This window comes from Kitasatospora sp. NPDC049258, assembly GCF_040678895.1.
Lineage (GTDB): Bacteria > Actinomycetota > Actinomycetes > Streptomycetales > Streptomycetaceae > Kitasatospora.
Map to the genome: position 1 here is coordinate 1 of NZ_JBFAQT010000047.1, position 49,235 is coordinate 49,235.

Genomic DNA, 49,235 nt, shown 5'->3' on the forward strand with positions numbered 1-49,235 from the left:
CGCCGGTCCGGCGTGCCGGGCGGGCCGCGAGCCGGGCATCTTGGACGAATCCACTACCCGCCCGGGCCGGGGGCGTGCCGGGCGCGTCCGGGCCCGCGGCGTTCGTCGTGCCGGGGTCAGCTCTGGCCGACCACGGCGAACCGCTCCAGCTCGGAGGCCAGCTCGGCCGCCACCTTGGCCCGCAGCAGGGTGCCGTCCCCGGTGTGCTCGGTGGAGATCAGCTCGCCCTCCGCGTGCACCCGCGAGACCAGGTCGCCCCGGGTGTACGGGACCAGCGCCTGCACCTCGACGGCCGGGCGCGGCAGCTCGTCGTCGATCAGCTTGAGCAGTTCGTCCATGCCCTGCCCGGTGCGGGCCGACACCACCAGGGCGTGCGGCTCGCGGCGCAGCAGCCGCTGGAGCACCAGCGGATCGGCGGCGTCCGCCTTGTTGATCACCACGATCTCCGGCACGTTCTGTGCCTCGACCGAGACGATCACCTCGCGGACGGCGGCCAGCTGGGTCTCCGGCTCGGGGTGCGAGCCGTCCACCACGTGCAGGATGAGGTCCGCCTCGGCGACCTCCTCCATGGTCGAGCGGAACGCCTCGACCAGGTGGTGCGGCAGGTGCCGGACGAATCCGACGGTGTCGGCCAGGGTGTAGATCCGGCCGGTCGGGGTCTGGGCCCGGCGGACGGTCGGGTCCAGGGTGGCGAACAGCGCGTTCTCCACCAGGACGCCGGCGCCGGTGAGCCGGTTGAGCAGCGAGGACTTGCCGGCGTTGGTGTAGCCCGCGATCGCGACCGAGGGGACCTGGTTGCGACGGCGCTCCTGGCGCTTGGTGTCGCGGCCCTTCTTCATCTCGGCGATCTCCTTGCGGAGCTTCGCCATCTTCTCGCGGATCCGGCGCCGGTCGGTCTCGATCTTGGTCTCACCGGGGCCACGGGTGGCCATGCCGCCGCCGGAGGAGCCGGAGCCGCCACCACCCATCTGCCGGGAGAGCGACTGACCCCAACCGCGCAGGCGCGGCAGCATGTACTGCATCTGCGCCAGCGAGACCTGCGCCTTGCCCTCCCGGGACTTGGCGTGCTGGGCGAAGATGTCCAGGATCAGGGCGGTCCGGTCGACCACCTTGACCTTGACCACGTCCTCCAGCTGGATCAGCTGGCCGGGGGTGAGCTCACCGTCGCAGACCACGGTGTCGGCGCCGGTGACGGCGACGATGTCGGCCAGCTCCCGGGCCTTGCCGGAGCCGATGTAGGTGGCCGGGTCGGGCTTGTCGCGGCGCTGGATCACGCCGTCGAGCACCTCGGAGCCGGCCGTCTCGGCCAGCGCCGCGAGCTCGGCCAGCGAGTTCTCGGCCTCCTCGACCGTCCCGCTGGTCCAGACGCCGACGAGCACCACGCGTTCCAGCCGCAGCTGGCGGTACTCGACCTCGGTGACGTCCTGGAGTTCGGTGGACAGGCCCGCCACGCGCCGCAGGGCGGCGCGCTCGGAGCGGTCGTACTGCTCACCGTCGTAGCTGCCGAGGTCCTCGTCGATCGCCGCGAGGTCCTCGTCCATCAGGGCATCGGCCTTGATGTCGGTGAGTCGGCGGGCGCTGTCGCCCGCCTGGTTGCGGCTGTCGAACGTGGAGGTCATCTCATCCTTTTGTTGGTCGGAGGCCGGCGCGCCACCCGGTTCGGCGGGCGTACCAGAAGTCTGCCCCTCGACCACCCGGAAAACCACCGTGGACGGACGCGGGCTACCCCTGCGGACCGCGGACCGCACCGGCACTACTGCTGCCTTGCGTCAACGCCGCGGACCGGCCGTGAATTCCCCATGATGGTCGCATGCCGGACCTGCCCGGGTCATCCGGGTTTCCCCCGCCCGGCCGGTACACGTCGTACACGCCGGACACCCGCAGCATGGCCCGCATCACCGCCGGGAGCGCGCCGGCCGCGGGCAGCTCGACGGTGTAGCTGTGCCGCACCCGCAGCTCCTGCGGCGGCCCGACCTCGGCCGAGACGATGTCCACCCCCTCCGCGGAGATCACCGCCGTCAGGTCGGCGAGCAGCCGGGGGTGGTTCAGCGCCTCGGCGTACAGGGTGGCCCGGTAGCCGGAGGCGGGCTCGGCACCGGGGATCCAGGCCAGCTCCACCCGGCTGCGGCCGGCCTCCCGCATCTGCTCGCCCACCGGGCAGTCCGCCCGGTGCACGGCGACCGTGCCGCCCCGGATCTCGAAGCCGGTCACCTGGTCCGGCGGCACCGGGGTGCAGCAGCGCGCGAGCCGGACGGGGGCCCCGGGGCGGCCGGCCACCGTCACCGGCGAACTGCTCGGCGCCGGCGCGGCCGGGGCCGGCGTGACGGGCTGGCCGGGCGAGCGCCCGGGCTCCACCACCGGGCTGCCGGCCGGGTGCTCGGCCAGCCAGCGCTCGACGGCCAGCCGGGCGGCCGGGGTGCGGGTGTGCTCCAGCCACGCGGCGTCCGGCCCGTAGGCCTCGCCCGCGGTGGTCAGCACGGCCAGCACGTCGCCGTCCTTCAGCGGGGTGGACAGCGAGGTGAGCCGGCCGTTGACCCGGGCGCCGATACATCGGTGGCCGGTCTCCTCGCCGAGCAGGTACGCGGCGTCCACGCAGCTCGCCCCGGCGGGCAGCTGCAGGGTCTCGCCGGTCTCGGTGACGGCGGTGATCTCCCGGTCGTCGGAGAGGTCGGCGGTGAGCGCGGACCAGAAGGCGTCCGGGTCCGGGGTCTCCTGCTGCCAGTCCAGCAGCCGGCTGAGCCAGCCCGGGCGGGCCGGGTCGGTGCGGTCCAGCTCCGGCTCCTCGGCCCCCGGCTGCCCGGCCTCCGCCTGGTGCGGGTCACCCAGCGCGACCACCCCGAACTCGGCCACCCGGTGCATCTGTCTGGTCCGCACCAGCACCTCCACCACCTCGCCGCCGGGGAGCGCCACGGCGGTGTGCAGCGACTGGTAGAGGTTGAACCTGGGCGCGGCGATGAAGTCCTTGAACTCGCCGGGCAGCGGCGTCCAGCCGGTGTGCAGCTCGCCGAGCACGGCATAGCAGTCGGCGTTCTCCTCGACCACCACCAGCAGCCGGCCGAGGTCGGCCGGCTGGAGGCCCTGCGGGCAGCCGTCCGGCCCGACCGCGGCATTGCGCTTGAGCAGCACCCGGTGCGCGGAGACGTGGTGGCGCGGCCGGACGGTGACCGCGGCCGGTACCGCGCTCTCGCCGAGCCGGCGGGCGAGGTCCTGCGCGAAGGGCTCCAACAGCCCGTCCGGACGACCCTCGTGGGCGGCCAGCAGCGCGCCGGTGCGGGCGTACTCCTCCGGGTGGAGGGTGGCGAAGACGATGTCCTCCAGCTCGGCCTTCACCACCTGGATGCCGAGCCGCTCGGCGAGCGGGATCAGCACGTCCCGGGTGACCTTGGCGATCCGGACCTGGCTGGCGGGCTTCATATGACGGATCGTCCGCATGTTGTGCAGCCGGTCGGCGAGTTTGATCACCATCACCCGGACGTCGTCGCCGGTGGCCACCAGCATCTTGCGGAAGGTCTCGGCCTCGGCGGCCGCGCCGAAGTCGACCTTCTCCAACTTGGTGACACCGTCGACCAGATAGGCCACCTCGGGGCCGAAGTCGGCGCTCACCTGGTCGAGCGTCACCTCGGTGTCCTCGACCGTGTCGTGCAGCAGGGAGGCCACCAACGTGGTCGTCCCGGCGCCGAGTTGGGCCAGGATCATGGTGACGGCCAGCGGGTGGGTGATGAACGGCTCGCCGCTCTTGCGGGTCTGCCCCCGGTGGCTGGCCTCGGCCGTCCGGTACGCCCGGCCGAGCAGGGGCAGATCGGCCTGCGGGTGGTGCACCCGGTGCGCCTGGACGATCGGCTCGATGGCGTCCGGCACCGGCCCCCGGCCGGTCGCCAGCAGGGCGGCCCGACCGGCCCGGCCGAGGGCGGCCCGGCTGAGCCTGGGCAGCGGACGCTTGGGCACGGTGTACGGGACGGCCCCGTGCTGGCCGGCTTCGATGGTCATCTGCACCTCCGGCAGCGATCACCGGAGCGAAGTCCGACCCGGTGGTCCATGCTACCGAGCACAGCACGTTCCGCGGCGGCCTGCTGCCACTCCGTCAGTTGAATCACCCGAACAGGGGGATTCACCCGCGGCGGAACGGGGCAAAGCGGCCGCGGTCAGCCGGCCGGTACGCCCAGCCAGGCCGGGTCGAGGGTGCCGGTGGCGACGATCACGGCGGGCCCGGTCATCTCCACCCGGCCGTCCGGGAACTCCTCGATCACCAGCCGGCCGCCCGGGAGGTCCACCGTGTACTCGGCCGACTCGCCGGTGACCGCCGGGTCGAGCCCGTCCCGGCGGGCGGCGGCCACCGCGACGGCGCAGGCGCCGGTGCCGCAGGACCTGGTCTCGCCGGAGCCGCGCTCGTGCACCCGCATCGCGACGTGGCGCGGGCCGCGCTCGACCACGAACTCGACGTTGACCCCTTCGGGGTAGGCCCCGGCGGGGGTGGTCAGCGGCGCGGTGAACAGATCGCCGGCGTCGGCCAGGCTGTCCACGAAGGCCACCGCGTGCGGGTTGCCCATGTTCACGTGCCGGGCCGGCCAGCGCCGCCCGCCGACCGCGACCTCGATGCCGTCCGGCCCCGGCAGCAGTGCCCGGCCCATGTCGACGGTGATCAGGCCCGGGGTGCCGTCCGGGTTGTCCTCGGCGACCCGGACCTCGCGGATGCCGGCCCGGGTGGCGATCGCCAGCGCGCCCGGCTTCGCCAGGCCGGCCCGGACCAGGTAGTGGGCGAAGACCCGGACGCCGTTGCCGCACATCTCGGCGATCGAGCCGTCGGAGTTGCGGTAGTCCATGAACCACTCCGCCCGGTCGGCCAGCTGCGCCGCCGCCGGATCGGCCGCGGCACGGACCACCCGCAGCATCCCGTCGCCGCCGATCCCGGCCCGCCGGTCGCACAGCAGCGCCACCTCGGCCGGGCCGAGCTCCAGCCGGCCGTCCGGGTCGGGGAGGATGACGAAGTCGTTCTGGGTGCCGTGGCCCTTGAGGAAGGGCAGGCCCGCCGCGGTGGAGTCGCTCACACCACGATCGTACTGATCCGGCCGGGCGAAGGGGCTGCCGCCCGGCCCGTGGGACGGCCGCGGAGGGGGCCGACGGGCGCCGCCGGTCAGCCGCGGAGCTGGACGACCCGCCACACCGCGAGCGCCACGGCCGCGCAGGCCATCAGGGTGTAGAGCAGGATCGCCCGCCAGCCGGCCCGCTGGCCGGTGCCCCGGCGCGGCACGCCCGGCCACTTGTACCCGACCCGGCGGGCGGCCATCGCGCCCCAGCCGACCGAGGCGGCGGTGAGCAGCAGGCCCAGCATGCCGATCATCGGGGAGGCGCGGTCGGTGCCGAAGGCCAGCGGGAAGGCGAACATCAGCGAGCCCAGGGTGGCCATCAGCACGATCGGCAGCAGCTGCCACCAGCGCAGCCGTCTGCGCGGGCGGATCTCCCGCTCGTGCACCACCCCGGCGGCGATCAGCGGGTCCAGGGCGGGCAGCGCCACGGCGTAGGAGGTGGTCGGCGCCACGAGTTCGGCGGTGACGCTCGCCGCGTCGCCGGGCAGTTGGTCGGTCTCGGGGCCGGTACCCGTGGACACGCGGCCTCCCCCTGACGCTTCGACACGAACGGACGGGTTCGCGGACGGTGAGGCCGACCGGATGCGAGCGGCCTCAGGTGCTACCGATGATGGCATGTCCAGAGTCGTCGGCAGGGCCTGGCGGGGGTCGTCGGGTGATCCGTGGCCAGGACGTGATCGGCCTGTAACCCCCGGTCCGCGCCGGACCTGCGGCTGCCGGTGCAGCTGCACGGGCCGATGGCCCAAAACCGCCCCCGGGCTGCCGGATCAGGCCGTCGTCTGATCCCCGATCAGCTCCAGCGAGCGTTCCAGCAGGGCCACCGGGTCGGTGCCGGCGGGTCGGGAGAGCCAGTGGATCCGGTCGTCCCGGCGGAACCAGGACTCCTGCCGGCGGGCGAACCGCCTGGTCGCCCGGACCGTCTCGGCGCGTGCCTCGTCCTCGGTGCACTCCCCCGCGAAGTGCGCCAGCACCTGCTGGTAGCCGAGCGCCCGCCCGGCCGTCCGGCCTTCGCGCAGCCCCAGCTTCTCCAGCTCCCGCACCTCGTCCAGCAGGCCGGCCCGCCACATCCGGTCGACCCGCAGTTCGATCCGCTCGTCCAGCTCGGGCCGCGGCACCTGGACGCCGATCTGGACCGCCTCGTACACGGCGGTGTGGCCGGGCAGGTTGGCGGTGAACGGCGCCCCGGTGATCTCGATCACCTCCAGGGCCCGGACGATCCGCCGGCCGTTGCTCGCCAGGATGGCCCCGGCGGCGGGCGGGTCCAGCTCGGCCAGCCGGCGGTGCAGCAGGCCGGGGCCGTGCTCCGCCAGCTCCGCCTCCAGCCGGGCCCGGACGGCCGGGTCGGTGCCGGGGAACTCCATCTCGTCGATGGCCGCCCGGACGTACAGCCCGGAGCCGCCGACCAGCACGGGCGTGCGGCCGGCCGCCAGCAGCCGGTCGATCTCGGCCCGGGCCAGCCGCTGGTACTCGGCGACGCTGGCGGCCTCGGTGACCTCCCAGATGTCCAGCAGGTGGTGCGGGATCCCGCCGCGCTCCTCGACGGTGAGCTTGGCCGTGCCGATGTCCATCCCCCGGTAGAGCTGCATCGAGTCGGTGTTGATCACCTCGCCGCCGAGGCTGCGGGCGATGGCGACCGCCAGGTCGGACTTGCCGGCGGCGGTCGCGCCGACCACCGAGACGACGCGGGGCGGGAGGGGGTGGGTACTGGTCACGGTTCCAAGTCTCGCAAAGTGCCGGCCCGGGCCGGGCGCCGTGCCGGGCGACCGGAGGGTTTTCGAGCCGTTATCGGGCGTTATGTCAGGTTTGGAAGGAAGGGCATCCGGGCAGGTGAGGGTCTTGGACCGATCGCGCCGGCCACCCCGGCGGCCGACCACAGGGAGAGCACCCGATGAGCCTGAAGGACAACCTCAAGGGCAAGGCCGAGGAGCTGAAGGACAGGGCGAGCCAGCTCGCCGGCAAGCACAACGAGAAGATCGACGACATGGTCGACAAGGCCGGCACCGCGGTCGACAAGGCGACCAAGCACAAGTACAGCGAGAAGATCGGGCACAGCACGGCCAAGGCGAAGCACGCCGTGGACGACTTCGCGGCCAAGCCGCAGGACGGGTCGAACTGACCGGCCGGCCCGGTCAGCGCCAGGAGGCCACGAAGTAGCCGACGCCGTAGGGGGCCTCGTCGTAGCGCAGCTCCCCGCCGAGGCCGGCGCCCTCGGCGGCGCCCGCCAGCACCTGCCACGGCGCCCGGCCCTCGGCCAGCAGCTCGCCGGCGAGCTTCGGGTCGAGGGCCGCCAGCGCGGCGGTGTCGGCGGAGCCCAGGGCAGCGGCCACCGCGGCGTCGTACCCCTCGGCCCGCTCGTCCAGGTAGCCGGGCGCCTTCAGCGAGCGGCAGGCGCTGCCGTCGCCCAGCACCAGCAGGCCGACCCGGTCGGCCAGATCGGCCAGGCCCTTGCCCAGCCCGAGCAGCCGTTCGGGGCTGGTGTCGGCGGGCACCGCGCAGGCGTGCGTCGGCACCGCGGCCCGCGCCTGCTCCAGCAGCCAGGCCCCGACCGTCAGCGAGGGGGTCAGCTCGGACTCGCCCACCCCGCCCAGCGGCAGCCGCGCGGCCAGCTCGACCCCGTACCGGCGGAACGACCCGACCCCGCCCTCCGTCCAGACCTCGGCCTCCGGGCCGGTGCCGACCGCGACGATCAGCTCCGCGCCCGAGGCGAGCAGCTCACCGACCGCCGCCAGGCAGGCCGCCCGCAGCGGCTCCAGCTCGGGGGCGGCCCCGGCGGCGACCGCCGGTACGAGCAGCGGCGGGCAGGGGCAGACGGCGGCGGCAACCAGCATGTCGATCACTCTATCCGGGCCGCCACCGCCCTGCCGGTACGTCAGTCGCAGCCGCAGCCGCTGCCGACCGGTGCGGCGGCGGTCGGCTTGGGCGCACCGATGGTCGGCAGGCCGAGCATCACCCCGGCCGGCTTGGCGGCCGGCGCGGCCTGCCGCTTCTCCCAGGCGTCGCCCGCCCGGGTACGGCGGACGGCCAGCACCGGGCCCTCGGCGAGCAGGTGGTGCGGCGCCGCGTAGCTGATCTCCACCGTGACGACGTCGCCGGGGCGGACCGGCTCGGCAGGCCGCTCGAAGTGCACCAGGCGGTTGTCCGGGGCGCGGCCGGACAGCCGGTCGGTCTGGCTGTCCTTCTTGCCCTCGCCCTCGGCGACCAGGATCTCCAGCCGGCGGCCGACCTGCTTCTTGTTCTCCTCCCAGGAGATCTCCTCCTGGAGTGCGACCAGCCGCTCGTAGCGCTGCTGCACCACAGCCTTGGGGATCTGCCCGTCCATCTCGGCCGCCGGGGTGCCCGGCCGCTTGGAGTACTGGAAGGTGAAGGCGTTGGCGAACCGGGCCTCGCGGACCACGTGCAGGGTCTGCTCGAAGTCCTCGTCGGTCTCGCCGGGGAAGCCCACGATGATGTCGGTGGAGATGGCGGCGTCCGGCATCGCGGCGCGCACCTTCTCGATGATCCCGAGGAACCGCTCCTGCCGGTACGAGCGCCGCATCGCCTTGAGCACGGTGTCCGAGCCGGACTGCAGCGGCATGTGCAGCTGGTGCATCACGTTCGGGGTCTGGGCCATCGCCGCGATCACGTCGTCGGTGAAGTCGCGCGGGTGCGGGGAGGTGAACCGCACCCGCTCCAGGCCCTCGATCTGCCCGCAGGCGCGCAGCAGCTTGGAGAACGCCTCGCGGTCGCCCAGGTCGGAGCCGTAGGAGTTGACGTTCTGCCCGAGCAGGGTGACCTCGACCACGCCCTCGGCGACCAGCGCCTCGACCTCGGCGAGGATGTCGCCGGGCCGGCGGTCCTCCTCCTTGCCGCGCAGCGCGGGGACGATGCAGAAGGTGCAGGTGTTGTTGCAGCCGACCGAGATCGCGACCCAGGCCGCGTAGGCGGACTCGCGGCGGGTGGGCAGCGTGGAGGGGAAGGTCTCCAGCGACTCCAGGATCTCCACCTGGGCCTGCTGCTCGACCCGGGCCCGCTCCAGCAACGCCGGCAGGTGGCCGATGTTGTGGGTCCCGAAGACCACGTCGACCCAGGGCGCCTTGCGCACGATGGTGTCGCGGTCCTTCTGGGCCAGGCAGCCGCCCACGGCGATCTGCATGCCCTGGTGGCTCTGCTTGGCGGGGGCGAGCCGGCCGAGGTTGCCGTACAGCTTGTTGTCGGCGTTCTCACGGACGGCACAGGTGTTGAAGACCACCAGGTCGGGATCGCCGTCCTGGTCGGCCTTGGCGTACCCGGCCTCCTCGAGCAGCCCGGACAGGCGCTCGGAGTCGTGGACGTTCATCTGGCAGCCGTACGTGACGACCTTGTAAGTTCGCAAGCTCTCCTCCATACCCACATCTGCAAGGGTAAGGGCACCGGCCCGGGCCTCCCGTCCGGCCGCCGGGCCTGGCAGTATCCCTGCATGGCCGACACCTCGATCCCCGCCCGCACGGGCGCCGCCGTGCGCCGGGCCGCCCGCAGCCGCCCGGTGCTGGCGGTCGTGGTGCTGCTGCTGGTCGCGGCCGGTCTGGCCGGCTGGCGGCTGTCCGCGGCGGGCTCCCCGCGACAGGCCCCGCGGGAGGTCGGCTTCGCCACCGGCGTCCCGGGGGGCGTGTACGACCTGTACGGGCAGCTGCTGCGCGGGCAGCTGCTCGACGCCGTCCCGGGCACCCGGCTGCGGCTGGACAACTCCGAGGGCTCGGTGGACAACCTGGAGCGGGTGGTCGCCGGCCGGGACGACTTCGCCATCTCCACGGCGGACGCGGTGACCTCCTTCGACAACCCCGGCAAGCCCCGGCTGCGGGCGATCGCCCGGCTGTACGACGACTACCTGCAGCTGGTGGTCCCGGCCGGCTCCCCGGTGCAGAAGGTCGCCGACCTGCGCGGGCTGCGGGTCGGGGTGGGCCAGGCCAAGTCGGGGGTGAACCTGGTCACCCGGCGGCTGCTGGGGGCGGCCGGGCTGGACCCGGACCACGACATAGCGCCGGTCGGCGCGGGCGTGGTCGACGCCGCCGGCCTGCTGCAGTCCGGCCAGCTGGACGCCTTCTTCTGGTCCGGCGGCCTGCCCACCTCCGCGCTGACCAACCTCTCGACCCGCTTCCCGATCCGGATCGTGCCGCTCGCCGAGCTGGCGGAGCCGCTCCAGCGCCAGGAGGGCGGCGGCGCGGCCGCCTACCGGGCCGCCACCATCCCCGCCAACACCTACCCGGGCATCCGGCCCGCCGGGAGCACGGTGGCCACCGTCGCCGTCCCCAACCTGCTGGTCACCCGGGACGACGTGGACCCGGGCCTGGTGCAGGCGGTGACCAGGGCCGTGATCGACAGCCGCGACACCATCGGCGCCAAGGTGCACGCGGCCCAGCTGGTCGACCTGCGGACGGCCGTGTACACCGACCCGCTGCCGCTGCACGAGGGCGCCCGCCGGTACTACACCTCGGTCAAGCCGTGACGCCCTGACGCTTGGAGGCCCGCGGGACGGTCAGGGCGACCGCGAGTCCGGTCGGCTCCACCGGCGCGAAGTCGAGCGAGCCGCCGCCGGCCAGCAGCAGGGTGCGGGCGATGGACAGGCCCAGCCCCGAACCGTCCACGTTCTGGTGCCGGGAGCTGCGCCAGAAGCGGTCGCCGATCCGGTCGAGCTCCTCCTCGGTGAGGCCGGGCCCGCGGTCCGCGACCGTCACCGCCACCTCCCGCTTGCGCAGCTCGATGGTGACGGTGACCGCGGAGCCGGTGGGCGCGAACTTGAGCGCGTTGTCGAGCACCGCGTCCAGCGCGCTGCCGAAGCCGATCGGGTCGGCCAGGCCGTGCGCCAGCAGCGGGGCGTCCCAGTCCAGGCGCAGGCCGCGCTGCTCGGCGGTCGGCCGCCAAGCCTCCACCCGGGCCAGCACCAGGCGGTTCAGGTCGACCGGCTCGGGCTCGGGCCGGGCGTGCTCGGCGGTGGCGAGGCCGAGCAGGTCGTCCAGCACCCGGGCCAGCCGGATGCCCTCCTCGCGCACCCCGCCGAGCTCCGCCTCGTGCCCGTCCGGCAGCTCCATGCCGAGCAGCTCCACCCGCAGCAGCAGCGCCGCGAGCGGGTTGCGCAGCTGGTGCGAGGCGTCCGCGACGAACGCCCGCTGCTGGTCCATGGCCAGCACCACGTGGTCCGCCATCTCGTTGAACGAGCGGGCCAGCCGGCGCAGCTCCGGGGGGCCGCCGCTGGGGGCGACCCGGGCGTTCATCCGGCCGGTGGCGATGTCGTGGGTGGCCCGGTCCAGGGTCCGCACCGGGCGCAGCACCCAGCCGGTGAGCAGGACCGCGAACAGCACCGCGACCGTCATCGCGAGCACCTCCCCGCCCGCGATCACCATCCACTGCTGCTGCACCCGGGCGCGCAGCGGGCCGGTCGGCGACTCGGTGATCACCACGGCGACCACGTCGCCGTCCCGGACCACCGGCAGGGCGACGGTGAGGGTCTTGCCGGCGTCCCAGGGCCAGACCTGGCCCGGGTTGTGGCTGCGCCGGCCGTCCAGGGCCTCCTGGAAGGCCTCGCTGCCCGGGCCGGTCGAGACCTGCCAGCCCTGCGGCGCGACCGCCACCGCCCCGCCGTCGCGGTAGAAGATCCCGATCCGGATGCCGTAGAGCTCGTGGTAGCGGGTGACCTCGCCGATCAGCGAGCTCAGCCGGCCGGTGTCGCCGGCGACGGGCTGGTAGTCGCCCTTCATCGCGGTGTTGACCCCGCCGGAGCGGCCCGGCGTGGGCAGGTCCTGGGCGAACCGGGCCGCGTCGTCGATCCGGTCGACCACCACCTCGCTCTGCTCCGAGGCCGCCGTGAGGTAGCCCAGCGGCACCCCGAGGGCCGCCAGTACGGCGGCCATCAGGGTGAGCAGGATGCTGAGCAGGCGGGTGCGCACGGAGGGTCAGCGCCCCGCTTCGCCGTCGCCGGCGGGGCGCTCGTCGGGCGCCCCGTCCTCCGGGCGCCCGTCGGCGCCCTTCCCGTCCGCGGGCTGCTCGGGGATCAGCCGGTAGCCGACCCCGCGGACGGCCTCGACCAGGCCGGGCAGGCCGAGCTTGGTGCGCAGCGAGCCGATGTGCACCTCCAGGGTGCGGCCGTTGCCCTCCCAGCCGCTGCGCCAGACCTCGCTGAAGATCTGCTCGCGGCGGTAGACCACGCCGGGGCTCTGCGCGAGCAGCGCCAGCAGGTCGAACTCCTTGCGGGTGAGCGGTACGTCGCGGTCGTGCACGCTGACCCGGCGGCGCTCGCGGTCGATCACCACGCCACGGGCCTCCAGCGGACCGCGCGGCGGGTTCGGCCCGTCCGGCTCGGCCGTCTGGGCGGCGGTGGCCACGCCGCGACGGGCCACCGCGTGGATCCGGGCGAGCAGCTCGCCCATGTCGTACGGCTTGGTGACGTAGTCGTCGGCGCCGAGGTTGAGTCCGTGGATCCGGGAGCGGATGTCGGCCCTGGCGGTCACCATGATCACCGGGACGCTGCTGGCGGCCCGGATCCGGCTGCACACCTCGAAACCGTCCCGGTCGGGCAGGCCGAGGTCGAGCAGGACCACCCGGTACGGGTCGCTGCCGTCGGGTACCAGCGCGTCCAGCGCCTCGTGCCCGCTGCGGGCGTGCCGGACCTGGAAGCCGTGCCGGCCCAGGACCGCGCTCAGCGCGGCGGCGACGCGGTCGTCGTCCTCGACCAGAAGCAGTCGCATTGCTCTCCTCTCCCTCGTGGACCCGGTGGGTGCGCCGGTCCTGCCGTGCCGGACCGGGTCGCAGTATTCTCCGGCCCCGGTCCGCCATTGTCACGGTGGTCTCGGCCACGCCGCCCGGTCCACGGGCGCCGGCGGGCCGTTTCCGGGCCACCCGCGGGCCACCTCGGGGTCGCTCGGTGGCTGCTCGGTGGCTGCTCGGCGACCGCCCGCGGCGCTCGGTCGAGGTCGGGCGGTGACCGAGCCGAGCCTCGCGGTCGCGCAGGGTGTGGCCGGATCGTGATCCTCAAGTTCCGCTCAGATCAGCTGACATGGCATCGTCGGCTTTCTTATGGTCACCCCACCGGGGGCTGCGGGCTCCGCCGGCTCCGGCCCCCGGTACCAGCGTCCGACGATCGGCCCGGCACTTCCCTGTCCGGTCAACAGCGGCGCAGCCCAAGGGAGTACACCCCCTGGGACCGGACACGAGGGAGCATGGCGCGATGACCGAGAAGACCGTCACCGACTCCGTCGCCGGGCCGACTCCCCTGGTCGTGCTGAGCGGCGTCGACAAGCACTTCGGCGCACTGCACGTGCTCCAGGACATCAACCTGGAGATCGCCCGGGGCGAGGTGGTGGTGCTGATCGGCCCCTCCGGCTCCGGCAAGTCGACCCTGTGCCGGACCATCAACCGGCTGGAGACCGTCGATGCGGGCAGCGTCCTGATCGACGGCCGGCCGCTGCCCGCCGAGGGCAAGGAGCTGGCCCGGCTGCGCGCCGAGGTCGGCATGGTGTTCCAGAGCTTCAACCTGTTCGCGCACAAGACCGTGCTGGAGAACGTGGTGCTGGGCCAGGTCAAGGTGCGCAAGGTCGCGCGCCCGGAGGCCGAGGCGCGGGCCCGCGAGCTGCTGGAGCGGGTGGGTGTGGCCGCCCAGGCCGACAAGTACCCGGCGCAGCTCTCCGGCGGCCAGCAGCAGCGGGTGGCGATCGCCCGCGCGCTGGCCATGAAGCCCAAGGTGATGCTGTTCGACGAGCCCACCTCGGCCCTCGACCCGGAGATGGTCAACGAGGTGCTCGAGGTGATGCGCTCGCTGGCCGCCGAGGGCATGACGATGGTGGTCGTCACGCACGAGATGGGCTTCGCCCGCTCCGCCGCCAACCGGGTCCTGTTCATGGCGGACGGCCGGATCGTCGAGGAGAACACGCCGGAGGCGTTCTTCACCGCCCCGCGCACCGACCGGGCCAAGGACTTCCTCTCCAAGATCCTCCACCACTGAGGCCACCGCTGATCTAGCGTCAGTGCCGCCTGGCGCGGCGGTCCGAGGGGACCCGCCGCGCCGCTCCGGAACTTCCCGACCCCAGCGCCCGGTTGACCCGCGGCCAGATCCGAGGAGAACAGACCCGCATGAGGACCCGTCGTACCATCGCTGTCGCCCTGTCCGTGCTGACGCTGACGGCCGTCGCCGCCTGCGGCAAGGAGGGCTCGCCGAACGACGACGCGGCCGGCTCCGCCAAGCCCCAGCTGCCGACCTACGCCGTGAAGACGGACTTCAAGCTGGAGTCCTCGCCGACCTGGGTCGAGGCCAAGAAGAACGGCAAGCTCAAGATCGGCGCCAAGTCCGACCAGCCGTACCTCGGCTTCGAGGACGTGCAGACCGGCACCCGCAACGGCTTCGACATCGAGATCGCCAAGATGATCGCGGCCGACCTCGGCTTCACGGACAAGCAGATCGAGTGGCAGACCATCGCCTCCGCCAACCGTGAGACCTCGATCTCCACCCACGGGGTCGACTACTACGTCGGCACCTACAGCATCAACGACAAGCGCAAGGCCAGCGTCTCGTTCGCCGGCCCGTACTACATCGCCGGCCAGGACCTGCTGGTGCAGAAGGACAACACCGCGATCACCGGGCCGGAGAGCACCAAGGACAAGAACGTCTGCACGGTGACCGGCTCCACCTCGGTCGACCAGATCAAGAAGTACGGCGCCAAGGTCACCCAGTACGAGTCCTACTCGCAGTGCGTCGACAAGCTGCTGACCGACGAGATCGACGCGGTGACCACCGACGACGCGATCCTCAAGGGCTACGCGGCGAAGAACGCCGGCAAGCTCAAGGTGGTCGGCAAGCCCTTCTCCACCGAGAACTACGGCGTCGGCCTGAACAAGGACGACAAGGCGCTGCGCGACGCCATCAACGACGCGCTCAAGGCCCACGAGGACAACGGCGACTGGAAGAAGGCCTACGACGCCACCCTCGGCCTCTCCGGCTCCGCCGCCCCGCAGGTCCCCGCCCTGCAGCGGTACTGAGCCCGCCGCGGCCCGCCGGGCCGGCCCCCCACGACGGGCCGGCCCGGGCGGCCGCACGGCCCCGGACCACCACGCAACCACCAATGAGAGGAGGGCAGCCGGCATGGGCATATTGTTCGAGGACGGCAATTTCGCGCTGTTCCGCGACGGCTTCCTGCGGACGGTCGAGCTCAGCGCGATCAGCGCGGTCCTCGCCATGCTGCTCGGCATAGTCCTGGCGGCCTTCCGGGTGTCCCCGGTCCCGGCGCTCCGCGCGTTCGGCACCGTCTGGGTCAACACCTTCCGCAACACCCCGCTGACCCTGCTGTTCTTCGCGGTGGTCTTCGGCCTCCCCCGGCTGGACGTGCACCTGGAGCCGTTCACCTTCGCGGTGCTCGCGCTCAGCGCCTACTCCGGCAGCTTCGTCTGCGAGGTGCTGCGCTCCGGCATCAACACGGTGCCGCTCGGCCAGGCCGAGGCGGCCCGCAGCCTGGGCCTGAACTTCGGCCAGACGCTCGGCCTGGTGATCCTGCCGCAGGCCGTCCGGGCCGTGATGGGCCCGATGAGCTCGATCTTCATCGCCCTGCCCAGGAACTCGGCGGTGGCCGGCGCGTTCAGCGTGCCCGAGCTCTTCAACGTGCAGGCGACACTGACCGACAAGGGGTACGCCATCTTCGGGATCTTCTTCTGGATTGCGATCGCGTACCTGGTCATCAGCTTCGGCGTGCAGCAGCTCTTCAGCTTCGCCGAGAAGCGGCTGGCGGTGGCCCGATGAGCACCCGCTCCGCCTCCGTCCTCTACGACGCCACCGGCCCGAAGGCCAGGATGCGCTACCGGGCCTTCGGGGTGCTCTCGCTGGTCGGGATCGCCGCCCTGCTCTGGTTCGTCTACAGCCGCCTGGACGACGCCGGGCAGTTCTCGCCCGACCTGTGGGCGCCGTTCGAGTACGCCAAGGTCCAGCAGCGGATCGTCGACGGCGTGCTGGAGACCCTCCAGGTGTTCGGCCTGGCCGCGGCCTTCTCGATCACCCTCGGCGCCCTGCTGGCCGCCGGCCGGCTCTCCGACCACCGCCCGGTCCGGGCCGTCTGCACCGCGGTCGTCCAGTTCTTCCGGGCGATGCCGCTGCTCATCATGATCTTCGCGCTGTACCGCGCGGTGTTCGGCGCCGAGCCCTTCTGGGCCCTGGTGATCGGCCTCACCCTCTACAACGGCGCGGTGCAGGCGGAGATCATCCGGTCCGGCGTCAACGCCGTCCCGCGCGGCCAGGCCGAGGCCGCGTACGCGCTCGGGCTGCGCAAGACCTCGGTGATGACGACCATCCTGGTGCCGCAGGCCGTCCGGTCGATGCTGCCGGCCATCATCGGCCAGCTGGTGGTCACCCTCAAGGACACCTCGCTGGGCTACATCATCGCCTTCCACGAGCTGCTGTACGTGGGCAAGCTGATCGCCAGCAACACCTCGACACCGGAGGGCTACCCCTACATCCCGGTGGTCCTGGTGATCGCCCCGATCTACATCGGGCTGTGCCTGGCGCTGACCGCCCTGGCCAAGTGGATCGAGGCGCGCGGCCGTCGCGGCACGAACCGGCGCACACCTGCCGCTGCTTGACGGACACCCAGGTGATCTGTTGCATTGCTCTTCGTGACACCACCCGGAGCCTCCCCAGCACTGAGCATTGAATCCGGGCACCTCCCGCCGCGCCGGGCGGAGGTCCCGACGTGGACCCGGTGATCGTGGTCGGGGCCGGGCCGGTCGGCCTGGCCCTGGCCCTCGCCCTGGCCCGCAACGAGGTGCCCAGCATCGTGCTGGACGAGGGCGCCGGGCTCTGCCCGGAGAGCCCGCGCACCGTGGTGCTCGGCAGCGACACCACCGCCTTCCTCGGCCGGCTCGGCTACACCCGGGCCGAGTCGGACGCGGCCCGGTGGGACGCCTTCACCATCTGGCGCCGCCGCTCCGAGGTGCTGCGGCTGCCGCTGGACCGTTCCCCGGTGCTCCACCTCGCCCAGCACCGCCTGCAGCGCGGGCTGCGGGACGCGGTCACCGCCACCCCGCTGATCCAGCTCGTCCCGCTCAGCCGGGTGGTCGAGCTGGAGCAGGACCGGGACGGCGTCAGCATCCGCACCGAGCACGTCCAGGACGGCACCAGGACCTGGTGGCGCGGCAGCCACCTGGTCGGCTGCGACGGCGCCCGCTCCACCGTCCGGCGGCTGCTGGGGATCCGCTTCCCCGGCCGGCCGGCGGTGGACCGGCACGCGATGGCCACCGTCCGGGTCGACCTCCCGTTCGCCGGCGAGGCGCGGCTGCACCGCGAACCACCCTGGCGCGGCGACCGCGAGGCCTGCGCCCGGCCGCTCCCGGACGGCCTGTGGCGGCTCGACTGGCGGCTGCCCCCGGGCCGGCCCCAGCCCAGCGAGCCGATCGACCCGCACGCCACCTGGCCCGGCATCGTCACCGGTGACACCCTGCTCGCCCGGGTCAAGGCCACCCTCACCGGCTGGTGCGGCGAACTCCCCCGCTACGAGCTGCTGGCCGCCGCCGACCACACCGCCCAGCAGCGGCTGGCCGCCCGGTTCCGCTCCGGCCGCTGCTTCCTGGCCGGCGACGCCGCCCACCTGCACGGCGCCCTCGGCATGCAGAACCTCGCGGACGGGCTGCGCGACGCGGAGAACCTCGCCTGGCGGCTCGCCCTCGCCTGGCACCTGCACGCCGGCGGGCCCCAGCCGGGCGGCTCGCTGCTGGACGGCTACGAGACCGAGCGGCGCGGCGCGGTCGGCGCCCGGCTCCGCGCGGTCGACCAGACCATGCCGCTGCTGCGGCCGCTGCGCGGCTGGCAGCAGACCCGGCGCTCGCTGCTCACCGGCTCCTTCCGCAAGCACGCGCCGCTGCTGGCGGACGGCCAGCTCGGCACCGGCCGGTTCGGCGGCGCGCCGGCGTACCCCGCGGCGCCCTCCGGGGTGCCCGGCCGGGTGCCCGTGCAGCGCGGCCCGGGCCGGGGCACCTCACTCACCGAGAGCCTGCCGGCCACCGCGCCCGGCGTGCTGGTGCCCGACCTGCCGGTGGTCACCATGGACGGCGCGGGCGACCAGCTGCGCGCACGCCTCGGCGGCGGGTTCCTGCTGCTGCTGGTGGCGCCCGGCACCGCCGTGTGGGCCTCGCAGCACTGGCTCGGGGCCGGGCTGATGCCGCGGCTGGCCGAGGTCGCGACGGCGCTGCCGGTGCCGGCCGAGGTGCTGGTCACCGAGCGGTACCCGGGTGCGGACCCGCACACGGTGCTGCTGATCCGCCCGGACGGCCACCTGGTCGGCACCACCCAGGGCTGTCGCGCCGACGCGCTGCTGGCGCTCGCCGACGGCGCGCGCGGCGGGCCGGCCTCGCTGGCCGGCGCGGAGAGCTGAGCGCCCGACCGGCGGGCGAGCTCCCGGCCGCCCGCCGGTCACCCGGTCAGCGGGCGAACTCCGTCGCCCGGCTCTCCCGCACCACCGTGATCCTGATCTGCCCGGGGTAGGTGAGCTCCTCCCGCACCTGCCGGGCCACCTCACGCGCGATCACCTGCGCCCGCAGGTCGTCCACCACCTCGGGCTGCACCATCACCCGCACCTCGCGCCCCGCCTGCATCGCGAAGACCTTGGAGACCCCGTCGTACCCGAGGGCGATCTCCTCCAGCCGCTCCAACCGCCGCACATAGGTCTCCACCGACTCCCGCCGGGCCCCGGGCCGGCCGCCCGAGCAGGCGTCCGCGGCCTGGACCAGCACCGCCTCGACCGTGCCCGGCTCCACCTCACCGTGGTGCGCCTCGATCGCGTGCACCACCTCGGGCGACTCCCCGTGCCGCCGGGCGAACTCGGCGCCGACCGCCGCGTGGCTGCCCGCCACCTCGTGGCTGAGCGCCTTCCCGATGTCGTGCAGCAGGGCCGCCCGCCGCACCAGCCCCTGGTGCACCCCCAGCTCGGCGGCCATCATCCCGGCCAGCTGCGCGGACTCCACCAGGTGCCCCAGCACGTTCTGCCCGTACGAGGTCCGGTAGCGCAGCGTCCCCAGCGCGCGGACCAGCTCCGGAGCCATCTCGTCGAGCTTGACGGCCAGCAGCGCGTCCTCCCCGGCCCGCAGGCAGAGCCGCTCGATCTCGGCCCGGCTGCGCTCGTGGACCTCCTCGATCCGGGCCGGCTGGATCCGGCCGTCCCCGACCAGCACCTCCAGGGTCAGCCGGGCGGCCTCCCGGCGGACCGGGTCGAAGCAGGAGAGCTGGACCACTCCCGGGGTGTCGTCCACGATCAGGTTGACCCCGGTGACGGTCTCGAAGGCCCGGATGTTGCGCCCCTCGCGGCCGATGACCCGGCCCTTCATGTCCTCGTTGGGCAGCCGGAACACGGTGGTGACCGACTCGGCGGTCTGCTCCGCGGCGAGCCGCTGCACCGAGACCGCGATGATCTCCCGGGCCCGCAGCTCGCCCTCGGCCCTGGCCTGCCGCTCCAGCTCCCGGACGGTCATCGCCGCCTCCCGCCTGGCCTCGGTCTCCAGCTCGCCGATCAGCTCCGCCCTGGCCTGGCGCGCCGTCAGCCCGGCCACCCGCTCCAGCGCCTGCCGGTGCCCGGTCTCCAGCTCCCGCAGCTCCGCCTGGGCCACCACCAGCTCGGCCGAGCGGGTCGCGAACTCGTCCTCCTGCAGGTGCAGGCGGCGCAGCTCGGCCGCCAGCCGCTCCTCGCGCCGGTCCAGCTCGGCCCGGCGCTGGCGGAGCATCAGCCAGCCGGCCGCCAGGACCAGACACAGGGCCAGCGCCAGGACCAGCCCGGCCACCAGCATGACGGGCCCCGAACCGGCTTCAGTCGCGATCGTCATCCGACTCACTCCCCCGTCCCTGCGCACACTCTGCCGTGGCGGCGGTGAGGGACCGACCGGGGGCCCGCGGGGCGGACTGCTGCACGGAACCGACTCCGGCCGAGGCCGTGCCCGGCACGTCATCGGCATGATCGGGATGATCCCTCACTGCTTGCGAGGCTAGGCGCAGGTTACGAAACGGTCAAGATGCGATCGAGAGTTGACTTCGGTGACCTGAGCCGATGTCACCAGTCGTCGCCGTGACCGGATTGCTCCGCCCCACCCGAGCCCCCGCCCGAGGCCCCGTCCGCCCCCTCGTCGGCCAGCGCCGCCAGCACCACCCGGAACGCCAGGCCCTCCGGGTAGCCGCGCCGCGCCAGCATGGCGACCAGCCGTCTGATCCGGGCCTGCCGCTCGACCCCCCGGGTGCTGCGCAGCTTGCGGTCGACCAGGGCGCGCGCCGAGTCGGTCTCGTCCTCGTCGTCCACCTGGGCCACGGCCCGCTCGACCAATTCGCCGGCGACCCCCTTGGTGCGCAGCTCCTGGGCCAGCGCCCGCCGCCCGCGGCGGCCCTGCCGGGCGTCCACCCAGGCCTCGGCGAAGGCGCCGTCGTCGATCAGCCCGACCTCCTCGAAGCGGTCGAGCACCTGCTCGGCCACCTCCTCGGGGATCTCCCGCCGCCGCAGCGCGTCACCCAGCTGCTTACGGGTCTTGGCGGCGCCGGTGAGCAGGCGCAGGCAGATCTCCCGCGCCCGGGTCTCCGGGTCCGCGGACTCGGCCGGATCGGCGACGGGATCGGCGGCGGCGCGCTCCTGGCGCCGCTCCGAGCGGCGCTGCCGGCGTGCCCCCGGCGCCGGCTCGACGTCCGACGGCGCCGCCGGGGCGCCGGCGTCCGCGCCGACACCCGCGCCCGCATCAGCGCCGCTCTCCTCGGCGATCGCGGAGCGCCGACGCCGACGCCCGCCGGGCAGTTGCGAGGCGGGCGTCAGCTCCGAGAGGTCGAACGCCCGCTCCGGCGCGAGATCCGGCTGCGGCTCCGGCGCCGCCTCCGGCTCCGCGGCGGCGGCGAACCAGTCGGGCGGCCCCCAGTCACCGGGCTCCTCGGAGCGGCCCGGCGACCGGTCATCGGGGTGGTACGTCAACGGCTCAGGCCTTGGCCGCCGCCGTCTTCTTCGCCGCGGCCTTGGCGGGCGCGGCGGCAGGGGCCTCGACGGCGGCCGCCGGTGCGCCCTCGGCCGGGGTCTCGGTCTTCGGGCCGATGCCGAGCTTGCCCTTGATCTTGGCCTCGATCTCGTCGGCCAGCTGCGGGTTGTCCCGCAGGAAGTTGCGGGCGTTCTCCTTGCCCTGGCCGAGCTGGTCGCCCTCGTAGGTGTACCAGGCGCCCGACTTGCGGATGAAGCCGTGCTCCACACCCATGTCGATCAGGCCGCCCTCGCGGCTGATGCCGATGCCGTAGAGGATGTCGAACTCGGCCTGCTTGAAGGGCGAGGCGACCTTGTTCTTGACCACCTTGACGCGGGTGCGGTTGCCGACCGCCTCGGTGCCGTCCTTCAGGGTCTCGATCCGGCGGATGTCCAGCCGCACCGAGGCGTAGAACTTCAGCGCGCGGCCACCGGTGGTGGTCTCGGGCGAGCCGAACATCACGCCGATCTTCTCGCGAAGCTGGTTGATGAAGACCGCGGTGGTGTTCGACTGGTTGAGCGCACCGGCGATCTTGCGCAGCGCCTGGCTCATCAGCCGGGCCTGCAGACCGACGTGCGAGTCGCCCATCTCGCCCTCGATCTCCGCGCGCGGCACGAGCGCCGCCACCGAGTCGATGATGATCAGGTCGACGGCGCCGGAGCGGATCAGCATGTCGGTGATCTCCAGCGCCTGCTCACCGGTGTCCGGCTGGCTGACCAGCAGGGCGTCGGTGTCCACGCCGAGCTTGCGCGCGTACTCCGGGTCGAGCGCGTGCTCCGCGTCGACGAAGGCGACCGTGCCGCCCAGGCGCTGCGCGTTGGCCGCCAGGTGCAGGGTCAGGGTGGTCTTGCCCGAGGACTCCGGGCCGTAGATCTCGACCACGCGGCCGCGCGGGATGCCGCCGACGCCGAGCGCGACGTCGAGTGCGGTCGATCCGGTGGGGATCACGTCGATCGGGGTCCGCGCCTGGTCGCCGAGGCGCATCACCGAGCCCTTGCCGAACTGCCGCTCGATCTGGGCGAGCGCGTTCTCAAGAGCCTTCTCGCGGTCCGTTGCTGCCATGGCTTCCACCCTCGGGTTCTGTGCTGTGCGCTTCATCGTCCTCGACGCTAGCGCGTCCCACCGACAATCGGCCCCGACCGGGCTCCGCCTGTGGAAAACTCGCCGCCCCGAGTATAGGGAACAGGCGTTCGATTCCTCACGCGGACCCCTGTTCCGGCCCCTCCTCCGCCTCCGGCGCGCCCACCATCCGCCGCAGCCGGCGGGCGGCCAGCCGCCGGCGCTCCCGCCAGGCCACCCCCCGGTCGATCCGCGGATCGGTGGTCACCTCGTACCGGCGGACGTAGGTGCCGACGAAGCCCTGCAGGGTCGCGGCGGCCGGAATCGCGATCAGCGCCCCCACCGCGCCCAGCAGCGCCGCCCCCGCGATCACCGAGCCGAAGGCCACCGCCGGGTGCACGTCCACCGTCCGCGCGGTGATCCGCGGGTGCAGCAGGTAGTTCTCGATCTGCTGGTAGACGATCACGAAGGCCAGCACCCAGAAGGCGTCCGAGGGCTGCACGGTCAGTGCCACCAGCACCGGCAGCGCGCCGGCGATGTAGGTGCCGATGGTCGGCACGAACTGCGACATCACGCCGACCCAGACGCCCAGCGCCACCGCGTACGGCAGGCCGAGGATCTGGAACATGATCCAGTGCGCCACCGTGGACACCAGGGCCAGCAGCGCCCGGGAGTAGAGGTAGCCGCCGGTCTTGGCGAGCGCGATCTCCCAGGCCCGCAGCACCTCGCCCTGCTTGTCCGGCGGCAGCAGCGAGCAGACCGTCCGGCGCACCCGTGGGCCGTCGGCGGTGAAGTAGAAGGTGAACAGGCCGACCGTGAAGGCCTGGAACAGGCCGCCGATCACCGTGCTGGAGACGCCCCAGACGTTGTCGGCGGCCTGCTGGGCGTACTTCTCGATGGTGCCGGAGTCGGTCAGCACCTGGTGCTGGAGCTGGTCCAGCGAGAGGTGCTGGTGGAAGGTCCGGTTGATCCAGCCGATCAGGTTGTCGAGCAGGTGCGGCAGCCGGCCGGCGACCTGGCTGACCTGGTCCACCAGCAGGGTGCCGAGCGCCGCGAGGAAGCCGGCCACCGCCACCGCCAGGCCGATGAAGACCAGGAAGGTGCCCAGCCCGCGGCGCACCCCGCGGGCCGCCATCCGGTCCACCGCGGGCTCCATCGCCAGCGAGAGGAAGAAGGCCACCAGCAGCATCACGAACAGGTCGATCAGCTGGTGGAAGGCCCAGTCGGCGAGCTGGAACAGCCCGACCAGCACCAGGGCCAGCACCATCGCCTTCGGCAACCACCTGGGCATCGCCCCGCCGGTCAGCCTGGTACGGCCTGCGGGGGCCTGCTGCGCAGGCGTCGGATCCGGATTCTGCGGGAGTTCTGAGCTGCTGACCACCGGGACAGTCTCACCCATCGACCGGGCGAAACCGGGCCCTGAGCTCCCCCCGGGAGCGTCGAGGGCCGCCCTCGGACGGCCCGCGGCCGCGGTCAGCGCAGCAGCGCCGAGACCCCCTGGGTCTGGCAGACCACCCGCCAGACGTCCTTGGCCTCCCAGCCGGCCGCCAGCGCCTGCTCGACCGTCCGCCCACCGAGCTCGCTCATCACGTGGTCCCGGGCGAACGACTCGGCGTAGCCCGCGCCGAAGTGCTCGTGCATCCGTCGCCAGAACTCGGTCAGCCTCATACCGCCATTATCCCGGACCGCCCGACCGCCCGGCCGCCGCGCCGGGCCCGCCGCACCGGTCGGCCCGTTCCAGCGCGTACTCCACATCACCGTGCTCGGCCCCCTCGATCGGCTCCGGCCAGTCCTCGTGGAAGGTGCGGACCAGCCGCAGCCCGGCCTTCTCCATCACCCGCCGGGAGCCGAGGTTGACGGCCATCGTGGTGGCGAACACCCGCTCGACCCCGAGCTCCGCGAAGCCCCGCCGGATCAGCGCCCGCGCGCCCTCGGTCGCGTACCCCCGCCCCCAGGCCGCGCGCCGCAGGCGGTAGCCGAGCTCCACCTCCCCCGGCGGCCCGCCGGGGTGCGGGCGGAACTCGAACCAGCCGAGGAACTCCCCGCCGGCGCGGTCGAGCGCGGCCCAGTGCCCGAACGAGGGGTGGCGGCGGTACTCGTCCAGGTACCCCGGCAGCAGCTCCCGCTCCACCACCTCGCGCGGGGTGGCCCGACCACCGCTGAGGTGGCGCATCACCTCGGGGTCGGAGTCCAGCTCCACCAGCAGATCGGCGTCGGCGGCGGTGAACCGGCGGAGCACCAGCCGCTCGGTCGTCAGGTGAACGCTCATGGGCCGATCCTGCCCCGGCCGCCACCGGGCCCGCCGCCGGTTTTCCGGCCGCCGGGCGATCGGCCGGTACGGCGAGTGACCGGTAGGGCGAGTGACCGGTACGGCGAGTGACCGGTACGGCGAGCGGCCCGTCGGGACAGTGGCCGGTCCGGAGAGTAGCCGGTCCGGAGAGCGGCTAGTCCGGCAGCACCAGCACCCCGGCGCCGTAGTACTCCCGGTAGGCCGGATCCGCGCAGACGGACACGGTGCGCTGGCAGCCGGCCGCGGCGGCGGCCGTCAGCCGGTCGACCACCTCGTCCGGCCCCCAGCCGGGGTGCGCCGCAGCGGTGACGGCCACGGCCCCGGTGACGTGCGCGGCCGACATCGAGGTGCCGGCCAGGGCCGCGTACGCACCGCCGGGCCAGTCCGAGACGATCGCGCCCTGGGCGCCGCCGTCCGGGTCGCCGCCGGGAGCCGCGATGGAGATCCGGCCGCGCCCGTAGTTGGAGTAGCCGGCCGGCAGGCCGCGGCGGTCCACGGCGCTCACCGTCAGCACGCCCGGGAGCTCACCGGGCAGCCGGATGCACTCGGCGCCCAGCAGCCGGTCCTGGGCCGGTCCGGTCAGCCGGTCGTTGGGGCTGCGCCGATCGGGCCTGGTGGCGCCGAGGTCCTGGCCGTCGTTACCGGCCGAGGCGACCACCACCGCGCCCTGCCGCTGGGCGTAGGCCACGGCCCGGCCGACCGCCGCGATCAGCGCCGCCTGGTCCGGGTCCTCGGGGCAGTTGTACTTCCACGGGTCGGCGAAGTAGCTGTCGTTGACGGCCTTCGCGCCGTGGTCGGCGGACCAGAGCATCCCGCAGACGATGTTCTCCGCGTAGTACTGCCCGAGCGGGCCGAGCAGCCGGACGGCGGCGATCCGCACGCCGGGGGCGACGCCGGTGACGCCGTGCCCGTCGCGGGACGCGCCGACGATGCCGGCCACATGGGTGCCGTGCCCGCTCTCGGTCACCCCCGGGTCCGGCCGCCAGGCCCCGTACCGGGCGTCGGGGCGCCCGTCGGCGCAGGAGGCCGAGGCGCCCGGATCGACGGCGGAGCGCAGGTCCGGATGGGTGTCGTCGACCCCGGAATCCAGCACCGAGACCAGCACGCCGCGCAGCGCCTGGGCCGAGGGCAGCGGCGGCGCACCGGGCGTCCGGGCGGCGGTCCGGGTCAGCCCGGGGGCGCGCAGCAGCGCGGCGAACCGGGTCGGCGCCTCGGTGGCGCCGATCATGGCCAGGTTCCAGTCACTCTGCTCGGCCGGGTCGGGCACGGTCGCCGTGGAGTCGTCGGTGCTGTCCGCGGCCGGACGGAAGTCGCCGATGCCGTCCACCGGCCTGGGCGGCCCGGGCACGGGTGCCGTCCGGGTGGCGCCCACCGCGGCTATCCCCGGCCGGCCGCGCAGCCGCTCGGCGAACGCGCCGGTGGCGTACGCGAGCACCGCCCCGATCTGCGGGTAGTCCTGCACCACCTGGCCGCCGGCCGCCCGGGCCTGGTCCGCGGCGAGCCCCGCCCCTTGGGCGTCCTGCCGGTCGGCGAGCACCAGATAGCTGAGGTAGCCGCCCGCCGACCCGGCGACGTACGGCACGGCGCCGCCGAGCAGCAGCGCGGTCACCAGCATGGCCAGCAGGATGCGGGCCGGGCCGCGACGGTGCCGGGCAAGGTCCGCGCCGGCCGGGCTCACCTGCTCCATCGTGCGGTCTCCGCTCGTCGGACCGGTCCGCGGGGGGATCCGGAGATGACCCGGAGTGGTCCGGAACGACCCGGACCACCGTCTGAATCATCACCATATGGTCAGAATGTCCGACTCGGCCCGCCGGATTGCGCCCACCACCACCGGGCCGCCCCCGCCCCCGCACGGCCGCCGCGCGGCGCCCGGCGCCACCCGCTGTCAGTGCCGGCGTGCACCATGGGGGCATGGCGCCGCATCACGATCCCCAGGCCCCGGACGACCCGCTGGCCGGCTTCGCCCCGGCCACCCGGGCCTGGTTCACCGGCGCCTTCGACGCCCCCACCGAGGCCCAGAGCCGGGCCTGGGCCGCGATCGGGCAGCAGACCGACGTCCTGGTGGTCGCCCCCACCGGCTCCGGCAAGACCCTGGCCGCCTTCCTGTCCGCACTCGACCGGCTGAGCAGCACCCCGCCCCCCGCCGACCCGAAGCGCCGCTGCCGGGTGCTCTACATCTCGCCGCTCAAGGCCCTCGCGGTCGACGTCGAGCGCAATCTGCGCGGCCCGCTGGCCGGCCTGCGGCAGGCCGCCGTCCGGCTCGGCCTGCCCGAACCCGAGGTCGAGGTGGCGATCCGCTCCGGCGACACCCCCGCCGCCGACCGGCGCCGCTTCACCACCCACCCGCCGGACATCCTGATCACCACCCCGGAGTCGCTGTTCCTGCTGCTCACCAGCGCCGCCCGGGAGGCCCTGCGCGGGATCGACACGGTGATCCTGGACGAGGTGCACGCCGTCGCCGGCACCAAGCGCGGCGCCCACCTGGCCCTCAGCCTGGAGCGGCTGGACGAGCTGCTGGAGCGCCCGGCCCGCCGGATCGGCCTGTCCGCCACCGTCCGGCCGGTCGAGGAGGTGGCCCGCTACCTCAGCCCGCAGCGCGGCGCGGCGGTCGTCCAGCCGCCCTCGGCCAAGGTGTTCGACCTCTCGGTGGTGGTCCCGGTCGCCGACCTGGACGAACTGCCCGCCGGCGCCGAGGACCCGGCCCGCGCGGGGGCGCTGCCCGGCCAGGGCGGCGCCTCGATCTGGCCGCACGTCGAGGAGCGGATCGTCGACCTGGTCCAGGCCCATCGCTCCACCATCGTCTTCGCCAACTCGCGCCGGCTCGCCGAGCGGCTGTGCAACCGGCTGAACGAGATCGCCCTCGAACGAGCCACCGGCACCGCGCTGCCCGCCGCGCACGCGCCCGCCCAGCTGATGGGCGGCTCCGGCGCGGCCGCCGGCGCACCGCCCGTGCTCGCCCGGGCGCACCACGGCTCGGTCTCCAAGGAGCAGCGCGCCCTGGTCGAGGAGGAGCTGAAGGCCGGCCGGCTGCCCGCCGTGGTGGCCACCTCCAGCCTGGAGCTCGGCATCGACATGGGCGCCGTCGAGCTGGTGGTCCAGGTCGAGTCACCGCCCTCGGTCGCCTCCGGGCTCCAGCGGGTCGGCCGCGCCGGCCACCAGGTCGGCGCCGTCTCCACCGGTGTGTTCTTCCCGAAGTACCGGGGCGACCTGGTCCAGTCCGCGGTGGTCACCGAGCGGATGCGCCAGGGCCGGATCGAGGCCCTGCGGATCCCGCGCAACCCGCTCGACGTGCTGGCCCAGCAGCTGGTCGCGATCACCGCCCTGGACACCTGGGACGTCGACGAGCTGCTCGCCGTGGTCCGCCGGGCCGCGCCCTTCGCCACCCTTCCGCAGTCCGCCTTCGACGCCGTCCTGGACATGCTGGCCGGGCGCTACCCCTCGGACGCCTTCGCCGAGCTGCGGCCCCGGCTGGTCTGGGACCGCGTGGCGGGGACGGTCACCGGCCGCCCGGGCGCCCAGCGACTCGCCGTCACCTCCGGCGGCACCATCCCCGACCGCGGCCTGTTCGGCGTCTTCATCGCCGGGACGGACCCGAAGAAGGGCGGCGGCCGGGTGGGCGAGCTCGACGAGGAGATGGTCTACGAGTCCCGGGTCGGCGACGTCTTCACCCTGGGCACCACCTCCTGGCGGATCGAGGACATCACCCACGACAAGGTCCTGGTCACCCCGGCGCCGGGCATCCCCGGGCGGCTGCCGTTCTGGAAGGGCGACACCCTCGGCCGCCCGCTGGAGCTGGGCCGGGCCCTGGGCGCCTTCGTCCGCGAGCTGGGCGCCCTGGCCCCCGAGGCCGCCACCGAGCGGCTGAAGGCGGCCGGCCTGGACGACTGGGCGGCGGGCAACCTGCTGCGGTACCTGGCCGAGCAGCGCACCGCCTGCGGCCACCTGCCGGACGACCGCACCATCGTGGTCGAGCGCTTCCGCGACGAGCTGGGCGACTGGCGGATCGTCATCCACTCCCCGTTCGGCGCCCAGGTGCACGCCCCCTGGGCGCTGGCGGTCGGCGCCCGGCTGCGCGCGAAGCACGGCCTGGACCCGCAGGTCATGCACGCCGACGACGGCATCGTGCTCCGCCTGCCGGACGCCGACCTGCTCGACTTCCCCAGCGACCGCCCTACCACCGAGGAGGCCCCGGTCGGCGCCGACGCCGTCCTGTTCGAGCGGGCCGAGATCGAGCAGATCGTCACCGACCAGGTCGGCGGCTCGGCCCTGTTCGCCTCCCGCTTCCGCGAGTGCGCCGGCCGCGCCCTGCTGCTCCCGCGCCGCAGCCCCGGCCGGCGCACCCCGCTCTGGCAGCAGCGCCAGCGTGCCTCCCAGCTGCTGGAGGTGGCCGCCGAGTACGGCTCCTTCCCGATCGTGCTGGAGGCCGTCCGGGAGTGCCTGCAGGACGTCTTCGACGTGCCGGGCCTGGCCGAGCTGATGGGGGATCTGGAGTCCCGGGCGGTCCGGCTGGTCGAGGTCACCACCCAGGAGCCGTCCCCGTTCGCCCGCTCGCTGCTGTTCGGGTACGTCGCCCAGTTCCTCTACGAGGGCGACTCACCGCTCGCCGAGCGCCGGGCCGCCGCGCTGTCGCTGGACTCCCGGCTGCTCTCCGAGCTGCTCGGCCAGGCCGAGCTGCGCGAGCTGCTGGAACCGGCGGTGCTCGCCGAGCTGGAGGCCGAGCTGCAGCGGCTCACCCCGGAGCGGCGGATCAAGGACGCCGAGGGCGTCGCCGACGCCCTGCGGCTGCTCGGCCCGCTCGGCGAGGCCGAGCTGACCGCCCGTGGCGCCGAGCCGCTCTGGGCGCTGGAGCTGGAGGCCGCACGCCGGGTGATCCAGGTCCGGATCGGCGGCGAGCAGCGCTGGTCCGCGATCGAGGACGCCGGGCGGCTGCGCGACGCGCTGGGCACCCCGCTGCCGGTCGGCGTGCCGGAGGCCTTCACCGAGCCGGTCAAGGACCCGCTCGGCGACCTGCTGGCCCGCTACGCGCGCACCCACGGCCCGTTCACGGCCGCCGAGGCGGCCGAGCGCTTCGGCCTCGGCACCGCCGTGGTGGTCGGCACCCTGCACCGGCTGACGGCCGGCGGGCGCCTGGTGCAGGGCGAGTTCCGGCCGGTGGAGGGCCACACCGCGACCGTCGAGTGGTGCGACGCCGAGGTGCTGCGCAGGCTGCGCCGCCGCTCGCTGGCGGCGCTGCGGCACGAGGTCGAGCCGGTGCCGCCCCGCGCCCTGGCCGCCTTCCTGCCGCAGTGGCAGCACCTGGCCGGCCACCGCCTGCGCGGGCCGGACGGCCTGCTCCGGGTGGTCGAGCAGCTCCAGGGCACCGCCCTGCCCGCCTCCGCGCTGGAGAAGCTGGTCCTGCCGGCCCGGCTGGCCGACTACACGCCCGGCCTGCTGGACGAGCTCATGGCCGCCGGCGAGATCGGCTGGTCGGGCGCCGGCGCCCTGCCCGGCAAGGACGGCTGGATCGGCCTGCACCTGCCCCAGGACGCCCACCTGGTGCGCCCCGAGCCCGTGCCGCCCGCCATGACCCCGGTGCACACCGCGTTGCTGGACGCCCTGGCGGGCGGCTACGGCCTGTTCTTCCGCCAGCTGGCCGAGCGCACCCCCGACACCCCCGAGGCCGAGCTGGTCGAGGCGCTCTGGGACTTGCTCTGGGCGGGGTACGTCACCAATGACACCCTGGCCCCGCTGCGCGCCCTGCTCGGCTCCGGCCGTACCGCCGGCGCCACCGCCCACCGGGCGCCCCGGGCCACCCCGCGCGGCCGGTACGGCGGCGCCGGGCGGGCGCTCGGCCGCCCCGGCTCGCTGCGCTCCGGGCCGCCCACCACGGCCGGGCGCTGGTCGCTGCTGCCGGAGTACGCCACCGAGCCGACCGCCCGGGCCGCCGCCCAGGCACAGGGCCTGCTGGACCGGCACGGCATCCTCACTCGGGGCGCGGTCGCCGCCGAGCGGGTGCCCGGCGGCTTCGCCGGGGTCTACCGGGTGCTGTCCGCCTTCGAGGAGCGCGGCCGGGCCCGCCGGGGCTACTTCGTGGAGGGCCTGGGCGGCGCCCAGTTCGCCATGGACGGCGCGGCCGACCGGCTGCGCTCGGTGAGCGGCCGGCTGGAGCGGGTCGCCGCCGCCGAGTGGCCGTCGGCGGCCCCGGCCGAGCCGCCGCAGGTCCTGGTGCTGGCCGCGGCCGACCCGGCCAACGCGTACGGCGCCGCGCTGCCGTGGCCCGAGCCGCCCGCCGCGGGCGAGCGCGCGACGGGCGCCACCGCCCACCGGCCGGGCCGGAAGGCGGGGGCGCTGGTCGTCCTGGTGGACGGGGAGCTGAGGCTGTACGTGGAGCGGGGTGGCAAGTCGCTGCTCGCCTGGGGCGAGAGCGCGCCCGCGATGGCCGCGCTCGGCGAGGCCGTCCGGGCGGGCGCGCTGGGCAGCGTGACGGTCGAGCGGGCGAACGGGGAGCCGGCGCTGACCTCGCCCCTCGGCCCCGCGCTGGAGGAGGCGGGTTTCCACCCCACACCGCGCGGCTACCGGCTGCGCGGCTGAGCCGGGCCGCCCCGGCAGGTTTCCGCGAGTCCGTCAGGTCCCGGCGGAGCCGTCCGCCATCGGGGTCACCGCGGCCGCGGGCTCCGGCGGATCGAGGGGTGCATCGAGGGGTACGGCGCCGGGTGGCGGGCGTCGGCGCACCCCGGTCAGGAGTCGGTTGCTGTGCACGGGCACCAGCCCGAGGCCCCAGCCGCCGGCCAGCATGCCCAGGGCGGCGCCACCGACCCCGACGGCCCCGCCGGTCAGCAGCAGCCAGCACACCAGGCCCGGGATCAACAGCAGCGCGGCCCACCGGGGACCGCGCCGTCCGGCCGTGCGCCGGAGCACCGCCCGTACGGCGGCCTTGCCCACCGACCACGCTCTACGCACTCCGGCCTCCTCCGCTCGGCCCCGCGCGGGGCACGGGGAGGGCGAGACCGGGTCAGGCCGCTACCACGTCCATGGCGGCAGCCTTGGGCGCGATGGTGGCCCGGTCGACCCCGGGAGCCGGCAGCGACACCGGTTCGAGGACCGGCCTCAGCAGATCACCCTCCGAGAGGGTGGCCATCGCCGCAAGTTCGGCGAGCGAGAGCTCGTCGCTGACCTCGCGCATGACTTCCGACATCCGGACGTCCAGTGCGTCGCAGATGGCGGACAGCAACTCGGAGGAGGCTTCCTTCTGCCCCCGCTCCACCTCGGAGAGATAGCCGAGCGAAACCCTGGCAGCTGCCGACACCTCGCGAAGTGTGCGGCCCTGGCGCTGGCGCTGCCGACGCAGCACATCGCCCAGCAGGCGACGGAGCAGGATCATCGGTGCCTCCCTCCTCGGACTGCGAATCGAGATGTCACGTCCCCACCGTACCGCCTTGCCCGCATCGTGTGCGGGGACCATGGTCGTGTTCACTCTGGGCTGCAAGGCTGCCCCCTCCCCTGTCTGTTCCCCGCAAGGACCCCGGTCGGACCCCGTCGGTTCCCCTTCCGGGGCGTCCGGCCGGGGCCGCGGCGCACGTCCCCTGGCTGGTATCTGCCCAACCAGGGCATCCGGTCTAACACGATCCTCCCGACGAGGCGGCCAGTTCAGCGATTTCAGCAAACCTCAGCGGGACGGCCCGGTGGCCGCTAGGTGCTCCAGCAGCAGCTCCAGCGACGCCGTCACCGAGGCCTGCCGGATTGTGGCACGGTCCCCTGACAACAGCGGCGAGGCCACCCGTGTTCCCGCCGGTCCGGCCAGTGCGAGGTGCACGGCGCCGACCGGCTGCCCGTCCTGCGGGTCGGGGCCGGCCACCCCGGTGGTGGCGAGCGCGTAGTCGGCCCCCAGCAGCCGGCGGACCCCCTCGGCCATCTGACGCGCCACCACCGGGTGGACGGCGCCGTGCACGGCCAGCAGGCCCTCGTCCACCCCGAGCACGGAGGCCTTCAGGTCGGTGGCGTAGGCGGTCACGGAGCCCCGGAAGGTCAGCGAGGCACCGGGGACGGCCACCAGCTCCGCCGCCAGCAGCCCACCGGTCAGCGACTCGGCCACCGCGAGGGTGGCGCCCCTGGCCCGCAGGGCCGCGTGCAGCCGCTGCGCCGCGCCGTTCACCGGGCCGCCCGCTCCTCGGCCCGGCCCGCCCGGCGCAGCTGCACCGCCTGGCGGACGTAGTCCAGCCCGCTGCCGACCGTGAGCAGCACCGCGACCGCCATCAGCACGGCCCGGGCGGTGGCCAGCCAGCCGGTCAGCGGCAGCACGTACATGCCGACCGCGATGCCCTGGGTGAGGGTCTTCAGCTTGCCGCCCCGGCTGGCCGGGATGACCGCGTAGCGGATCACCCAGAAGCGCATCAGGGTGATGCCGAGCTCGCGCGCCAGGATGAGCGCCGTCACCCACCAGGGCAGGTCGCCCAGGACGGAGAGGCCGATCAGCGCCGCGCCCATGATCGCCTTGTCGGCGATCGGGTCGGCGATCTTCCCGAAGTCGGTGATCAGGCCCTTGCGGCGGGCCAGCTCACCGTCGAACAGGTCGGTGATCATCGCGATCGCGAAGGAGGCCCAGGCCACCGCGCGCCACTTCGGGTTGTGGCCGCCGTCGGCGAAGAGCAGCGCGATGAACACGGGCACCAGCAGCAGCCGGACCATGGTCAGCACGTTGGCGATGTTCCAGATCCCCGGAGGCGGCGGCAGCGCGGCCGTCGGCCGGTCCGGACCGGCCGTGGTTGGGGCGCCCGGCCCGTTGGTCATGCTCCGGCTCCCGCGTGCTCGGAGCGGCCGGCCTCGGCGTCGGCATCGGCCGCGGTGCCGTCCTCGGCCGGCAGCGCCTGCGCCACCAGGTCGACGCCCTCGGTACCGGTCACCCGGGCGCGGTAGAAGCGGCCGACCACCGCGTCCTCGACGCCCAGCAGGGTGGTCAGGCCGTCCGTCTCGGGCGCCTGGTGGGCGGCCCGGCCCTCGACCACGCCGTCCTCGACCGACTCGACCAGCACCTCGACCTCGTCGCCGATCCGCTGCTCGGCCCGCTGCGCGGTGAGCTCCTCGGCCAGCCGGGAGAGCTTGGCCAGCCGGTCGGCCACCACGTCCTCGGGCAGCTTGCCGTCGAAGCCGGCCGCCTCGGTGCCGTCCTCGTCCGAGTAGCCGAAGACGCCGATGGCGTCCAGGCCGGCCGCGCTGATGAACCGTTCCAGCTCGGCGAAGTCCTCCTCGGTCTCGCCGGGGAAGCCCACGATGAAGTTGGACCGGACACCGGCCTGCGGCGCCCTGTCCCGGACGGTCTTCAGCAGACCGAGGAACTGGTCGGTGGAGCCGAACCGGCGCATCCGGCGCAGCACCGCCGGGGCGGAGTGCTGGAACGACAGGTCGAAGTAGGGCACCACGCCGGGGGTGCCGGTCATCACGTCGATCAGGCCCGGCCGCATCTCGGCCGGCTGCAGGTAGCTGACCCGGACCCGCCGCACGCCCTCGACCGCGGCGATCTCGCTCAGCAGCGTCTCCAGCAGCCGGATGTCGCCGAGGTCCTTGCCGTACGAGGTGTTGTTCTCGCTGACCAGGACCACCTCGCGGACGCCCTGCTCGGCCAGCCAGACCGCCTCGTTCAGCACGTCGGAGGGGCGGCGGGAGATGAACGAGCCGCGGAAGGCCGGGATGGCGCAGAAGGAGCAGCGCCGGTCGCAGCCGGAGGCCAGCTTGACCGAGGCCACCGGGTTGTCGTCGAGGCGCTTGCGCAGGGTGCGCGGGCCGGAGGCGGGGGCGACGCCCTGCGGCAGGTCCTCGGGGGCGCCGTGGCCGGGCAGCGCCACCTCGGCGGCGGCGTCCTGGCGCTGCACCGGGCTGAGCGGGAGCAGCTTGCGGCGGTCCCGCGGCAGGTGCGAGGCGTGGTGGCCGCCGGACAGGATGGTCTGCAGCCGGTCGGAGATGTTGCTGTAGTCGTCGAAACCGAGCACGCCGTCGGCCTCGGGGAGGGCGTCGGCGAGCTCCTTGCCGTAGCGCTCGGCCATACAGCCCACGGCCACCACGGCCTGGGTGCGGCCGTGGCCCTTGAGGTCGTTGGCCTCCAGCAGGGCGTCGACGGAGTCCTTCTTGGCGGCTTCGACGAACCCGCAGGTGTTGACCACGGCGACGTCGGCGTCGGCGGCGTCGTCGACCAGCCGCCACCCATCGGCCTCCAGTCGCCCGGCGAGTTCCTCGGAGTCGACCTCGTTGCGGGCGCATCCGAGCGTGACCAGGGCGACAGTGCGGGGTTCAGGCATGACGCCAAGATTAACGCGCGGGCCCCGGTGCCGTTCGCCCCGGAGCCCGTATGCCTTGATCGTCGGGCCCTGGGGCCCTTCCCGGCTCAGCCCGCCTGCGGGTCACCGGGGGTGTAGGTGAGATGCACCACCTGCCCGTCCGTGCCGGCCGGACCGAGGTCCTTGCCGTTGACGTACACGTGGACGGCGCCCGCGTTGCCGATCACCAGGGTGATCTTCGCGGGGTCGGTGAAGGTCTGGTCCTGGCCGGCGTCCAGGTTGTTGGAGAACAGCGACTTGCCCTTGCCGTCCTTGGCCGTGACCCAGCTCTTGTCCTTCTCGGCGACCAGCTTGACGGTGACCTTGTCGACCGGGGCGGCGGCGATCGCGGCACTGGGGGCCGGGGCGGGCGGCTGGGCGGAGGCCGTCACCGGGGCGGCGGCGGTGCTCGGCAGCGGCTCGCTGGCCGCGCCGGCACCGGCCACGCCGGAGTCGTCGGTGAACAGGTTGAAGCCGATCAGGGCGACCACGGCCGCGATGGCCACCATCATGGCCGCGGTCCAGTTGGGACGCCGGTGGTCGGTCACCTTGATCGGGCCGGTGTCGAGCAGCTGGGTGGCCCGCCGGGGGCCGGGAGCACCGCCGTGGGCGGCGTCGTACCGGGCGACCAGCTGCTCGCCGTCGACGCCGACGGCCTTGGCCAGCGCGCGGATGTGGCCCCGGGCGTAAACGTCCCCGCCGCAGTGGCCGTAGTCGTCCGCCTCGATGCCGTGCACGATCGGTACCCGGACCCGGGTGGCCGCGCTGACCTGGTCGACCGTCAGGCCGGCGGCGACCCGGGCGTCGGCGAGCAGCCGCCCGATGCTGGGCGGCTCCGGGGCCGAAGGTTCGACCACGGACGGCTCCGTCGTCGACTGGCCGGACCCGGTCTGCCCGGGGACGGCACGGGAAGCGGAAGAGTCTTGGCTGTCACGACGAGGGGACTTGCCGATGGTCACTGGGCGCGCCTTTCGAGCGTTGGCCACCTGCTGAGAAGACAGTCTAGGGGCGGGGCCGGAACGTTTCTCAAGCGGACGGGCCCGAACGGGCATCCCGGGCCCACCACCCGCTGACGGGCGATCAGCCCGGCCGGGCCCCCGGGCGTCCGTGCCTCGATGGACGCCCGGTCGTCTGCCCCGGTTCCCACCGGTCATACCGCTCCGAACGAGGTTCCTCCGAACGAGTGAAACGCCAGCTGGTCAGCCCCGAAGGGTGATCAGCACGCCGTCCAGTTCCTCCGGTGTGACCAGCACGTCGCGGGCCTTGGAGCCCTCGCTCGGCCCCACGATCCCACGCGACTCCATCAGGTCCATCAGCCGCCCCGCCTTGGCGAAGCCGACCCGCAGCTTGCGCTGGAGCATCGAGGTGGAGCCGAACTGGGTGGAGACCACCAGCTCGGCCGCCTGGATCAGCAGGTCGAGGTCGTCGCCGATCTCCTCGTCGATCTCCTTCTTCGGGCCGCCGCCGACCGTGACGTCCTCCCGGTAGACCGCCGTCATCTGGTCCTTGCAGTGCTGGACCACCTTGGCGATCTCGGCCTCGGTGACGAACCCGCCCTGCATCCGGACCGGCTTGCTGGCGCCCATCGGCAGGAACAGCGCATCGCCCTTGCCGATCAGCTTCTCGGCGCCGGGCTGGTCCAGGATGACCCGGGAGTCGGCCATCGCCGAGGTGGCGAACGCCAGCCGGGAGGGCACGTTGGCCTTGATCAGACCGGTCACCACGTCCACCGAGGGCCGCTGGGTGGCCAGCACCAGGTGGATGCCGGCAGCCCGGGCCAGCTGGGTGATCCGCACCACCGAGTCCTCGACGTCGCGCGGGGCGACCATCATCAGGTCGGCCAGCTCGTCGACGATCACCAGCAGGTACGGGTACGGGGTCAGCTCGCGCTCGCTGCCGAGCGGCGGCTGGACGGTGCCGGCCTTCACCGCCGCGTTGAAGTCGTCCACGTGCCGGAAGCCGAAGGCCGCCAGGTCGTCGTAGCGCAGGTCCATCTCGCGCACCACCCACTGGAGGGCCTCGGCGGCCTTCTTGGGGTTGGTGATGATCGGCGTGATCAGGTGCGGGATGCCCTCGTACGCCGTCAGCTCGACCCGCTTGGGGTCGACCAGCACCATCCGCACCTCGTCCGGGGTGGCCCGGACCAGCACCGAGGTGATCAGGCAGTTGATGCAGGAGGACTTGCCCGCACCGGTGGCGCCGGCGACCAGGATGTGCGGCATCTTCGCGAGGTTGGCCATCACGGTGTGGCCCTCGACGTCCTTGCCCATGCCGACCACCATCGGGTGGCCGTCCTCGGCGGCGGCCCGCGAGCGCAGCAGGTCGCCGAGGTTGACCATCTCGCGGTCCCGGTTGGGGATCTCGACGCCGACCGCGGACTTGCCGGGGATCGGACTGATGATCCGTACGTCCGGGCTGGCCACCGCGTAGGCGATGTTCTTGGCCAGCGCGGTGATCCGCTCGACCTTCACCGCGGGGCCGAGCTCGACCTCGTAGCGGGTGACCGTCGGGCCGCGGGTGAAGCCGGTGACCCGGGCGTCCACCCGGAACTCGGTGAAGACCCCGGTGAGCTGGGCGACCACCTCGTCGTTCAGCTTGGAGCGGGCCTTGGCCGGGGCACCGTGGTCCAGCAGGTCCAGCGGCGGCAGCGTGTAGGTGATGTCGCCGGCCAGCTGGAGCTGCTCCATCCGGGCCGGGGCCGGGCCGTGGCCCTCCGGTGCGCCGGCGCTGCGGGCCGGCGGCACGGCCGGGTCCTCCGGCGGTGCGGTGTTGTCCCGGACCTGGTGGATCATGCTCGCCACGGCAGGGGTCCCGGGCACGCCCCAGGTCAGCGCGCCGTCCAGGTCAGCGGCCACGCCGGCGGCGATGTCCCGGGTCTGGAACGGGTCGGCCTGCGGGTCCTTCTCGAACGAGACGGCGTCCGCCGCCTCCTGCGCGCGGCGGCGCCGGCGGCCGCGGCGGCCGGCGGGCTCCTCGCCGTCGGTGCCCTCGATGGTGAAGGGCAGCGCGTCGGGGTCGGCGTCCTCGGGCGGCTCGGTGGAGAACTCCCGGGCGGCCCGGGCGCCCTCGCCGGCCGGCCCGTCCTCCGCGGGGTCCGGCTCGACGACCCCGAGCCGGACCCCGGCCTGGCGCAACCGCTCGGGGATCCGGTTCACCGGGGTCGCGGTGAGCACCAGCAGGCCGAAGAAGGCGACCAGCAGCAGCAGCGGCACGGCGAGCGGCGGTCCGGCGGCGGCCATCATCGGGGTGGACGCGGCCCAGCCGAGGATCCCGCCGGCCTGCCGTATCCGCGTCGCGCCGCTGCCCATCCCGGGCGCACCGCAGCCGATGTGCACCAGGCCGAGCACGCCGACCACCAGGGTGCTCAGGCCGATCAGGATCCGCCCGTTCGCCTCCGGCACCTCCGGGTGCCGCATCAGCCGGACGCTGGCCCCGCCGAGCAGGAACGGGACCAGCACGTCGAGCCGGCCGAACAGGCCGGAGACCACGTCGGTCGCGGCCTCGCCGAGCCAGCCCTGCGGGCTGAACCAGGTCCCGGCCGCGGTTACCAGGGCGAGCGCCAGCAGCAGCAGCGCCACGCCGTCCTTGCGGTGCGCCGGGTGCAGGTTCTTGGCGCCGTCGCCGAAGCCGCGGAAGACCGCGCCGACGGCATGGGCGAGACCCAGCCAGACGGCGCGGACGGCGCGGAAGAGTATCGGGCGCGGCGGTGGCGGCGGCGGGGCCGCCGGGGGCTTGGCGGCGGTCTTGCGCGCCGCGGCCTTCTTGGCGGGCGCAGCCGTCTTGGCAGGCGCCTTCGCGGGTGCCTTCCCGGCCGGTGCCTTCTTGGCCGGCCCGGGCTTCGGGTTGCGTGCCGCGCTGCCGGGCGTACGTGTGGCCATGGGTCAGCAGCCTACCGGCGGCCGGTACGGGTGCCCATGCCCGGACCCCGGGGCCGGGCGGCGTGTCGCCGAACACCTGAACGCCTGACAGTCGATCACCGAACGGGGCGTCATCGGCGCGCACGCCCCGGGGCGCACCGGAGCGCGAGGGGTGGTGCGGAGCTCAGCTCGCGCCGGGGCGCAGGGCGTCCAGGGCCGCCCGCAGGCCGGCCAACTTGCGCTCCAGGTGCGCGGAGGTCGCCGCGGCGCCCGGCTCGTCGGAGTCGTCCAACTGCTTGGTCAGCGCCTCGGCCTGCTCCTCGACCGCCGCCAGCCGGGCCGACAGCTCGCCCAGCAGCGGGCCGCCCAGGCTGGCCGCCTCGCCCGCCTCCAGCTGCAGGCGCAGCAGCGCGGCCTGCTCCTTGAGCTGGCAGTTCTTCATGTAGAGGTCGACGAAGACGGAGACCTTGGCGCGCAGCACCCACGGGTCGAAGGGCTTGGAGATGTAGTCCACCGCGCCGGCCGCGTAGCCGCGGAAGGTGTGGTGCGGCCCGTGGTTGATCGCGGTCAGGAAGATGATCGGGATGTCCCTGGTCCGCTCCCGGCGCTTGATGTGCGCGGCGGTCTCGAAGCCGTCCATCCCGGGCATCTGCACGTCCAGCAGGATGACCGCGAAGTCGTCCGTGAGCAGGGCCTTCAGCGCCTCCTCGCCGGACGAGGCGCGCACCAGGGTCTGGTCCAGCGCCGAGAGGATCGCCTCCAGCGCCAGCAGGTTCTCCGGCCGGTCGTCGACCAGGAGGATCTTCGCCTTCTGCACCAGGACCCGCCCTCCTGCCGGTTGTCTTCCGAGGGACGGCACCCGCGTGCCGCTCACCACTGCCCCGGTCATGCTAGCCGTACCCCCTCGCCCGCCACATCGCTTGGCACGATCCGGCCGGTGGCCGCCCCGGGGAAGCGCCGCGCGAGCGCAGGCCGCACTGAGCGTCGTGTCACCATCCGGTCACTGTTCGCAACGATGGGTGACCCTACAGCGTTCCCGGCCGGGCCCGCCAGTGCGGGCCGCCGGGACGGGCCGCCCCGACCGGTCGGGGCTAGCCCACCGCGAGGAACTGCCGCATCACCGCCAGCAGGGTGTCCGCCTCCACCGGCTTGGTGACGTGGGCGTTCGCCCCCGCCGCCAGGCTCTTCTCCTTGTCGCCCTTCATCGCCTTGGCCGTCAGCGCGATGATCGGCAGACCGGAGAACTGGGGCATCCGCCGGATCGCCTCGGTGGTCGCGTAGCCGTCCATCTCCGGCATCATGATGTCCATCAGCACCAGGGCGACGTCCTCGTGCTGCTCCAGCACCTCGATGCCCTCGCGGCCGTTCTCGGCGTACAGCACGGTCAGGCCGTACTGCTCCAGCACGCTGGTGAGGGCGAACACATTGCGGATGTCGTCGTCGACGATCAGCACCCGCTCGCCGTCGAAGCGGCCGTGGAACTGCGCCGGGCCACCCGCGCGCTGGGCCGGCTCGATCTGCTGCTGCGGCAGCGGCGCCTCGGCCTGCTGCGCCGAGCGCCGGCGCTCGGCGGCGCCGCGGCGGCGCTCCTCCGCCAGCTCGCGGACCTCGTGCGCCCAGTGGTCCGCCAGGTTCTCCCCCATCGGGACGGGCGTACCCGCCGGGGTGACCCCGACCGCGGCCCGCACCGGCAGCGCCGACGGGCGCTCCGCCCCGGCGCCCGGCGCCTCGGCGCGCAGCGGCAGGTAGAGGGTGAAGGTGGAGCCGCGGTGCAGCTCGCTCTCGACGTGGATCTCGCCGCCGAGCAGCCGGGCGATCTCCCGGCTGATCGACAGGCCGAGGCCGGTGCCGCCGTACTTGCGGCTGGTACCGCCGTCGGCCTGCTTGAAGGCTTCGAAGATCTCCCGCAGCTTGTTGCCGGGGATGCCGATGCCGGTGTCCGAGACCGAGAACGCGATCAGGGCCTCGTCCGGGTCGCCGATCGCCTCGGCCTCCAGCAGCAGCTCGCGCACGTGCTGCGGGACGTCCGCCCCGGCCGGGCGGATCAGCAGCTCGACGGCGCCGGTGTCGGTGAACTTCACCGCGTTGGAGAGCAGGTTGCGCAGCACCTGCTGGAGCCGCTGCTCGTCGGTGTGCAGGGTGACCGGCAGGTCGGGCGAGACCCGGACGGCGAAGTCCAGGTTCTTGTCCGCGGCCAGCGGGCGGAACGCCGCCTCGACGTAGTCGACCAGTTGGACCAGCGCGATCTTGGCCGGACGGACGTCCATCTTGCCCGCCTCGACCTTCGACAGGTCCAGGATGTCGTTGATCAGCTGGAGCAGGTCGGAGCCGGCGCCGTGGATCGTCTCGGCGAACTCGACCTGCTTGGCGGAGAGGTTGCCCTCGTTGTTGTCGGAGAGCAGCTTGGCCAGGATCAGCAGCGAGTTGAGCGGGGTGCGCAGCTCGTGCGACATGTTGGCGAGGAACTCGCTCTTGTAGCGGGAGGCGAGGGCCAGCTGCTCGGCGCGCTCCTCCAGGATCTGCCGGGCCTCCTCGATCTCGCTGTTCTTGATCTCGATGTCGCGGTTCTGCTGGGCGAGTTGCTCGGCCTTCTCCTGGAGCTCCTCGTTGGTGCGCTCCAGCTCCTCCTGCCGCGCCTCCAACTCCGCCGAGCGCATGGAGAGTTCGGCGGTGAGCCGCTGCGACTCCAGGAGCAGCCCCTCGGTCTTGGTGTTGACGCTGATGGTGTTGACCGTGACCCCGATCAGGTCGGCGATCTGGTTGAGGAAGTCGAGCGCGACGGCGGTGAACGAGCTGAAGGTGGCCAGCTCGATCACCCCGAGCAGCCGGTCCTCGAACAGCACCGGCAGCACCACCAGGTGGGACGGCGAGGCCTCACCCAGACCGGAGGCGATCTTCAGGTAGCCGGGCGGGGTCTCCTTGACGATGATCGAGCGCTTCTCCACCGCCGCCTGGCCGATCAGCCCCTCGCCGGGGCGGAAGGTGGTCGGCATCGAGCGCCGGTTGTAGCCGTAGCTGCCCAGCAGCCGCAGCACGGTGTCGTTCTCGTCGTCGTCCTCGGTGATCAGCTCGGCGGTCCGGCCGGCCGGCTGGGACAGGAAAAACGCGCCGTGCTGGGCCGAGACCACCGGGGTCAGCTCGTTCATGATCAGCGAGGCGACCGCCTCCAGGTCGCGGCGGCCCTGCAGCAGACCGGACATCCGGGCCAGGTTGGTCTTCAGCCAGTCCTGTTCCTTGTTGGTCCTGGTGGTCTCGCGCAGGTTCGCGATCATCTGGTTGAGGTTGTCCTTGAGCTCGTCGAGCTCGCCGGAGGCGTCCACGTCGATCCGCAGGCTGAGGTCGCCCCTGGTCACGGCGGTCGCCGCCTGGGCGATCGCGCGCACCTGCCGGGTCAGGTTGTTGGCCAGCTCGTTCACCGACTCGGTGAGGTCCTGCCAGGTGCCGGCCACCCCGGGCACCCGGGCCTGGCCGCCGAGGCGACCGTCGGTGCCCACCTCGCGGGCCACCCGGGTGACCTCGTCCGCGAACGCCCCGAGCTGGTCGACCATGGTGTTGATGCTGGTCTTCAGCTCCAGGATCTCGCCGCGCGCGTCCACGTCGATCTTCTGCGACAGGTCGCCGCGGGCCACCGCGGTGATCACCAGCGCGATGTTGCGGACCTGCCCGGTGAGGTTGTTCGCCATCAGGTTGACGTTGTCGGTCAGGTCCTTCCAGATGCCGGCCACGCCCGGCACGTTGGCCTGACCGCCCAGGATGCCGTCGGTGCCGACCTCGCGGGCCACCCGGGTCACCTCGACGGCGAACGCCGACAGCTGGTCGACCATGGTGTTCAGGGTGCCCGCCAGCGCGGCCACCTCGCCCTGCGCCTCGATGGTGATCTTCTTGGAGAGGTCACCGTTGGCGACCGCCGAGGCGACCTCCGCGATGGTCCGCACCTGGCTGGTGAGGTTGGACGCCATGAAGTTGACGTTGTCGGTCAGGTCACGCCAGATGCCGGACACCCCGCGCACCCGGGCCTGACCGCCCAGGATCCCCTCGGTGCCCACCTCACGGGCCACCCGGGTCACCTCGTCCGCGAACGCCGACAGCTGGTCCACCATCGTGTTGACGGTGGTGACCAGCTCGCGGATCTCGCCCTTGGCATCGACGGTGATCTTCTTGGAGACGTCGCCCCGGGCCACCGCGGTGGTCACCTCGGCGATGTTGCGCACCTGGCTGGTCAGGTTGTTGGCCATCAGGTTGACGCTGTTGGTCAGGTCCTTCCAGGTACCCGAGACCCCGGGCACGCTCGCCTGGCCGCCGAGGATGCCATCGGTGCCGACGTCCCGCGCCACCCGGGTGACCTCGTCGGCGAAGGCACCGAGCTGGTCGACCATGGTGTTGATGGTGTTCTTCAGCTCCAGGATCTCGCCCTGGGCGTCCACCTGGATCTTCTGCGAGAGGTCGCCCTTGGCCACCGCGGTCGTCACCTGGGCGATGTTGCGCACCTGGTTGGTCAGGTTGTTCGCCATCGAGTTGACGTTCTCGGTCAGGTCCTTCCAGACCCCGGCCACCCCGGGCACCTGCGCCTGACCGCCCAGGATGCCCTCGGTGCCCACCGACCGGGCCATCCTGGTCACCTGCTCGGCGAAGCCCGAGAGCTGGTCCACCATCGTGTTGATGGTGTTCTTCAGCTCCAGGATCTCGCCGCGGGCGTCGACCTCGATCTTGCGCGAGAGATCGCCCTTGGCCACCGCCGTGGTCACCTCGGCGATGTTGCGCACCTGCGCCGTCAGGTTGTTGGCCATGAAGTTGACCGAGTCGGTGAGGTCGCGCCACACCCCGGCCACCCCCGGCACCTGCGCCTGACCGCCGAGCCGCCCCTCGGTGCCCACGTCGCGGGCCACTCTGGTGACCTGCGCGCCGAAGGAGTTGAGCTGGTCCACCATGGTGTTCACGGTGTTCTTCAGCTCCAGCATCTCGCCGGCCACGTCCACCGTGACCTTGCGCGAGAGGTCACCCTTGGCCACCGCCGTGGTCACCTCGGCGATGTTGCGCACCTGGGCGGTCAGCCGACCCGCCATGGTGTTCACCGAGTCGGCCAGGTCCTTCCAGCTGCCCGAGACGCTGCGCACCCGGGCCTGGCCGCCGAGCTTGCCCTCGGTGCCCACCTCGATGGCCACCCTGGTCACCTCGTCGGTGAACTCGGACAACTGGTCCACCAGCCCGTTGACCGTCCGGCCGACCTTCAGGAACTCACCGCGCAGCGGATAGCTCGCCCCGGTGGTGTGGACCGACCGCAGCTCCATCCGCTGGTCCAGGTCGCCCTCGGCGATCGAGGTGAGCACCCGGCCCACCTCCGCCATCGGCCGGGCCAGGTCGTCGATCAGCGCGTTGCAGTTGTCGACGGCCGCCATCCAGGCGCCCTCGCCGACCCCCATCTCCAGCCGCTCGGAGAGCCGGCCCTCCCGGCCGACCGCCCGCCGCACCCGGGCCAGTTCGCCCGTGAGGTGCTGGTTGCGCTCCGCCACCTCGTTGAACACCGCGGCGATCTCCGCGAGGACGCCGTCCCCCGGAAACGTCAGCCGCCGGCGGAAGTTGCCGTCCCGCATCGCGGTCAGCGCCGTCAGCAGCCTGCGCAACTCGGCGGGTTCCGCCCCGCGGTTCGGGTTGGCCCGGCGCCCGGCAACGCCGCGCGCCGGCGTGGCGGCCCGGCCACCGCGCGCGGCAGCCGAAGTCGTACCGGTAACGTCCTTGGTCGCCGAACTCAACGGGGCCCTCCCATATCGTGACTGCTCGGTACCGCTCGGGAAGCGGGCACCGGACCCGCCTCCGAACACCGCTGCGGGCTGAGCGGAGCCACCGGCGCCGCTTCGACCGTACTCCGCCGGACGGACACCGCGGACTCCCCAGTCTGTCAGCACAGTCGCCAGGTGTCCGGCCGGTTGCACAGGGTCGTTGCCGACCCTGCGCAAAAGTGGTGGGCAGAATCACCCTCAGGTGCCTGTTTCGACTCCCCGCCCCCACGGGGTACCTAGCGGAAAGTAGGGTGGAGCGCTGCACCGGAACCCGAACCGCACACCGATCGCCTGCCGACGACCGCCACCGGGGCCCGCGACGACCGGGCAGCGGACGACGAGCAGGCCAGGCCGACAGCCGGACCAGAGCAGAGGAGACGTGGCAGTGGTCACCGCACGCGCAGCCGCCACCTTCGAACCGGTCGGCCGGTCGGCCGCCGCCGCCCGCGGCTTCGTCCGCGAGGCCCTGCAGGGCTGGGGACTGCCCGAGGTCGTGGACGACGCGGTCGTCCTGGTCAGCGAGCTGGTCACGAACGCCGTGGTGCACGCCGGCACCGCCGCCGAGGTCTGCTGCCTGCGCGAGGACGGGAGCATCCGGATCGAGGTCACCGACCGCCACCCGGAACGCGGCCTGCCGGCCTTCGCCAACGTCCCCGGCCCCGCCTCCGACCGCTACGCCGACCCGGACGGCGAGGGCGGCCGCGGCCTGCTGATGTGCTCGGCACTCTCCGAGCGCTGGGGCGTCGAGTACTCCGCCGGCCGCAAGACCGTCTGGTTCCGCCTCGCGCTGCCCGAGCAGGTCCGCGGCACCCGGTACGCGCTGCCCAACATCCCCGGCGGCGAACTGCCGGACAGCGACGGCCCGGTGCGCGTCGCGGTGGTCGGGATCGACGACACCGGCCTGGTCCAGGCCTGGAACGCGGACGCCGAGGCGCTCTTCCTGCACCCGGCCGACCAGGTGCTGGGCCACCGCTGGGACGCGTACGCCTGCTGGCCGCCCGGCCACGGCGGCCCGCAGCTGGCCGACACCCTGCGGATGGCCCGCTGGGAGGGCGGCTTCGCGGTCCGCCGCCCCGACGACAGCATGGTCGACGTGTACGCGCTCCAGGTCCGCCTGCGGGACACCCACGGCACGCCGTCCGCCCTGTGCCTGCTGGTCCGCGAGGAGGACCGCGCCGTGCTGCGCTCCCCCGCCGGAGCGGCCGCCGCCCCGCCCGCCGTGGAGCCGCTCGACCTGCTGGTCGGCTCGATCGCCCCCGACGACCTCGGCGGGCTGCTCCAGCGCATCGTGGACCGCGCCCGCGACCTGCTCGACGCCGACGCCGCCTACCTGCTGCTGACCACCGAGGACGAGACCGAGTTCGAGGTCCGGGCCGCCACCGGCCTGGCCACCGCCGCCAAGCGCTTCGTCCGGATGCCGATCGACTCCGGTGCCACCCGGTTCGACTCCGACCGGCTGCCCACCGTCCACGAGGACCTCTCGGTGCGGCCGAACGCTGCCCCGCTGCTGACCGGCACCGGGCTGCGGTCGCTGATCACCGTCCCGCTCAAGGTGGAGGGCCGGCTGACCGGCTCGCTCGGTGTGGCCGCCGCCGGCCCCGGCCGCTACGACAACGAGGACGCGCTGCGCCTGCAGTTCGCCGCCGACCGGATCGCGCTGGCCCTGGAGAGCGCCCGGCTCGGCGAGTTGGAGCGCCGCCGGCGCGGCTCGCTGTCCTTCCTGGTCGAGGCCTCCGAGCTGCTGGCCGGCACCCTGGAGCACGAGCAGACCCTGGCGCTGATGGCCCAGATGGCCGTCCCCACCCTCGCCACCTGGTGCGCCGTCTACACCACCGGCGAGCAGGCCGGCGGCGCCGACCTCGCCTTCGTGCTGCACGAGGACGAGGACCGGATCGACCCGCTGCGCGCCCTGCTCGACAAGACCCCGCCGCCGGCCGCCGAGCCGGCCCCCGGCGCCCGGTACTGGACCGCGCCCGGCGACACCGCCCGGGCGCTCGGCCTGCTGGACGGCCCGGAGCTGCACGGCATGCTCGGCGAGACCGTGGTCATGCCGCTGGCCGCCCGCAACCGGGTGATCGGCCTGCTGGTCCTGGGCGTCCCGGCCGGCGCCCGGTTCCGCCAGGAGATCCTGGAGCTCGGCGAGGACCTCTCCCGCCGGGCCGCCCTCGCGATGGACAACGCGCGCCTCTACTCCGAGCGCACCGCCACCAGCCAGGCCTTCCAACGGGCTCTGCTGCCACCGGAGTTGCCGAAGATCCCGGGCGTCGAGGTGGAGGTCTTCTACCAGGCCGCCGGCGAGGGCAACGAGGTCGGCGGGGACTTCTACGACATCTTCCCGATCCGCGAGGGCACCTACGGCTTCGCCATCGGGGACGTCTGCGGCACCGGCCCGGAGGCTGCCTCGGTGACCGGCCTGGCCCGCAACTCGCTCCGGCTGCTGGCCCGCGAGGGCCTCAGCGCCCCGCAGGTGCTCAGCCGCCTCAACGCCGCGATCCTGGACGAGGGCCCGCGCTCCCGCTTCCTGACCCTGCTCTACGGCGAGCTCACCCCGCGGGAGGACGGCAGCACCCTGCTCTCCCTGGTCTGCGCCGGCCACCCGCTGCCGCTGCGGCTACGCACGGACGGCCAGGTGGACGCCGCCGCGACCCCGCAGCCACTGCTCGGGGTGATGGACGAACTCGACCTGACGGCCGAGGAGTTGGTCCTTGAGCCGGGCGAGGTGCTGCTCTGCGTCACGGACGGCGTCACCGAGCGCCGGGAGGGCAGCCGGATGCTCGGCGACGACGGCCTGGCCGAGGTGCTGACCGGCTGTACCGGGCTCACCGCGGGCGCGGTCGCGGCCCGGGTGCAGCGCGCGGTCGAGCGCTTCGCCCCCGAGCCGCCGTCCGACGACATGGCCATCCTGACCCTGCGGGTCCCCACCCAGCGCCGGCCCTGACGGGGCGTCCAGCAACGGCCTGACCATTCAGACTCGTTCAGCAACCGTCCAATCGTCGCCGTTCCACAGCTGACGACTGTACAAATTGTGAGATTCACAAGGGTACAAGCCGCCGGGGCCGGGTACACCGGAGACACCGGGGGATTCCCCCCGGAGGGGCCATCGACCAGCACCTGACCTGCTGGTTCATCACTCAGCCGCAGCCGCCCGCACGCCACTTCCGTGCGCCCGCGGCCCGGTATCGCGCACCCATCCTCAGCACCACCCCCCACCTTCACCGGACATCTGCCGATCATCGGCGCCCAGAAGTGAAAGGAGCCTCCGGTGAGCAATGAAGCCTCCGGGGCGATCGCCCGAACCGCGGGAGACGACGCGGGCCCTCTCGGTTACCTGGCCCTCGGTCTGACCCTGCTCGCAACCGGTCTGCTGTCCACCGGCATCCTCAGCGGTGCCGGCCTCAAGGACGCAGCCTCTGTCGCCCACCTGGTGGGCGGGCTGACCCTCTTCATCGCCGGCCTCTGGCAGTTCCGCAGCGGCGACCGCTTCAGCGGCACCGCCTTCACCGGCCTCGGCGCCTTCTGGGCGGCCTGGTCGGAGGGCGCCGGGGCGAGCAAGAACGCCGCAGGCCTGTTCCTGCTGCTGTGGGCGCTGCTGGCGCTCACCCTGGCGCTGGCCGCCTGGCGGAGCGGGCTGTTCAGCCGCCTCGTCTACGGGCTGCTGACCGTCTCGCTGGTGCTCAACGCCATCGCCACCTTCGGCGGCAGCGACGGGCTCGGCAAGGTCGCGGGCTGGTTCGCCGCCGCCTCCGGCCTGGCCGCCTGGTACTGGGCCACCGCGACCCTGGCCAACATCGGCTGGGCCAAGTCGTTGCTTCCGCTGAAGTAACGCCCGCCAGGGCGATGGGCCGGACTTCCCTCGGGAGCGTCCGGCCCATCGTCGTGTGCGCGCACCGTCGCGTGCGGCCCGTCCGGGGCCCGCCGGCCCACGCGGCCCCGCTAGCGGCCCGAGCGGATCCACTCCGGCACCGGGTGGCCCTCGGCGTCCTGCTGGGCGGCCTGCCCCGGGCCCTGCCGCCACCCGGAGCAGGCGTGCTGGACCAGGTAGACCACCAGCAGGAGAGCGACCGCCACCAGACCGTCCGCCCAGAAGTGGTTGGCGGTCACCACGACCACCACCACGGTCAGCACCGGGTGCAGCACCACCAGCCAGCGCCAGGGCCCGCGCGCCACGGCGACCACGGCCACCGCGACGATCACGCACCAGGCCACGTGCACCGACGGCATCGCCGACAGCTGGGCCGGCACCACCCCGGCGACCGCGCCGCCGTAGACCGACTGCCCGTACTGCGCCGCCACGTCGACGAAGCCGGCGCCCGGCAGCATCCGCGGTGGGGCGACCGGGATGAACTGCACCACCAGGCAGGCCGCGGTGGTCAGCACCACCGTGGTCCGCACCCAGCGGTACTGGTCCCGGTGGCGGAGGAACAGCCACAGCAGCAGGACCAGCATCACCCCGAAGTGCATGGTCGCGTAGTAGTAGTTGGCCGCCTGCATCAGCCAGGGGTGCGGTATCACCGCCCGCTGCCAGGCCACTTCGTCGGGCAGCCCGAAGGAGAGCTCGGTCCGGTGGATCCAGCCCGCCCGGTCCAGCGCGTGGTCGGTGCTCAGCAGCGAGAGGTGCCCGACCAGCTGCCACAGCGTGAACAGCGCCAGGAGCGTCCCCGACTCCCGCAGCACCGCCACGACCGTCGCCCCGCGCCGGGCCCGCCCCGCCACGTACGCGGAGCCGAGCAGCACCCCGGACACCGCCGCCGAGGTCTGCCAGGTGAGGGTCAGGTTCTGCATTGGCGAAGGTTAACGCAGAAAGCCCCCCTCCCGGCGGGGAGGGGGGCTTTCTCTGAAAGATTGTTCGGCGGCGTCCTACTCTCCCACAGGGTCCCCCCTGCAGTACCATCGGCGCTATGAGGCTTAGCTTCCGGGTTCGGAAT

Annotated in this window: 36 protein-coding genes and 1 rRNA gene; 10 read left to right on the forward strand and 27 right to left on the reverse strand. The window is 73.7% G+C overall.

Features of this window, described 5'->3' with window-relative positions:
- Positions 1-116 precede the first annotated feature (116 nt).
- The 5 genes from hflX to miaA form a co-directional block, all read right to left on the reverse strand.
- Entirely contained in the window at positions 117-1,619 is a 1,503-nt protein-coding gene (gene hflX / locus AB0K43_RS27645) for a GTPase HflX (RefSeq protein ID WP_363644397.1), read from the reverse strand.
- Between the two features lie 103 nt (positions 1,620-1,722).
- Entirely contained in the window at positions 1,723-3,987 is a 2,265-nt protein-coding gene (locus AB0K43_RS27650; RefSeq protein ID WP_363644399.1) for an HD domain-containing protein, read from the reverse strand.
- Positions 3,988-4,142: 155 nt separating this feature from the next.
- Entirely contained in the window at positions 4,143-5,045 is a 903-nt protein-coding gene (gene dapF, locus AB0K43_RS27655) for a diaminopimelate epimerase (protein ID WP_363644401.1), read from the reverse strand.
- Between the two features lie 86 nt (positions 5,046-5,131).
- The gene (locus AB0K43_RS27660; protein WP_363644403.1) at positions 5,132-5,605 is read right to left on the reverse strand and encodes a hypothetical protein; all 474 of its coding nucleotides are present in this window, start codon (positions 5,603-5,605) and stop codon (positions 5,132-5,134) included.
- A 246-nt stretch (positions 5,606-5,851) separates the two neighbouring features.
- Positions 5,852-6,796 (reverse strand): tRNA (adenosine(37)-N6)-dimethylallyltransferase MiaA, encoded by a 945-nt coding sequence (gene miaA, locus AB0K43_RS27665; protein ID WP_363644405.1) that lies wholly within the window; start codon positions 6,794-6,796, stop codon positions 5,852-5,854.
- Between the two features lie 176 nt (positions 6,797-6,972).
- Here miaA and AB0K43_RS27670 point away from each other — a divergent pair, with 176 nt between their 5' ends.
- Positions 6,973-7,200 (forward strand): antitoxin, encoded by a 228-nt coding sequence (locus tag AB0K43_RS27670; protein ID WP_363644407.1) that lies wholly within the window; start codon positions 6,973-6,975, stop codon positions 7,198-7,200.
- A gap of 13 nt (positions 7,201-7,213) precedes the next feature.
- On the opposite strand, the gene AB0K43_RS27675 is transcribed toward AB0K43_RS27670, so the two are convergent.
- Complete coding sequence (locus AB0K43_RS27675) at positions 7,214-7,912, reverse strand: hypothetical protein (protein WP_363644409.1); 699 nt, start codon at positions 7,910-7,912, stop codon at positions 7,214-7,216.
- A gap of 41 nt (positions 7,913-7,953) precedes the next feature.
- Complete coding sequence (miaB, locus tag AB0K43_RS27680; RefSeq protein WP_363644411.1) at positions 7,954-9,447, reverse strand: tRNA (N6-isopentenyl adenosine(37)-C2)-methylthiotransferase MiaB; 1,494 nt, start codon at positions 9,445-9,447, stop codon at positions 7,954-7,956.
- Between the two features lie 72 nt (positions 9,448-9,519).
- Here miaB and AB0K43_RS27685 point away from each other — a divergent pair, with 72 nt between their 5' ends.
- Complete coding sequence (locus tag AB0K43_RS27685) at positions 9,520-10,545, forward strand: TAXI family TRAP transporter solute-binding subunit (protein ID WP_363644413.1); 1,026 nt, start codon at positions 9,520-9,522, stop codon at positions 10,543-10,545.
- Here the strand turns inward: AB0K43_RS27685 and AB0K43_RS27690 are convergent.
- Together AB0K43_RS27690 and AB0K43_RS27695 are read right to left on the reverse strand one after the other, a co-directional pair.
- Positions 10,535-11,983, reverse strand: a complete 1,449-nt coding sequence (locus AB0K43_RS27690; protein ID WP_363644415.1) for a HAMP domain-containing sensor histidine kinase — start codon at positions 11,981-11,983, stop codon at positions 10,535-10,537. The two genes, AB0K43_RS27685 and AB0K43_RS27690, sit on opposite strands and share 11 nt — an antisense overlap.
- Positions 11,984-11,989: 6 nt before the next feature.
- Positions 11,990-12,781: a response regulator transcription factor gene (locus tag AB0K43_RS27695; protein ID WP_363644417.1), complete on the reverse strand. Its 792-nt coding sequence runs from the start codon at positions 12,779-12,781 to the stop codon at positions 11,990-11,992.
- 524 nt (positions 12,782-13,305) lie between these two features.
- Between AB0K43_RS27695 and AB0K43_RS27700 the strand changes: the two genes are divergently transcribed.
- From AB0K43_RS27700 to AB0K43_RS27720, 5 genes are all read left to right on the forward strand, one after another.
- The gene (locus AB0K43_RS27700; protein ID WP_363644463.1) at positions 13,306-14,034 is read left to right on the forward strand and encodes an amino acid ABC transporter ATP-binding protein; all 729 of its coding nucleotides are present in this window, start codon (positions 13,306-13,308) and stop codon (positions 14,032-14,034) included.
- Between the two features lie 128 nt (positions 14,035-14,162).
- Complete coding sequence (locus tag AB0K43_RS27705; RefSeq protein WP_363644419.1) at positions 14,163-15,065, forward strand: glutamate ABC transporter substrate-binding protein; 903 nt, start codon at positions 14,163-14,165, stop codon at positions 15,063-15,065.
- Between the two features lie 103 nt (positions 15,066-15,168).
- Positions 15,169-15,819, forward strand: coding sequence for an amino acid ABC transporter permease (locus AB0K43_RS27710; protein WP_363644421.1), 651 nt, complete (start codon positions 15,169-15,171; stop codon positions 15,817-15,819).
- Entirely contained in the window at positions 15,816-16,652 is an 837-nt protein-coding gene (locus tag AB0K43_RS27715) for an amino acid ABC transporter permease (RefSeq protein WP_363644423.1), read from the forward strand. Before AB0K43_RS27710 ends, AB0K43_RS27715 begins: the two co-directional genes overlap by 4 nt.
- 110 nt (positions 16,653-16,762) lie before the next feature.
- Positions 16,763-18,439, forward strand: a complete 1,677-nt coding sequence (locus AB0K43_RS27720; protein ID WP_363644425.1) for an FAD-dependent monooxygenase — start codon at positions 16,763-16,765, stop codon at positions 18,437-18,439.
- Between the two features lie 46 nt (positions 18,440-18,485).
- Here the strand turns inward: AB0K43_RS27720 and rny are convergent, their stop codons facing one another.
- The 7 genes from rny to AB0K43_RS27755 all read right to left on the reverse strand — a co-directional run bounded on the left by rny (position 18,486) and on the right by AB0K43_RS27755 (position 26,077).
- On the reverse strand, positions 18,486-19,880 hold the full coding sequence (rny, locus tag AB0K43_RS27725; protein ID WP_363644427.1) for a ribonuclease Y: 1,395 nt from the start codon (positions 19,878-19,880) through the stop codon (positions 18,486-18,488).
- 224 nt (positions 19,881-20,104) lie between these two features.
- Positions 20,105-21,001 (reverse strand): regulatory protein RecX, encoded by an 897-nt coding sequence (locus tag AB0K43_RS27730; RefSeq protein ID WP_363644429.1) that lies wholly within the window; start codon positions 20,999-21,001, stop codon positions 20,105-20,107.
- Between the two features lie 4 nt (positions 21,002-21,005).
- Positions 21,006-22,103, reverse strand: coding sequence for a recombinase RecA (gene recA, locus AB0K43_RS27735; protein ID WP_363644431.1), 1,098 nt, complete (start codon positions 22,101-22,103; stop codon positions 21,006-21,008).
- Between the two features lie 136 nt (positions 22,104-22,239).
- On the reverse strand, positions 22,240-23,391 hold the full coding sequence (locus AB0K43_RS27740; protein ID WP_363644433.1) for an AI-2E family transporter: 1,152 nt from the start codon (positions 23,389-23,391) through the stop codon (positions 22,240-22,242).
- Between the two features lie 182 nt (positions 23,392-23,573).
- Positions 23,574-23,768, reverse strand: coding sequence for a DUF3046 domain-containing protein (locus AB0K43_RS27745; RefSeq protein ID WP_363644435.1), 195 nt, complete (start codon positions 23,766-23,768; stop codon positions 23,574-23,576).
- A gap of 7 nt (positions 23,769-23,775) precedes the next feature.
- Complete coding sequence (locus AB0K43_RS27750; protein ID WP_363644437.1) at positions 23,776-24,369, reverse strand: GNAT family N-acetyltransferase; 594 nt, start codon at positions 24,367-24,369, stop codon at positions 23,776-23,778.
- A gap of 175 nt (positions 24,370-24,544) precedes the next feature.
- A complete protein-coding gene (locus tag AB0K43_RS27755) occupies positions 24,545-26,077 on the reverse strand; it encodes a S8 family serine peptidase (protein WP_363644439.1) in 1,533 nt (510 codons plus the stop codon).
- Between the two features lie 224 nt (positions 26,078-26,301).
- Between AB0K43_RS27755 and AB0K43_RS27760 the strand changes: the two genes are divergently transcribed.
- Positions 26,302-30,960 (forward strand): ATP-dependent helicase, encoded by a 4,659-nt coding sequence (locus AB0K43_RS27760; RefSeq protein ID WP_363644441.1) that lies wholly within the window; start codon positions 26,302-26,304, stop codon positions 30,958-30,960.
- Between the two features lie 33 nt (positions 30,961-30,993).
- On the opposite strand, the gene AB0K43_RS27765 is transcribed toward AB0K43_RS27760, so the two are convergent.
- From AB0K43_RS27765 to AB0K43_RS27805, 9 genes are all read right to left on the reverse strand, one after another.
- A complete protein-coding gene (locus AB0K43_RS27765; protein WP_363644443.1) occupies positions 30,994-31,329 on the reverse strand; it encodes a hypothetical protein in 336 nt (111 codons plus the stop codon).
- Between the two features lie 52 nt (positions 31,330-31,381).
- Positions 31,382-31,750 (reverse strand): helix-turn-helix domain-containing protein, encoded by a 369-nt coding sequence (locus AB0K43_RS27770; RefSeq protein WP_363644445.1) that lies wholly within the window; start codon positions 31,748-31,750, stop codon positions 31,382-31,384.
- Positions 31,751-32,035: 285 nt separating this feature from the next.
- Positions 32,036-32,521 carry a CinA family protein gene (locus AB0K43_RS27775; RefSeq protein ID WP_363644447.1) on the reverse strand — a complete coding sequence of 162 codons (486 nt, stop codon included), beginning with the start codon at positions 32,519-32,521 and terminating at the stop codon, positions 32,036-32,038.
- Positions 32,518-33,156, reverse strand: coding sequence for a CDP-diacylglycerol--glycerol-3-phosphate 3-phosphatidyltransferase (gene pgsA, locus AB0K43_RS27780; RefSeq protein WP_363644449.1), 639 nt, complete (start codon positions 33,154-33,156; stop codon positions 32,518-32,520). The genes AB0K43_RS27775 and pgsA overlap by 4 nt, the downstream gene beginning before the upstream one ends.
- The gene (rimO, locus tag AB0K43_RS27785) at positions 33,153-34,658 is read right to left on the reverse strand and encodes a 30S ribosomal protein S12 methylthiotransferase RimO (RefSeq protein WP_363644451.1); all 1,506 of its coding nucleotides are present in this window, start codon (positions 34,656-34,658) and stop codon (positions 33,153-33,155) included. Before rimO ends, pgsA begins: the two co-directional genes overlap by 4 nt.
- 86 nt (positions 34,659-34,744) lie before the next feature.
- Positions 34,745-35,533 carry a helix-turn-helix domain-containing protein gene (locus AB0K43_RS27790; RefSeq protein ID WP_363644453.1) on the reverse strand — a complete coding sequence of 263 codons (789 nt, stop codon included), beginning with the start codon at positions 35,531-35,533 and terminating at the stop codon, positions 34,745-34,747.
- A gap of 342 nt (positions 35,534-35,875) precedes the next feature.
- Complete coding sequence (locus AB0K43_RS27795) at positions 35,876-38,554, reverse strand: DNA translocase FtsK (protein ID WP_363644455.1); 2,679 nt, start codon at positions 38,552-38,554, stop codon at positions 35,876-35,878.
- Between the two features lie 163 nt (positions 38,555-38,717).
- Positions 38,718-39,353: a response regulator gene (locus AB0K43_RS27800; RefSeq protein WP_363644465.1), complete on the reverse strand. Its 636-nt coding sequence runs from the start codon at positions 39,351-39,353 to the stop codon at positions 38,718-38,720.
- A gap of 271 nt (positions 39,354-39,624) precedes the next feature.
- The gene (locus AB0K43_RS27805; protein WP_363644467.1) at positions 39,625-44,124 is read right to left on the reverse strand and encodes a HAMP domain-containing protein; all 4,500 of its coding nucleotides are present in this window, start codon (positions 44,122-44,124) and stop codon (positions 39,625-39,627) included.
- 571 nt (positions 44,125-44,695) lie between these two features.
- Between AB0K43_RS27805 and AB0K43_RS27810 the strand changes: the two genes are divergently transcribed.
- Positions 44,696-47,248, forward strand: coding sequence for a SpoIIE family protein phosphatase (locus AB0K43_RS27810; RefSeq protein WP_363644457.1), 2,553 nt, complete (start codon positions 44,696-44,698; stop codon positions 47,246-47,248).
- A gap of 324 nt (positions 47,249-47,572) precedes the next feature.
- Positions 47,573-48,133, forward strand: a complete 561-nt coding sequence (locus AB0K43_RS27815; protein ID WP_363644459.1) for an acetate uptake transporter — start codon at positions 47,573-47,575, stop codon at positions 48,131-48,133.
- Between the two features lie 110 nt (positions 48,134-48,243).
- Here the strand turns inward: AB0K43_RS27815 and AB0K43_RS27820 are convergent, their stop codons facing one another.
- The gene (locus tag AB0K43_RS27820) at positions 48,244-49,092 is read right to left on the reverse strand and encodes a phosphatase PAP2 family protein (RefSeq protein ID WP_363644461.1); all 849 of its coding nucleotides are present in this window, start codon (positions 49,090-49,092) and stop codon (positions 48,244-48,246) included.
- A gap of 62 nt (positions 49,093-49,154) precedes the next feature.
- Positions 49,155-49,235: ribosomal RNA gene (gene rrf, locus AB0K43_RS27825) — 5S ribosomal RNA — on the reverse strand; the annotation flags it as partial.

Coding starts and splice junctions, on each gene's coding strand:
- AB0K43_RS27795 (WP_363644455.1), bottom strand. CDS start 38,554: ATGGCCACACGTACGCCCGGCAGCGCGGCACGCAACCCGAAGCCCGGG.
- rny (WP_363644427.1), bottom strand. CDS start 19,880: ATGACGATCGCGACTGAAGCCGGTTCGGGGCCCGTCATGCTGGTGGCC.
- AB0K43_RS27705 (WP_363644419.1), top strand. CDS start 14,163: ATGAGGACCCGTCGTACCATCGCTGTCGCCCTGTCCGTGCTGACGCTG.
- AB0K43_RS27770 (WP_363644445.1), bottom strand. CDS start 31,750: ATGATCCTGCTCCGTCGCCTGCTGGGCGATGTGCTGCGTCGGCAGCGC.
- AB0K43_RS27695 (WP_363644417.1), bottom strand. CDS start 12,781: ATGCGACTGCTTCTGGTCGAGGACGACGACCGCGTCGCCGCCGCGCTG.
- AB0K43_RS27710 (WP_363644421.1), top strand. CDS start 15,169: ATGGGCATATTGTTCGAGGACGGCAATTTCGCGCTGTTCCGCGACGGC.
- AB0K43_RS27820 (WP_363644461.1), bottom strand. CDS start 49,092: ATGCAGAACCTGACCCTCACCTGGCAGACCTCGGCGGCGGTGTCCGGG.
- AB0K43_RS27650 (WP_363644399.1), bottom strand. CDS start 3,987: ATGACCATCGAAGCCGGCCAGCACGGGGCCGTCCCGTACACCGTGCCC.
- rimO (WP_363644451.1), bottom strand. CDS start 34,658: ATGCCTGAACCCCGCACTGTCGCCCTGGTCACGCTCGGATGCGCCCGC.
- recA (WP_363644431.1), bottom strand. CDS start 22,103: ATGGCAGCAACGGACCGCGAGAAGGCTCTTGAGAACGCGCTCGCCCAG.
- AB0K43_RS27675 (WP_363644409.1), bottom strand. CDS start 7,912: ATGCTGGTTGCCGCCGCCGTCTGCCCCTGCCCGCCGCTGCTCGTACCG.
- AB0K43_RS27760 (WP_363644441.1), top strand. CDS start 26,302: ATGGCGCCGCATCACGATCCCCAGGCCCCGGACGACCCGCTGGCCGGC.
- AB0K43_RS27740 (WP_363644433.1), bottom strand. CDS start 23,391: ATGCCCAGGTGGTTGCCGAAGGCGATGGTGCTGGCCCTGGTGCTGGTC.
- hflX (WP_363644397.1), bottom strand. CDS start 1,619: ATGACCTCCACGTTCGACAGCCGCAACCAGGCGGGCGACAGCGCCCGC.
- AB0K43_RS27745 (WP_363644435.1), bottom strand. CDS start 23,768: ATGAGGCTGACCGAGTTCTGGCGACGGATGCACGAGCACTTCGGCGCG.
- miaB (WP_363644411.1), bottom strand. CDS start 9,447: ATGGAGGAGAGCTTGCGAACTTACAAGGTCGTCACGTACGGCTGCCAG.
- AB0K43_RS27805 (WP_363644467.1), bottom strand. CDS start 44,124: ATGCGGGACGGCAACTTCCGCCGGCGGCTGACGTTTCCGGGGGACGGC.
- AB0K43_RS27715 (WP_363644423.1), top strand. CDS start 15,816: ATGAGCACCCGCTCCGCCTCCGTCCTCTACGACGCCACCGGCCCGAAG.
- AB0K43_RS27685 (WP_363644413.1), top strand. CDS start 9,520: ATGGCCGACACCTCGATCCCCGCCCGCACGGGCGCCGCCGTGCGCCGG.
- AB0K43_RS27750 (WP_363644437.1), bottom strand. CDS start 24,369: ATGAGCGTTCACCTGACGACCGAGCGGCTGGTGCTCCGCCGGTTCACC.
- AB0K43_RS27670 (WP_363644407.1), top strand. CDS start 6,973: ATGAGCCTGAAGGACAACCTCAAGGGCAAGGCCGAGGAGCTGAAGGAC.
- AB0K43_RS27755 (WP_363644439.1), bottom strand. CDS start 26,077: ATGGAGCAGGTGAGCCCGGCCGGCGCGGACCTTGCCCGGCACCGTCGC.
- pgsA (WP_363644449.1), bottom strand. CDS start 33,156: ATGACCAACGGGCCGGGCGCCCCAACCACGGCCGGTCCGGACCGGCCG.